Genomic DNA, 57,671 nt, shown 5'->3' on the forward strand with positions numbered 1-57,671 from the left:
ATCTGCTGTACATCGTTGTAATAGTTCTGTATTTTTTACAGCTGCTGTTCCAAAAGCAGGGTTTATATCTGCCATCATTGCAAATGCTGGCTGACTTCCATCACAAGTTCTACTTCCCCAATAACTCCATTTGTACATTCTGTTACCCCAACTATTATCCCAAGCACCATCTGGCAACATAAATTCTAAATGACTATTTAAGGATTTGGTTAAGATTTGTAGTAATTCATCATCTTTCTCCTTTATAGCATACATTACCAAGCTATTTAAAGTTTCTTCTACGTTGTAACCTAAATCTACTCCATGTAAGCCTTTTTCACTTAATTTACTTGAGCTTTTTTTACATTCGCCAAATAACAAACTTTCATTTTCTGTAAAATATGCTTTTACTTCTGAAGCTAATTTTTTACTTTTTACTTTAAAATCATCTCTGTTTACAACACCACCTATTAAATTCAACCCATAAACTGCAGTTCCTGGGTAATTGATATTGGTAAAATCTATGGTAAATGTGTCATAAATATATTGACCCGCTTTTTCTAAACGAACTGTCCATGCTTTGCGTGTTTCTTCATCTAAAACATGCCCATGATAATGCAATGCTTCTGCTAAGGCTATGGCTCCGAAAATTGTAATTCCTTTCCAAGACTTTGGGTTTTTAATTACTGTCCACGCTCCATTTTCTTGAGAGACATTATTTTCTGCCCAAGTCATAACTAATTTAGCACCTTCAACATATTTTTCATCGCCAGTTTTGTCGGCCATATGTAAAAAAGGATATACTGCATCCATACAACGTCCGTGAATATGTGAGCAGGAAGGACATCCCAATGCACCATGAACCTCTAAATTGGATGGATTGTTGATTTGTACTTTTAGCATTCCGTCACTCCAATCTTTTAATAGATCTGTAATCAGGTTTTTAAACTCTAAAGAATGTTCTGGGTGATTGGTACAAGCGTTTAATAATCCTGACATTGGTAGGGTTAAACCAACACCCGCAAATGCTGAAAGTTGAAGAAAGTTACGTCTTTTCATTTGGGTTATATTTTATTTTTTAAACTTATTGATATTGTATTTAAAACCTATCCTGTTTTATCCTGTTTCTTAAAAATAAAAAAACCAAAAGAAAACCTATTTCTTTTGGCTTTGTATAATTTAATGTTATCAAAAGTTTTATTGAATAATTAATTTAGTATGATATATTTTATAATCATTCGTAACAGCTTTTACCATATATAAACCTGGAGTAAACTGATTATTATTTTCAATTTTAAGATTTCCATTTAGTGTAGAACCTTTGTAAATAGTTTTTCCTAAAGTATTATATATAGTAATATTTGCTTTTGAAATATTACTTAATGAAATTGTAAATATATCTTTTGCTGGGTTAGGATATACTTTTAAAGATTTTACATTCAAAACGTTATCTATAATACTTAGAGATTGACTTGTTGGTATTACTTCCCATTTACTTCTATCATCATCTGCAGTAGCAATAGAATGAGTTACAGTGCCATCTGCATTATGATATAAAAATCGTCCTGAAGTTCTTGATTCAAATCGATACGTACCATCTGCTTGGTTATTATAAATTGTCCATGTTTTATCTGTATCAGCAGCTGGTGCATTTTTAGTTGTACTTACTACTACATAAGGTCCTCCTGGACCTACTGCTCCAGGTGCACGTAATATCCCTAAAGTTTCGCTATCAATATTAAAATAAGAACCACTTTCTACAAAAGTCCAATGTGTGTTTGTAGCTTCCCCTGAATCTGTCATAGTAACAGCTGTAGCACTTGTACCAGCATCAGTTAAAAATTTACCTGTTGCAACGTTTCTTAATCTAAAAATATCATCAGATGGTGGTGTATCTCCAGTATCTTTAACCTCTACTTTTTCATATGTTGTATTTGCCCATCTAAACTGAGCTCTACCACCTCTTACTCTATATGCTCCATATCTTATACCTGATTCCAAACCTCTTTCTGGCTCAGGAATATTGTAATTAAAAGCTTCACCACCAATTATAGCATCACAATAATGAATTTTTTTTGTAGCATCATTTGGGTCTTGTCTAAAACCTACTTCTAGTTGAAAATCAACTTCCTCATTTTTATTTACTCTTTTAAGAAAAACAACTTCTCTTCCACTACCTTCTCCACCACGTTCTAAAATACGTTCTGCATAAATATCAAAAGCTACTTGTTTGCCAGCATTGATGCCATCTCCATAAACAGGATGTGCTCTATATAAAAGAATTGCAGGATCATTAGAACCACCACCACCAGAATGTTTTCCTTTGGCCTGTGCTAAATAACTTCCATTTTGACTGAAAGACCCTCCATCTCCAACTTCTAATATTCTAAAAGTTCCGTTAAATCTTGCAAAACTACCCACACCAGTTTCATTAGACCTTGGTAAAGAACGCTCTATTCTTGGTTGTAAACTAGCTCCATCCCAATGGTTAGAACCATCAGTAATATTATAAACACCCCAAGTTTTACCATTAAAACTACTTTCTGAATAGTCTGAGTAACAACTTCTATCATCTGCTGTACCTACATTTACAGAATTTGGTATGTCTACATTTCTAGTATTGTCATTCTGAAATTCACCCGAAGATGGACAACTTAAATCTGTGCTAGTATCTTCATCAGGTGCAATTTCTACTAGAGTTTGTAAATAGGGAATTAGTTTCCAATTACTTCTATCTTCTGTATCTGCTGCTACTGCATGAGTTACTGTCCCATTTTCTTCATGATACAAGAACCTTCCTGTTGTTCTAGAACCAAACCTATAAGTATCATTTGTTTGATTGTGAAATATTGTCCAAGTTTTATCTGTATCTCCAGCAGGTGCAGCTTTAGTTGTACTTACCAATACATAAACACCTCCTGGGCCACTAGCACCTGGTGCACGTAATATTCCTAAAACTTCACTATCTATATTGTAATACGAACCACTTTGAACAAATCTAAAATGAGTACTTACAGCTTCTCCTGAATCTGACATAGTAACAGCTGATGCACTTGTACCAGCATCTGTTAAATATTTTCCTGTAGCAACATTTTGGATTCTAAAAACACCATCAGAAGGGGGGAGTCTTGAGCTATTATAGAAATATTACTTAATGCAAAAACTAAAAATAATATTAATTTAAAAGTATTTTTTATCATGATTTTAATCTTTTTTAATTTTAGTAAATTTCTAAGGTTTTGTCGTTGAAAGTATCCTGAGGCATACTAAATTACAAATTGTTTAACATTTAATTCAATTTTTTGAAGTTTAAAAAAAGAATTAAAAATTTTTATCACATAAATTATATATACTAATAATTGTACTATTGGTGATTTAATTTGATACTAACTGGACCAATTAAACCAGATTTTTCCAATTCAGTTTCATTATTTTTTGGTCGAGCTGTTGTCCAAGTTTTCTTAGAATTCTTTGGTCTTTTATTATCGAAAATTAATTGATTTCGCCAAGTATTGGTTACTTTAATTTCCAATTTATTTTCTCCAACTTGTATTTCATCTGTAATATCAAACTCAAAAGGAGGTGCCCATTTTACACCCACTTTTTTACCATTACACCATAATTCTGCAATATTTGCAACTTCTCCTAAATCAATACTCATGAATTCTCCTAACTCTTTGACTTCAAAAATTTTGTTATACGTTATTGTACCTGAGTAATGTTGTATGGCATCGTTTTCCAATTCAGTTAACGATTTTAATTCATCAACAACAATAGACTCAGGAGTATCCCAACCTTTATCAAAAGATAATTGCCAGTTATTTTGTAATGACATTTTTTTAATATCAATTGACTTTACAATTTCCTTTCCATTTTGATGAAAGATATACTCTCCAGATTTTGATGCTTTAACATCATCTTTATCCCAAGATATTTTTGGGTAATCATTTGTTTTATGAATTTGATACCACTCTGTTTTGGCATCTAAAATAGTTTGGTTATTAAAGGTTACTTTTGATGCAAATGATTTTTTATCACTTTTAGAAAACACAATAATTGTACTTCCATTTTCAGGTAAAGAAACAGCAACATTTGTTCTATTAGTTGATAATTTCCATATTTTAGCATCTTTTTGAATTCCTTTAAACGCATCCCAAATTTGTGGGTTTAAATTTTGTATTCTAAAACTTAATGACACATCAACTGGATTTTCTTCTCTTGAAGCTACAAAATAGATATGCGCATCTTTTGTTTCTCTGTGAATCCAATTGATATCTAAATATTCAGAGACAATTACGTCTTTGGTTATTTTTTCTGCTTGTAAAACTTCATCAATGGTTTTACCCCAATAAACTCGACCTTTTCCAACTTGTTTTACACCGCTTTTGGTGTTATCCCACAGTTCATCAGCAATAAAAAGTAATTCTTTTAAATCATTCTCATTGTCCATTAAACTTGGTGAATCTTTAGGTTTATCACCCAAAATTACTGCCCCATTCATCACTAATTCTTTCAGTTTTTTTGCTGTTGATAGCAGTATACTTTCTGAATCTCTTAATTTGATAATTCGATAATCCCCTCCATTTTCAACATGGATTTTATCTTCTTTAATACTGATTTTTTCTTGTAATATTTCTGCATTTAAATAATCAAATCTATATCCTTTTGGGAATTCATCTAAATCAAATGGTGGACGTTCAAAATGATCTCCATAATACCACAATACATCTGCCACATATTCTCCTTGCTGCAACACATATTGATTTCTAGACAAATACTCAATCCAATCTGGCATGTATTTCCACCAAGTTTGCTGGCGTACAAAAGGAAAGCCGATATTACCACCAAAACTAGAACCTGGATACACATCTGTTTGTGGTGTATGAGAAAACGTGTGAAATACCAAGTGATTTACACCTTTTGCAAAATTATAATCGATTAAATATTTTACAGAAAAAGGGTGTTCGTTCCACTTTACACCAACTTGTGTACACGCTTCTGCTGCTAATTTTGGTTTATTATATAAATGTGTAGCTGAAGAAGCGTTGTAAATGGGTTTTGCGTATTCATTTTGATCTGATGGTGCTTTTGGATACCAAAATTCGGTCATAGGAATATCACTAACACCATAATAACGCATTGGATCTACAGGCAACACCTCTCCACCAGCACCTTCTGTATATACTTCTGCGCCCATTTCGTGTGCAACAGTAGCAAAATGTTTGAAGAAATTATCTATAAAAACCTCATCCATTGTTTGGCGTAGATCTCTTAAAAATTTGGTTGTGGTTGCTGTATTTTCTACAATATAACCCATTGTAGCAGGCAAATAGGTTTTCATACTGTATCCTCTTCTTTGCTCAAATTCTTTAAACATATCTTCAGAATTGATTGTCCAAGTAGGCACGTGACTTTCCCAACTATCAATTAATAAACCGTGTAATTTTCCATCTCCAATTGGCCCTCCATCTTTAATAAGATTTCCAATCATACCGTTTTTTAAATGATTTTCTATGGCAATTTTATCGAGTTTAGAAGATTCCCAACCTGTAGCTTCTGGCACTGCAGGTTTGTTGGTCAATCGCATATTGATATGTCCAAAACGTACAATTGTCCAGTTTCCATTAGGAACATTCCAAGTTAGTTTTCCATTCTCAGATAATTTATCTGTTAAGTTGATGATTGTCTCAGGTTTTATAATAGTATTTTCTGCGTAATTATACTGTACTTCTTTATTTAAACGTCTTAATACTTTTGCTGCTTTTGCTTCATGATTGTGCAATTTGGGTTTTGCACTTAATCTTATAGATTCTGGAGCAATAGCGTGTTTTCCTAAAAAAGTAAATTTAAATTCAGTAGCTGTTGTTTCTGGAACGGCTAAGGTTAGGTATTTGCGTCTATCATTCCAATTGGCATCTGGTATTTTTAAGGTTGTTATTTCTTGTAGCTTATTATTGATAAGTGCCTCTACTTTAATCGAAACTTCTACTCTTGGATAATTTGTACCTGTAATAATATGGCGCAACTGAGGGAAAACTATAGAACGCAAAGTAATCTCTTTATCAAACGAAGTTTTTACCCAAGTTTTTTGGTTCTGTACTTTTGAAATACCTACTTTTCTATACTCTTTAAGTGGTTTTTTTAATCGAGTATTTTTTCTGGTAACAATTAATTCTGAATCTGGATTAAAAATAGCTTTCCAAGGAACTAACCTATTGTTTGTTTCAATTTTTGAGGGATTGTATGGTTTTAAATCATCTCCTGCTAAAGTTGGAAAAGCCAATACTTGAATATCTTTATAATCGTAATCTGGAGTGTGGTATAAAGAATCTATCTTTAGATTTTCTTGAAATTGTTTGCCTCCTGAAATGTGATAGGTAGTTTCTACCACTTCACGTTGCGCCTCATTTGCTGGAACCCAAGGACCACCAGTCATAGACCAACCAGGACAATTTTGCATGGTAAATTTTAATCCTAAACGTTGGCATTCATCAGCTGCAAAACGAATCATTTCTTCCCATTCTGGGGATAAAATCTTAATTGGTTTTACATTAGGAAAAGCACGACCTGCTTTGTTAAACAAATGAATACCTTGTAAACCTGCATCTTTAATAGCTTGTAAATCTCGCTTTAACCCTTCTTTACTAATATTATTTCCATTTAAATGGAACCAAGTTTCTGGATGGTATTCTTTTGATGGAGATTTGAAGTTTTGTGATAACTCTTCTATTGAAGGTGATTTGTCTTCTTCTGAAAACTCTTTGTTAACTGCATTACAGCTTATCAAAAAATAAATTGCTGAGTAAAAAACTATTTTATTGAACTTCATTTTGTTTAATTTAAAACTGATTCTAGATTATTATTTTTAATCTGGATAATATTCCCATTTCCCAACTCTGTGATAATAGAAATGAGTAGTTCCTTTAGTTCCAACATAATAGTGTAACCGAAAACCTTTTGCACCTGTATTATAGGAAATATTATCTATCAAATTATGATTTTTAAATTCGTAATCAGAAATGTTCTGAGGAAATTCTCCATTATTTTTTTGGTAACCATAAAGATATTTGACGATTAGTGACGATTCTTTTTTTAAATCAATCCATTTTATAAATAAAAAACTCTGATAGGGAATTAATAAGAACCCAATTGCTAATCCTAATATGAGAGCAATTCTCTTCATTTTAAAAAGATATAATAAAAACGGAAAGATATTTAAAGAGAAAATTAAAACACAAAAAAACTGTTTAACCTCTCCTAAAGTATAGTATGCATAGTAGCAAGCCACTATTTCTAAAGCTACAAGAGCTAATACAAATAGTTTTCGATTAAACTTCGTTTTATTTTCTAATTCCGATTTTATCACTCTTTAATAAATTTTACATAAACTGGTTTATCCACATTTAATTTGACAAAATAAACACCTTTCGCAATTGAATTCACATCGAGATTTAGGTTTCCATTCGTTACTTTTTCAACGCTTGATTTTATCAATTTTCCTTGAAGATAGTATACTTGTATGTTTAACTTCTCAAAAGAATTAGATACTTTAATAGTTAAAATTCCTTTTGTTGGATTTGGATACATAAAAACTTCATTCTGAAATTCTAAATCATCAACAGACAAAGCATAGCCTAATGTATATTTTGAAAATGCTTTACCCTCTGCATCTGCATTGATAGTATTGTCTAAAAAAGTAAGTTGACTTCCTTTTCCTATATACAAAGAAACCTCTGTTGTATTTGCTTTAACGATGTTCCTCACAATGGCGAATCTTCCTGTAAAAGCAATTTTTAAATCTGGTAAATTTAGAGCAACATCATCATTAGACAAAACATAATCTATAATTTTTTGCCCATTAACTTGAGAAATCACTTTTACACCTACAACTTTATCATCAACAATAATATTTTCGGTTGATTTTACAGTTGAAGTTTCATTTGCTGAGGGTTCATAAATTGCAATAAAAGGTTTATCCCAAGCTTCACCATATTTACGCATCACAAAAACTTGAGTATCTTTTTCTGAATATCCATTGCTAACTTCTTGCGTTGGTGGTGCTAAAGCTGAACTGTATTCTTTATCAATTCCACCAGGAATACTTACGTGCAAAAAATCGTTTGTTGCTTGCAAATCAAATCTAGCCGTAATTGAATTGCTTGTTAATGCAGATGTTTTTGTATTAGAAAACCATCTCCATCCTGGTTGTTTTCTATCATCACCTACATCATTTTGGTATCTATTTGGAGTATCTGTTAAACTTAAAAGATTGCCTTCTGTTTTAATTTGCATATCATCTCCTAAACCATGAAACAAGTAATCATGATAATTATTGACTACATTCGATTTTGACCTAAAAATATCGACATAATAACCAGAAGTACTACTTGTTCTTATAATACTATTGGTACGTTGTTGATTGACATTATTTTGATTATCATCTAAAAATTGTGTTGAAAAGCTAAAATTTGCAGCAATTGGGTTTGCATACGGTTTTGGCTCTGAAGCTTGTAATACAATTGGATCTACAATATTTTGCCAAGTACTATTCCCATTTGTTTTAGGACCTCTACCAGAGGTACCATTTACAATTATTGTATTATGTGCTGCATAAGAAACTGCATATTGCTCATGTAATTCTGAACCATATCCGCTTGCTGAACCACCAAAATCTGGCCCAATAACATAGCCTGCACCATACAATTCCATATCTAATCCTGAAGCGTGTGCATGTACATATGTACCACCTCCTGTATAATACATTAAACCATTTTGTTTATCATCTACTCCAGAATAATTGCGTTGCATAACAACGCCAGCATGCGATGCTTTAACGGTTCCATATTTTGGCTCACCATCTGCGCTAATAGAATTATCAATATTTACCCCCCAAAGTAATTGTAATGGACTGTTCCATTCTAAACGTTGATTTTCTATAACTGGATTATAACCTCCATCTTCGGCGTAGATTTTTTTTAAGGTTGATGATGCTCTTTCTTTCAGATCAGTATAGCCCTTTTTATCTGCAATTTTTAGAACACTTCTAAAAATATGTGCGTGGTCAGTAAAACTTCTGCCTATATCTCCATAAGCCATTGTTTCTCCATTTGGATATAAGAAGTTTTCATAAATAAAAATACTTTCTAAGATGTCTTTATTATTCTCAACGATTTTTAATTCAGGCTGATAATCATCTATAATATTCATCATTTGAATAAAAAGTGCATGGGTAAACTTACCATAACCTGCAGATTCTGGCCATAAGCGATCAACATCACTAAACCTATCTAACATCCAATTTACTCCTGGTTGGTTGCTATTGGCTGCACCATTCATCAATAGATTAAAATAAGCTTCTCTCTTTGCATCATCTTCCATACACATTACACTATACAAAGCACCTGGAAGTTCTAGCACTGGATGATTAGACCCATTTCCACCTATTTCTATAACATTATCTGCCATTACTTCAAAGGCTTTTTGAGAGGTTTCAAAATTAAAAGGAACTTGACTATTACTTGTTAAATCATAGACTGTTTTTCCTGTAGATGAAATAAAAGGTTGCACAAAATCGTAAATCATTGCTACTCTTGTAAAGAGCTCTCTTGGCGGAATTAAATGATTAAAACTGCCTGTATAAAATTGAAAATCTATATTCTGAACGCTTAATAGTTTTACATATTGATGCAAAATATCTGAAGCAATTTGTGCATATTTTTCATCTTCTGTTAAATAATACAACATTGCACATTCTACACCAATATTTAATCGTGTTCTATGTGTAGTTCTATTTCCAGGTATTGGTGGTATAATAGAAATTTCTGCGCTAGGGTTACTTGCATGATTTAAAAATCTTGAAGCCTGATTTTGTTTTAGTTGATTGAATAAACTGCTTGCCCAAGTATGATTAGAAATATTATCTAAAATACCTTGTCTATCTGCAGGACTTACCCAAATATGTGGATGTATTAAAGATTGCGTTCCTGTACCTCCATCAGAATTATTCAATAAATCTTTAAATTCAATATTATCAAAAGAAAAAATTCCTGTACCTGAACCTGAAGTTGCCTGAATTTTAAATCCTGAAATATCGGCTTTAGGAGAAGTTGTGTTTCTTAATGAAAAATCATTAATAACATTTGTATTACCCATCCATAAATCCATTTTCCCATTAGCAACAGCTACTGAATTTCCATTTGGTGCAGTATAACTTTGGTCACTACCAGAATTATTTACAATAAAGGTAATTTCTTGCTTACCTGTATAATAACTTGAACTTGGTGCACCTCCAATATTATCTACAGTAGTTACTTTAAATTCATTGGTTCCATTTTTACCAACTATACCAAAACGACTTGCGTAGGTAGAATTTGTTCCAAAGGATGCGTTAGAAAAAGTATTTCCAATAAAGATACTAAATGTAGGGTTTTGTGTGCCTGATTGATAATTGCTTAACTCAAAATCAAATTTGAGTTGTACTAAAGATGGATTTTCAGCAAGGCTAAAGTTCCTATATGCATACATAGTAGCTGCATCTGTTCTTTTAAATTGTAGGCTTCCATTTTCTATTGAAGTTGTTAAGTTGGAACTTCCATTTGTTAATCCATTAAACTGATTAGCATCTGGCACTACACTTACATAATCTGAAATTAGAGTTGAAGTATTAAAATCTTGCTTAAATAATTGTGCTTTAATTGCCATAGAAAAGCAACATAGCACAACAGCAAACAATAACTTTTTTATCATTTTAAAAAAATTAACAAGATTGAATGGTAATTTAGCATAACGTATTTTCTAATTTATCCTGCTCTGTCCTGAGATTTTATAATATGTTACTACTAACTTTATTTAAATATCTTAATTTTATCTAAAAAAAGAGGTTCCCTAAAAGGTAGCCTCTTTTTAATGCTTTTTTTATTATTAAATTTTATTTATTTGATAATTAACTTAGATCGGTATATTTTATCATCACTAGAAAAAACTTTAACTAAGTAAATACCTTTAGAAAGTTTAGCATTATCTATTTCTACAACTTTATTTTTTGATACTTTTTGATACACTTTTTCTCCAAGAACACTATAAATTTCTATTTGTTTTATATGTTCTATATTTTGCAATGCTATTGTAAATTTATTCTTAGCAGGATTTGGGTATACTAAAATTGAAGAAGACTTTAGCTCTTGCCTTCCCAGACTTAATGTTGCACTTGTAGAGATTGCTTTCCATTTACTTCTTGGGTCTGTTTCAGAAGCTTCAATATTTGTTACGTTTCCGTCTGCATTGTAATAAAGGTATCTATTATTATCTTTAGATTCGAACCTAAAAGTATCTTCTGTTTCGTTGTAATGAATTGTCCACACTTTATCAGAATCATCTGCAGGAGAGGATTTACTAGTACTAACTACAAAAAATGGTTTTGCTCCACCATCAAAACCAGAACCTGGAGCTCTAAGTATTCCAAAAGTTTCACTATCTATATTGTAATAAGACCCAGCCTTTACAAACGTCCAGTGTGTATTGCTTTCTTCTGCAGAATCGCTCATACTTACAGGAATTGCACTTGTTCCGGAATCGGTTAAAAATTTTCCAGTAGCAACATTTTGTAATCTATAGGTGTCTAATGTTAAGTCGGATTTGTCTATTTCTTTTACTTGAATTGTTATTTCTGAAGAAGTAATACTTTCTCCACCTGTTTTATACGCTACTGCTTTTATTTTAAAACTTCCTGTTGTATTAGGTGTCCAATCTAATAAAAATGGTTTTTCTGTATCTTCTTGTATTAAAGTATCATCTACTAAAAAGGCTACTTTTGTAATTTCGCCTTCGTCTGCTGTGGCATTCACAAACATTTGTATAGTGTCCCCTTCGTTAAAAGATTGATTATCTGTGGGTGTTAGTAAATTAATTGCAAAAGGTGTGGGACCATCTTGTACTGCCAAATCAATTATTTGCAAGTAAGTAGGTTGTGTATCATCTGTGTCTGTAGCGTTGTTTTCTAGTAGATAATAATATAATTTACCGTCTGAAATATATACCTGACCTTTTCTAAATCTTTTGCCAGAAGTTTGCTCGTAAACTCTTGTAAACAGGTTGGTACCTCCTGCTGCTCTCTCTACAAAAGGTCTACCAGAAGAATTTAAACCAATAACAAAAACATCATTTCCTGAGGTATATAGAGCTTCTGCTCCTGAAAAATCTTCTGAAATTATAAATTCACTTGCGCCATTTGGCTTGTAACTATGTATGTTTTTTACAACATTATTTTCTTTGTCTGTTACTTTACTGATAATATGAACATCTCCATTATCTGTAACTGTCCAATCGAAACCTCCCACAATGTGAACTTTACTAGTTTGTGTTGTTGCTACATAATCACCAGGTTCAAACACCAAAGCTTCAGCTGCTTTTACTAAAGGAAATGTGATATTTTCTCCTTTATGATTTTTCCATTGAGAAGCTCCTGATGGATCATCTGAATACGCATAATAAACCCCATTTTGATATTGAAATTTATCTGAACCTGTATTTAATCTTCTTTGAAAACCAATTCTTATTTTACCATCTACATATTTAATAGCTCCATAGATGCTCCAATTATTAGTTTCTCCTTTACTACCTGCTCCTAAAGCGTTAAAATACTTAAATCTGCCCCATTTAGAATTTTCTGCATCGTATTTTATAAAAGCCTGTGCACCATCATGAGAAGTACCATCTCTAGCGGTTAAAAAAAGTTCTCCATTATCATTTAAGAAAAATTCTGGATAAGTAAAACGATCATAATGAGGTGCATCACGTTTGCCATCCATAGTGGTATGTCTATAATCTCCGTCTAAAGGGTCTTTTACAAATTTATCTAATGTAAATTCTTCATCAGAAAACTCTGCAGCACCACTTACAGAATAAGAATACCTAAAATAATCGTTCGCAAAAGCTCCAGAATTTGTGTATGCATGCATATCATACACCATATGAACTGTTCCGTTTTTAGGGCTAATTGCAATTGCAATGGTGTTGTGTGTTTCACCTATCCACCATTTTCCATTATAACCAGTATGTTGGTGAGGGAATTCTATTGTTTTTTGCACCCCAGTTTTTTGATTGTATCGAGTCAACATTACATGACGATCTTCTTTTCCACCTCTATACCAAGTTAAAAAAACAAAATCTCCAAAAACTTTTATACAATCTCCATGAGGTGTTAGTGCCGTTCCATAAACATAATCGTAACCTGTTGATGAATTTGTTGTTGTGTTTAATGGTACTCTATCACCATCAAAATACATGGCTAAATCTGTAATTTTAATTTCTTTTTCTAGAGTTACCTGTGAATATATTGTGGCAGATAATAGAAATATTAGTATTAAAGTTATATTCTTCAACCTATGAGTTTTCATTATTTTAACTTTTCTATTTGTTATGTTATAAAATTGACACTTTATTTATTAATTTGTATCCGGAGGTATCCTGACAAAAAAACCTCATATTACATGAATATGAGGTTTATAAAATCTTTTCAAAAAGTTAATTATTTAACAGTTAAGGTCGCTTTTTGCAAATCACTTTCTTGTGACGAAGCCCCAACAGAAATTGTAAACGTTCCTGGTTCTACAACTTTTTTCATATCTTGATTCAACACATTAAGTTCATCAAAACCTAAAGTAAAAGTTACTGTTTTAGTTTCTCCTGGTTTTAGCGAAATACGTTCAAAACCTTTCAACATTTTATTGTAACGTCCAACTGAAGCATAATCATCTCTTACATACATTTGCACAACTTCATCACCAGCTCTTTTTCCTGTATTGGTAACATCTACAGAAACTGTTGTACTTTCATCAGTATTAATTATTGCATCTTTAAAAGTTGGTTTACTGTATGTAAATGTTGTGTAACTTAATCCATATCCAAAAGGAAATAATGGAGATTTATCTGCATCTCTAAATTGTCCTTTTCCAGATCCAATAAAATCTGGCCTTTGTAAATAGGTTACAGGAACTTGACCAACAGATCTAGGAAAGGAAACGGTTAATTTTCCTCCTGGATTTACATCCCCAAAAATAGCATCTGCAATAGCATCTCCAGAACGCATCCCTAAATACCAAGTTTCTAAAATTGAAGGAATATTTTCTGCAACATAGTTGATGGATAATGGTCTACCATTAATTAAAACAGCAACAACAGGTTTGCCTGTTTTATGGATTGCTTTTACCAATTCTTTTTGCACACCATATAAATCCAAATCAGCTCTATCTGCACCTTCGCCACCAGTTTTTCTAGAACCTCCAATTACCAAAATAACTGCATCAGATTTTTTGGCAGCTGCAATTGCTTTTGGAAAACCTGCTTTAGAATTGCTTAATAAATCGCAACCTTTTGCATAATTGATTTTTACTTTATCACCAACTTTTGCTTTTATTCCATCTAAAGCAGACACATAAAATGGAGGCAAACCACAATAACCACCTAATAAAGAATAGGTTCCTTTTTTAGGCCTTTCTTCATGCGCATTAGGCCCAATTACGGCTAACGATTTTATGTTAGACATGTCTAAAGGCAAAACATTATTATCATTTTTTAACAAAATGATTGCTTTTTTTGCCATTTCATAAGAAAACTCTTGATGTTCTTTTCTTCCAGCATTTACAGTTTTCTTGTCAATCTTTTTTGGTTCTGCATCAAATAAACCCAATTGGTATTTTGCTTTTAAAATACGAGATGTTGCTTTGTCAATGTATTTCTCTAATTGAGGATTCTTAGTTATGGTATCTTTTAACACTTTGGTATTATATGCTGCAAGCTTCTCATTCTTTCCAATTACTAAGTCCATATCAACACCCGCTTTTAAGCCTAAAATGGCTGACTCAGTTCTGGTTTCTGCAATAAAGTGCATGGTTCCTAATCGAGCAATATCATTATTATCAGAAACAATAAAACCATCAAAACCTAGCTCATCTCTTAAAATATCTTTAAGTAACCAAGTGTTCATGTGGTTTGGAACTCCATTATAATCTTGATGCCCTGGCATAACAGCACCTACTTTTGCTTCTTTAATAGCAGCCTCAAAAGGTGGTAAATAAACTTCTCGTAATCGACGTTCTGACATATCACTAAAACCTCCATTGATACCTCTTCTGTTTTCAGGATAACCAATAAAATGCTTTGCAGTAGCAATCACATGGTTTTCATCAAATCGTTCATCACCCATTCCTTGTAAACCTTGTATAAATGCAACACCCATTCTAGACACCAAATAAGGGTCTTCTCCATAAGATTCTTCTACTCTACCATATCTTGGATCACCAGAAATAACATCTAAATTAGGCGAATACGTATGTGTTACCCCTAAAGCTCTTGCTTCTAAAGCAGTTTGGGAAGCCATTTTTTTAACTAATTCAGGTTGCCAAGTAGAAGCTGCAGCAATGGCTTGAGGATACACAGTTGTATTACCATAATAATCTAGTACTAGCCAAACTCCATGAAGCGCTTCTGCATACTTCATATATGGAATTCCTAATCTTTTATTTGCAGGAGCATCCTGCGTCATTTCTGCAATTTTTTCTTCTAAAGTCATTTGACTTAATAAATCTTGAACTTTAGCTTCAATTTCTGCATCTTTTTTAGACATATTGCCTTCTTTTTGTTGACAACTAATCGAGATAAATAATGTTAAGATTGATGTAAATAGTATTTTTTTCATAAAACTATGTTTTGGTTTTAAAGCTTGATAAATTTATTAACATTGTTTCTTAAAAGCATCCTGTACTCACCGTTTTTTTAATTTTTTTAAGAAAAATTTCAGGATAGCACAGGGCACTTCATTAAAACAAAGCTTGTACTTTTATAAGAATTAATTATTTTTTTTATAAAATGAAACATTTTCTATTGAAACTTGTTGCTTGCGCTATTCTTTTTAGTTTAAACCTAAATGCTCAAAATAAAAAACCTAGTAAAGCTTTAATAGATAGCAATGTTGTTTTTCAAGAAAAAGACGGAATGGTTGCTGTAGAAGCTGAATATTACTACCAACAAACAGCATCAAATATGAGACAGTGGTATAGAACTTCTAAAAACGAACAAGTAAATGTTGGTAGAGATGAAGATGTTAAACATATTTATGACGCTAGTAATAATGCTTACTTAGAAATATTACCTGACGAAAGAGTTACACATTCAGATAAGTTAATTCGTGGCACAAACTTTTCTAATAAACCTGGTGAAATAGGTGTTTTAAATTACCAAATAAAATTTAATACTGCCGGTAGGTATTATGTTTGGGTTAGAGCTTTTAGCACTGGTTCTGAAGACAATGGTTTGCATGTTGGTTTAAATAATGTTTGGCCAGAAAACGGAAGAAGAATACAATGGTGTAAAGGAAAAAACGAATGGACATGGTCTAACAGCCAACGAACTAAAGAAATACATTGTGGTGTACCTCATCAAATATATTTAGATATTAAAAAAGCAGGTGTACATAGGATTACATTTAGTATGCGAGAAGATGGCTTTGAATTTGATAAATTTCTACTGACAAAAGATATTAATTATACACCTATTGGAAAGGATCAAAAAGTAGTTTTAGCCAAAGGTAAATTACCTAAACCTTTTCCTGAAGTAAAATACTCTTATTTTAAAACCATAGCAAAGTCTTCAAAAGAAAATAAATCAATTGCTGCTCAAGACTTCTCAATTAAAAATACCAACTTTTACAAGCATGGTAAAAATTGGTTGGCTGTGCATCCTGAAAAACACAAAGAAGCAACTACCAGTACTTCTTTTAATTTTGAATCTGGCAACTATGATATTGTTTTTGTAGGTGTAGGAGAAAACGATGGACACTCAACTTTTACTTTGTTTATTAACGATACAAAAATTGGTTCTTACCAGCCTGAAATTACCAAAAGACTTTTTGTGGAAGGTAAACCTTACAATAAAACCTGGGAAAACATTACCCTAAAAAAGGGAGACAAAATAACGGTAACCGCAAAAGTTGGTACAGATGGTAATGAATATACAAGAGCTAGATGGGCTGGCATTGTCTTTACATCCGTTGGTAAAGGAAAAAGTATTCAAAATGCACCATCATCTTATACAGCAGGAAATTAAACACAATAAAACACATCTATGAAATTTTTAAAACACATTTTCACAGTATTTCTTTTCCTATTTTCAACAGTTTTTATTGCTCAAGAGAATCTTTTAGATGTTTTAGTATTTTCTAAAACAGGATCTTTTAGACATAAATCTATCCCAAAAGGAAAAGATTTTTTAGCTAAAATGGCTTCAACTAATAATTGGAAAATTACTTTTTCTGAAAACTCTGAGGATTTTACAACCAAAAATCTTGCGAAGTATGATGTGCTTGTATTTTTAAACACAACTGGAGATTTGTTTTCTGATGCTCAAAAAAATGCTTTAAAAAACTATTTTGCTAGAGGAAAAGGTTTTGTAGGCATTCATGCAGCTTCTGACACAGAAATGGAATGGAATTGGTTTACAGAAATGATTGGTGCTAGTTTTAAAAACCACCCAAAAGTACAACCTGCAACAGTTTATGTTAATAAAGATACCAATCACCCAGCTGTAGCTGGTTTTAAAGAAACAGAAGTTTTTAAAGACGAATGGTATAATTTTAAAAAACCCGTAGGCAAACATGTTTCTGTTTTAGCTACTGTTGATGAAAAATCGTACAAAGGAAAACAAATGAATACCGACAATCATCCTATAAGTTGGAGTCATATTTATGATGGTGGACGTGTATTTTATACAGTTTTAGGACACACTATTTCCATTTATGATGATGTACGTTTTTACAAGCATATTGAAGGTGGTATTCTTTGGGCTGCTCAACTAAAAAAAGAAGCAGTTATCTCAAAAAAATGGACGAAGTTATTTGGTAAAAACCCTTCTAAATATTGGGATACTTTTATTGGTGCACCTCATAAAACTGTAAAAGGATTAGAAAATGTTGATCCAAAAAGTGATGGCAAAAATGCAAAAGCATTAGGCTTAAATAACGATCCTAAAAATGTTTTTACTTTTAAAACAATCAATGATGAAAAAGTATTACATATTTCTGGAGAAATATATGGTGCTTTAACCACTAAAAAAGAATACGAAAATTATCATTTAAAGCTTCAATTTAAATGGGGAGAAAAAGTTTGGGAACCAAGATTAAAAAGAAAGCGTGATAATGGAATTTTATACCATTGTATTGGACCTTACACTAAATTTTGGAACGTTTGGATGCAGTCTCAAGAATTTCAAGTTCAAGAAACTGATATGGGCGATTATTACAGTTTAGCAGGAACTCAAATTGAGATTCCATCCATAAAAAAAGACGGCGAAAAAGAATTTGATTACACCCACAAAGCTAAATTAAATACATTTTCTAGTATTGAAAGAAAATTTCCTGCACACGTTAACAAAGGTTTCGACAATGAAAAACCTCATGGAGAATGGAATACCCTAGAACTAATTTCTTACGAAGGTACTAGTTTGCATATTGTAAATGGGAAGGTTGTTATGGCTTTATTCAACTCTAAATATAAAAATTTAGATGGTAAAATTCTTCCACTTACAAAAGGCAGAATTCAACTACAATCAGAGGCTGCAGAAGCGTTTTATAAAGATGTTAAAATAAAATCGATTACTAAAATTCCAGCAAAATATAGGAAATATACTTCCAGGTATTTGAAAAAATAAACTATTAGTAATCAAATAAAACGTATTGTTTAGATCAAAAAAAATCGAGGAAAAATTCCTCGATTTTTTTGTTTACATTAAGTATGTAAATCTATTATTTCAATTTTAACACTTCACTACCCGCTAATAAATAAGCTCCTGTACCAAAGTTTTGCCAGCTATCTGCAGATGCTGGTTCTGGAAAAGCACCAATATTTTGTACCCAACCAACTCTACCATCTTCATGTTGGCAAGCCGCTAAACCTTTCCATGCTTTTTTAACTGCTGGAGTGTGTTTTTTATCTAACAAACCATTGTTAATTCCCCATGCTAAAGCAAAAGTGTAAAAACCACTTCCACTAACTTCTCCATGATTGTAAGACTCTGGACTTAATAAACTTGTTCTCCATAGACCATCTTCTGGCTGAATCTTTAAAATTTTAGCTGCCATTTCTTTGTAAAGATTTACATAGAAACCTCTATGCTCATAGTCTTTAGGCATATCATCTAAAAGTAATGCTAAACCACCAAGTACCCAACCATTTCCTCTAGACCAAAATACTTTTTTACCATTTGGCTCTTTTCTGTCTGAATCTTTTCCTTGCCAAACAAAACGCATATCTCTAGCAAATAAGTTTTCTTCTTTGTCATACAATCTATTGTACGCTTCCATATAATATTTATGCATCGCTTCTAAATACTTTGGCTGTTTGGTATGTTTTGCATATAAATTAACTACTGGAGGTGCCATAAATAAAGCATCACACCACCACCATAAAATGGTTTTTGCTTCCTTACTTTTATCCTTACCAGATTTCCAATTATTGTCTTCAAATAAATGCGTGTCTAAGAACTTCTTTGTTGGTTCTAAATCTGCAAAATTTCTTCTTTTTTCATTTCTAGCCACATATAAATAACTGTAAGAAATTGCTACATCATCTGCATGATGCAATCTTATGTAAGTTTCCCAGTTATTTGAAACTGCTTGATTTTTTAAAGCAGCCATATACATCATATTCTTAGTAGTTTTGTGTGCTCTTGCCACACCTGTATAGTAAGCACCAGCTGTCCAATCTGTTGGATGTATTGCAAAAATAGGATGGGCCTCTTGCCACTCTAAAGCTTTAATCATTGATTTTTGAATTGCTTCGTTATCTAAATCAATTGATTTTTGAGCTACCGTATTTTGTGATACTGAACAACTAAAAAGTGTTAGTACAACAGCTAATAATGATAAGATTGATTTGTTCATTTTAAATCTATTTTTTTAATTTAAATTTTGCTTCTAAATATTCTTTTGATGAAGTTCCTATTTTTACGGTATAATCTCCAGCTTCTAATACTTTTTTCATAGTTATACCTGTAAATTCTAACATTTTAGGCGTAATTGTAAACGATACTGTTTTGCTTTCTCCTGGAGCAAATTCAATTTTTTGAAAACCTTTTAATTCTTTATCTGGTCTTGTTACAGAACCAATTTCATCTTTAAGATAGATTTGTATTACTTCCTTCGCTTTTACTTTTCCTGTATTGGTAACTGTAACACTAGCCGTAATTTCTGTATCTGGTGTGATTTCATCACTAGATAATTTAATATCTGAATATTCAAAATTACCATAGCTTAAACCATGACCAAAAGGATAAAGTGGTCCCTTTCCTAAGAATAAATATTCTTTTTTATAGTTGATTTCTTTCATACTATAATGGTAAGGTAACTGACCAATTGATCTTGGAATGGTTACAGGCGATTTTCCTGAAGGAGATACATCACCAAAAATAATTTTAGCTGTAGAATGATCTCCAAATTCACTTAAATCCCAAGTATCTAAAACAGCATCAGCTTTTTCTGCAATAGTGTTTATAGATAACGTTCTTCTATGTTTTAAAACTACAATTACTTTTTTCCCTAGAGCTGTAATTTTTTCTACCAATTCATCTTGTGCACCTACTGGATCTATAGTTGCTCTATCACCAAGTGTACTATTACTAAAATAAGCTTCTTTAGCAGTAAATTTATCACCACCTAAAAACAACACTACTACATCAGATCTTTTTGCAATATTTACCAATTTTGCAATTGCTTTAGGGTCTCTATCTAACAGTTTAGGAGCACCACCTTTTTCATTAGTTAAGTTAAAACCTTTTTCTGCGGTGAATTTTACATTGCTATTCCCAACAGCAGACTCAAACATTGCTTTTGTATTTTCTTTTAATAAAGGTCCTAACAATGCTACTCTTGTAGTCTTGTTTTTATTTAAAGGCAGGGTGTTTTCTTCGTTCTTTAATAAAATGATAGATTCTAAATCCGATTCTTTTGCCAATTCTAAAGAAGATACTGCACGCACTCCTTTTTTAGTTTCTTCTAAATCGATATAAGGATTATCAAACAATCCTAAGATGAATTTTGTTCTTAACACACGTCTTACAGATCTATCAATTAACTTCATTAATTCAGGATTTTTCTCCACCATTTTTGGTAAGTAAGAATACGAATCTTCAGCATATAAATCGATATCAATTCCTGCTTCTAAGCCCATTTGTGCTGCAGCTTCAGGTGATTCTGCAACTTTCATAAAATAAAACAAACGTGCAATATCATTAGAGTCTGAAACTACATAGCCTTCAAAACCCCATTGATCTCTTAAAACACCTGTTAATAACTCAGGATTTCCATGACTTGCAACCCCATTTAAATCTCCATGAGAAGCCATAATCCCTAAAGTTCTTGCTTCTTTTACAGCAGCTTCAAAAGGTGGATAAATTTCATCAATTAATGTTCTTTCCGATATTTCGATTGCAGCAAAATTAGAACCTCCTAAAACCTGACCATAGCCAGCAAAGTGTTTTGCAACTGCTCCAATGTGTGTTCCTGCACCTAAACCTTCATAATTTCCTTGTACACCAATAATGGCATTTTTAACCATTTGAGTTGTTAAATAGGTATCTTCTCCAAAGGCTTCACTCATTCTTCCAAAACGAGGATCTCTTACTAAATCTGCTTCTGGTGAATGACACATGTGCATACCTCTTAAACGAGCTTCTCTACCGACAACATCCCATTGTCTTTGTACCAATTCTGTATTAAATGATGCTGCAGAGGTCATTGGACGACCAAATAATGTACAACCTTCTGCATCTACACCATTGTAAGATTCAGTTACAAACAAAGCAGGAATGCCCCATCTGTTGTTTTCGATAATGTATTTCTGCAATTCATTATTCATTTTAGCAGCAGCTACAGGATCTATATGTTCTCCTGGGTTTTTAATCCCTGCAATACCTAATTTTAATTTTTTAATAACTCTTTTTGACAAAACTAAATTTCCATCTTTATCTGGTTTTGCTCCAATATTAGCGTGAAAAATTCGCATTTGTGCTACTTTTTCTTCTGTAGACATTAGTGGTAGTAGCGCTTCAACTCTCTCATCTATTGATAAGGATTTGTCTTTGTAATCTTTTTTGGAATCTGATTCTCCACAGGAGTAAAAAAGAATAGTAATTAATGATAATACAAGTAATTTCTTCATTGTTAGTGTTTATTTTGAAAATGAAAATGAATCAATTTGTAATTGATTGTTGGTTAATTGTTCTATAGTTAAATAAATATTTTCTTTTGAATTAAGTTTTTTTAAACTGATTGTTATATCCGAAAAATCATCAGTTTTTTCTTTTATTGTGATGGTTTTAAAACCTATTAATTCTCCTTTTAATGCATTTCTTAAAACTTTTACTGTAAACTTAGCCCCTTTATTACCTGAAACTTTTAATGTTAGTTCAGATTTCTTGGCTAAACCTTTAACATTGGTAAAATTCAGATAACTTTTGTTTGCATTGGTTTGAATTACAAAGCCACTATCTGTTTCTTTTTTCTCTATTCCTTCTGCTTTAAAATAATCTTCTGCTTCAATTTTTTTGTTTGCATTATAATTTGCTACTCCAACACCATCAACTCTTATCATAGCCATTTCTCCATTTTCTTTATAGTGGACATAACTTATAAAGGTATCTCTAAAATAACGATTTCCTGTTTGACTAATATCACAATACGTATAATACCATTGGTTGTTCCATTCAAAAAAGGACCCGTGTCTACCTTGTAAGAAACCATTTGGCCAAGTTGGTGCATCATACCCTTCTGCAAAACTTTCTTGTTTTATAACCGAATCTTTGTAATCATAAGGACCATATAAATTATCGGACATGGCGTAAAAACATCCCCAAGATAGATAATATTTACCATTGTATTTATGCATAAAAGGCTTATCGTCTGTTGGTTTTTCAAAATTTTTACCATCTTGATTGTAAGGCCCTCTTGGGTTATTTATGATAATTTTTCTTGGTTTTTCTGCTAAACTAATCATGTCATAATTCAGTTTTGCAATGTAATACTCCCAAACTCCGAAAATAATATAATGTTCACCATTCTCTTCAAAAATAGCCATATCATACTCATCTGTTGGTGTTAATTCTGAAGTTAATAGTGGTTTTCCTAAAGGATCTTTCCAAGGACCTACAGGAGAATTACCCACAACAACACCTGTTTGCTGATTTCCTTCAGAAAAATACCAGTAATATTTACCATTTCTATACGCAACATCTGTTGCCCAACATCTGGTAAAATCTTTACCTATATATGTGTTTTTTGGATTTAAAACGCTTCTTTTTATCCAATTTACTAAATCTGGTGAAGACCAAACCCACCAATCTTCCATAATAAACTTTTTGTTCTTAATAGATTTATCATGAGAAGCATACACATAAGCAGTATCGTTAAAAATATGAATATGAGGATCATTTAATCCTTTATTTGGCACAATTGGGTTTTGAGCAAAAGAATTCAAAAAACAGAATAATGACATAAAAATCAACACTTTAAAATGTATTTCATTACTCATAAACAGGCTATCTAAAGATATTTTATATTGTATAAATTGAATTAATAAAATTAAATTTTAAAATGAAAAAAGGTATCCTGTACTATAATGGTATTTATACTACAAGAAACCTTTACTTTTTCTTTTTCAAAAAACTTTACTATATCTCTATTTTTTCAATGTTTTTCCAATAACAAAATACATTCTACTTTCTTCTGGCACATCTCCATCGCTATTTCCTGCCATAATAATACTTTCTCCTTTTTTAGCTACTCTTTTAAAGAGCGACATTTTAACACCTCCTAGATTAACATCATCTCCTGTATCTATATAATCTTTAGTTAAAAATACAGGTCTTTTTACTCTGTCATCATGACCAACGTAAATAATCATATCTTTACCTGCAATAAATTGCAACTGGTCTCTTGCCCAATATTTTCCATCAGAATTTGGAACTCTTATATATTCTGAACCAACCAAATATCTAGGAATTACGGTATAATTATGCTCCATATCTGTATAAGTTTTCTTTCCCCAATGTACATTTTTTCTTAATGTAGCTTTTCCATTTCCTGTATAACTAAACTTGGTAAACAGGTCGCTTTTATTTACTCTAGCAGAATTGTAAGGTGCTGTTTTTGGTGTATGAATTGGTAAGGGTTCTTCTATATTTGAAGCTATGTTATACACTTGAGGAAGTAATGTAGACATTCCGTTTTCTATAGCTACAGGCTGTGAGGTTATGGTAATTGTATCCGATTTTAAACCATCATCTGTTGTTGCTGTAATGGTTACATCACCTGCTTGTAACATAGAACGAATTGCCACACGATTGATACCAGCTTCTGCGTCTAAAAACAAATTGTTTGTGGTGTTTGTTTTTCCACTATTGTAACCACCTCTCCAAATTCCAGGACCAGAAATGGTAAAATCTACTTTATTTCTTCCTAAAGGATGTCTGCTACCCTCTTTATCTACAATTTCAAAATCAACTAAAGCAATATCTGAACCATTAGCCAACCAACCTTTTGGACCAACAGTTGACGTTAATTTTATGGCAACTGGCTCTCCAACGGTTTTTTTAGTTTGAGTTACCAACAATTTGTCATTTAAATACCCTTCAACTTTAATTTCTCCTTCTTGGAATACAACATTAGGGAATTTATATAAATACCCATTGTCTGCTTTTTCATCTGTTCCAATTAATTTGTTATTAATATATAGTTTTACTTTTGTACAATTAGAAACTACATACATGGTTTTTTTAGTTCCTTTTTCGTAATTCCAATGTCCAATTACGTGAATTTGAGCTTCTGGTCTCCACATTGCTTTTGTAGCGTAAAAAGCTTCTTTTTTTAATCTTACAGCATCTACCTCGCCACTTGCTCTGGTAACTTCTGTAGGATTTCTACCTCCATGCGTACCATCCGTAAAAACCCAATTGGCACCTCCACTATGGTATGATTTTTTACCCATCTTATCCCACCAATCTTCTACTTGACGTACTGCAAATACCTCTGAACCGATTTTATAAACGTTTCTTGAAATGTTTGGATGTGTCCAAAAATTATCATCTGGTGTAAATTTATCCCAAACACGTCTTGCGCCTTCATCCCTTAAATATTCACTTTCTATTAGCGGCAAGTGAGCGTATTCTCTTTGCCAACCTTCTGTACCAATTTCAATTGAGATATAAGGTTCTGAATCTTCTTTTACATCTGCTCTTCTGTTCCCCATTAAACGTTTTCCATGAGGATCATAGGTTTTTATGATGTCTAAAATTTCTTTATAATGTGCCTCAGTTTCTGCCCAGTTACCACCTTCCCAAATAAAAATAGATGGATGATTACGATAATACACAATCATATCTCTAAAAGCAGCAATTCTAATATCCCAAGTTTCTCCTTCATCTTGAGATTCTCCGCTAACCCCTGGCATTAAGGTTACAAAACCATATTTGTCTCCCATAGCAATTTCTGCTGGAGAACCTGCACAATGCCCCCATCGTATAAAATTACCACCAGCTTCGTCCATTAAACGATACGTAAATTCTTTTAACCAATCTGGTTGTGCTGCTCCTAAACCTGCCCAACCTGCAGTAGGTTTTTGCCCCCAACCATGTAATTTTGCATACTCTCCATTGTTATGGAAGCCAGTATCTTTATCAAACTTAAAAGTTCTTATTCCTAAAGGTGTTGTGTACCTATCTAACTCTTTTTTACCTTCTTTTAAAGTAGTAACTACTTTGTACATGTATGGTTTACGTGTGTACCATAAGTTTGGTTTTTTTACTTTATTTTTTGTAGAAAAGGTAGCTTTTTCTCCTGCTTTTAAAACGGCTGTTTTTCTTTCGCAACTTACTTCTTTACCATTAGCATCAATTATTTTGGCTTCAAAAGTAATTTTTTTCTCTTCTGTTGATTCGTTAACAGTCTCTGCAGAAATATGAACGTCTGCTTTCTTTTTTGATATGTTTTCTGCATGAACATAGGTTCCAACAGTTTTTAAATTGTCGTACAAAGGCAAAGTAATATGAACAGGATTCATAACATGTAAAAAAACATTTCTATAAATTCCACCATGGTTTGGGTGCCAATGCTCATGATGCCAAACTAGAGGGAAGTTTTCTCTAAAATGTTCTCCTCTATCGTTGTTTACTTTTACTGCGATAATATTTTCTTGACCATCGAACTTTAAATGTTTAGAAATATCATATCCAAAAGGAATAAAACCAGTTTTATTGGTTCCTAAATATGTACCATTGATATACACATCTGCAATTTGACGAACCGACTCAAATTCGATATAAATCTTTTTACCTGCATCTGACTTTGGCAGTTTAAAATGTTTTCGATACCAAACTGTTCCTCTAAACTGATTTTTTTCTCCAATATGTTTTCCAATACTTAAATCGTCAAACGTATCTGTATCGTTAAACGTATGTGGCGTACTTATAGTAGACCAATTTGAATCATCATAATTTACCAATTGAGCGTTAGTTGGGTTTGCTTTGGTAAATTTCCAATCTGGATTAAAATTGTATTTTGTTCTGCTTTGTTGCGCATTTAGTTGCAACACAAAACATATAAATGCAAGTACAATTGTTGATTTTTTAATCATTTTTATTATTGAATTTTAAAAAGTTCTTTTGCTTTTTTAGCATTGAATTTATCTACGTTATAAAGAATAATATAATCTATACTAAATCGTTTTGATCTACCTGAGATGGTTAATGTATATTGCTCTCCTTTTTTTAGTCTGTAGACAAACTGGTTATACACATGTCTATCTTTTTCTGCTGTTGATGCCCAATGCCATTCTAATTCTTGTGTTTCATCATTACCATCTTGCAAAATTTTAATGTCTTTTTTTAAATCTTCCGTTTTTAATTGACTTGCAGACTCAAAATCTCCTGAAAGTCTAACAAAAGCATCATTGCACCAATCGCTTTTTACTCCTTCTAGTCTTTTGCTAGACATTAGCATTAATTGAAAATCTCCATCTTTTGGAGCTGTAAATTGATATTGTAAAGGTGAGTTAGGTTTACCTGTAATAGGTTTATTTCCCATAAATTCTAGATAACTGCTATTAGAAGCTCCTTTTACATAATTAGCATCCCCTTTTTTTACAAGTTGCCATTTTTGTAGGGTTGACTCGGTTTTTTCTGCTTCTAGAAAAATGTAATTATCAACATTTACTTGACTTTTTGGAAACTTATTGGATTTACAGCTAATAACTGTCAATAAAAATAATATGACTAGTCTATAATAATATTTCAAAATTCTATTTTTTAATTAAAAACGTAATACTCTTACAAGCAAAAGTAACTACTTAAAATTATTAGAATATCCTGTAGTGTTTGGTATTTTCGTTTAACATATAACTTGTTAAAAAAACCATTCCAACATAAGAAGGTACTGAACTTAGTTGAGATTTTTATGGATTTAAAATTACCTCTTTTTTACTAAAACTAACCAATCTTTTTCAACATCTGATGGTGGATTCCCCAAGTATACTTCTCCATTTCCTTTAATAGAAGTTACAGAGCCATTTTGTAGTGTTCCTCCAGTTCTTGGATTGTACCATTTTACTGAAAAGGTATTACTCGTATTTGCAAGATTCAGTTTTATGTTATTGGCATTGGCTTCAACATAGATTGCATATACGTTGTTTTCTTTAGCCAAACAATAGGCAACATCTTTAGAAATTATCAAGTCGTTTTTGGGTTCCATTTCCCAAAAAGGAATTTTCTCAAAAAACTGTAGTGCATATTTGTTTTGCTTCCAGAATAAATCTCGACTTCTAAAATCTTGACAGGTTAAATCGGAATTTGGACTTGCATAGCCAAAATACCATTCCACCCCAAAACCACCTGCAAATAAAGTTCCATACATGGCTCTCCCTCTTGCAAAATTGTGTTCTGGAGCTTCATCATCTGGTAATAAGGCTATTTTTGCTTTTCCAGGTTCATCAACAGCAATTGCCCATTTTTTTCCAGTTGCATTTGATTTTTTACGCCATTTTAACACCCTAGGGTTTACATCTATAAATTCAGGGTGACTTAACTGTAAAGATGCTCCTGTTAAAGGTGATTGATTTCCGATTAAATCTGCATATCTATCATCTTTATTCGGAAAAGTATGAATTACTAGATGACTTTTATAAGCATCTAAATTAGCAACGTAATTGGCTGCTTTGAGTACTTCTGGAATGGGTTGATTGTTTTCTTCACCTAAATTCCAGTTCATTGATAAATGATGCCCAAATCTCGCAATTAATTCTCTGTAATACAGTTTTCCTTCCACACCAAAAACACCTTTATCCATTAAATGATCGGTTTCTGTTTCATGCGTTTTAAAGTGCAAAAACATTCCTTTGGTTTCTGCGTATTCAAAAATACACTCCCATTGTGCTAGTTTAGAAATATCGAACCTGGTTTTATGAAACATAGTTTCCCAAGCTTCTTTATTTTTCTTTTTACTTGCATATTTTTCATATTCTGGAATAGATACTTTTAATAAGTGAGGAAACACATTTCTATCATCACCATCCACATTAAAGGTTAAAAAAGAAAACACATTTAGTCCTTCTTCAGCCAAATAGTTAATGGCTCCTAATAAATTTTTACCTTTTTTATTTTGCCATAAGTAAGGTGCTGCACTATCTTTAAAATCTTTGGCATGTGGTTGCCACCTTTTTTGAAATCCTAATGCATTGGTTGATAGATCTATGTCTGAATACGCCAATAAATTTTCGGGTGCATCTACTCCTAATTTTATAAAATATTTTTGAGTTTCTGCAAATTTTAAATAGGATTCTCCAACATATTCTAGTTTTCCTTTAGCTCTATTGTCTTTCCCTACTTTATCAGAATTACTTATTGTAAATGTTCCTGTTTGATTATCCATAAAACCAGCACTTTCAGCATCATTTATGTTATCTGCAACAGCAATATGTTTTCCTTTTTTAAAGGATGTAGTATACGCCCATTTACCAGTTTTATTAGGTGTAAAACGTACTTGCCAAATATTTCCTTTTGTACTACTTGTTTCAGCTGCATTACCATCTGCTGCAAAAAAACCAGGAATTACAAACTTTTCTGAACCGTTTGTAAAGGTAACCTCTAAACGATAGTTTAAAAATGGATTATTCTCATCCATTTCACTCGTTTCTGGGCCTTCAAAATTTAAAACGATTCTGTGCCATTTTTTAAGTTCTCCATCAATTTTTACCTCTTTTTGTGGAGTACAGGCATAAAAAATCACCATGAATAATATAAAAAATAAGTGCTTTACATTTTTATTCATAGTGTTTTTATTTTATTTATTTGTTTTTATTTTAAAATGATGCGTTTTATAAAAGTACTATTATTACTTGATTTTAGGCGCAGTAAGTAGATACCTTTTGCGTACCTAGAAAAGTCAAGTTGGTTTTTATTAATAATGCCTTGTTGTAAAGTTCTGCCTTGTACATTTATCAATTGATATTCTATATTTTTAATAGACGTATTTAATGTAAAAACACCATTACTTGGATTTGGATAAATACGAATATTATTTTTACTAAAACTACTTGTACTTAAAGCTGATTTTAAGAAAATTTCAATTTTATCTGGCTCACTAGAAAGAGATCGTTTTTGAGTTAATTTTATAGTATTTTCTCCTTGATTTAGGTTGATATTTTCGATTCTATTTTCACCATAAATATTCCAATCACCCGTTTTTACCACTAAGAAGTTGTTAAATAACTGATCATTAATTTCAACGTCCATAACAGAATCGTCTCTATTTCTAACAGCAACATGCAACACAACATCGTAATTACCTGCATCAGTAATATCAAATTTATATTCTAAAAATTGATTACTTGTAAATGAATCTATGTATTTTCCTCCTGAAGCTGCACTGTTTGTGCCAACAATAATATCATTGGAAGCTGTGGTAAAATCTTCTGCTTCTATAACTTTTATTAAACTTGCACTTGCATCTTCTATTTCAGATAAATTAAATTCTTGAAAATATAATGGGCGCTTATCACCTACACCAACAGTATTATTTCCTGTATCTTCCATCAAATACACATATAATTTATCATTATTCACAAAGGCATCAAAATGATTAAAACTTATGTTTTCTTGACCTGTATAGATTACTTGCCAATTATTCTCGCCTTCTAAAGTAGTTTTAATATTTATTTTTCCATTGATCAATTCTACCATAAACACATGGTTTTTGTAGCTATATATTTCTCCTCTTGTATCTGGATTAGGAATTAAACCACCTACATTTTTAGAAAAGTTAGCTTCAGTAGCTTTTTTGTAATAATGTACATTTCTATTATCTACTCTTTGTACAAAATGAATGGCTCCGTTTTCAGTAACCGTCCAAGCTGGATCTGATGATGATCTAGGGAATGTAGCTGTTCCGAAATCATCTCCAGGTTGCGCAATTTGTACTGGATCTGAGTTTGGGTTTATATTATTTTTTATGGGTAATGCTATTGGGTTATCGTTTACATTAAACCATTGGGTAGCTTGATTTTTAGGGATACCATTTGTATAAGCGTAATATAATCCACTATTTAACATATACCCATTACTTGTACTTGTATTGTTATTTGTAGAATATCTTATAGAGAATCCAGCATAAAATTTACCGTTTAAAAAACGTTCGCCTCCATACATATTATTTCTATTAGGTAGTGCTAAAGTACCTTCATGATATATCCAATTATTAGACCAAGAAGTACCATTGTAATGTGCTAGTAAAATATCTCCATTACCAGAACCGCCTTTTCTGTATCTTGCAATTAAACTACCATCATCAGCCCTATGAATCATGGGATATGTTAAACGTTCATAATTCTGCCCATTTTTAAGATATGTTCTTTTTGCATTAAAAATTTCTAAAGTAAACTCGTTATCAGGCACAAAAGCCATGTCTTTCTTAGACACAGAGTAGTTGAAAAATACAGTTGGTAAGGCACTTTTAGAGTATGCATGCATGTCGTAAATGATATGTATGGTGTTGTCTATAGTACTAATACCTATTGCAGCTGTATTGTGAGAATCTCCTCTAATTCCTGTTCCTTTAAAAAGTTCTCCACTTTGACCTACATGTTGATGAGGAAACTGAATGGTTACCCAAGGTGAGTTCTCTATAGTTAAATTTTTTCTGGACAACATTAAGTTTCGTTTGTCCATACCTCCTTTATACCAAGTAACAAATGCATATCCGTTGATAACATCTACACAATCTCCATGAGGTGTAATTCTTTTTCCGAACCTATAATTTACATCTCTCTCTCCAGCAAAAAATAAACCTCCTTCACCTTCTTCTGAAACTCTAGTAGCACTTTTTAACGTGGCTGATAATTTCTTTTGTGCTGTAATTGTATTCAAAGAACCAATCATTAGCAGATATAATATTATTTTTTTCATATGGGTGGAATTATGGTTTATTGAATTCGCTTTTAGATGTGTTTATTGACCAATAAAAGGCAGTTTCTAGCTGCCTTTTATTTATTTCTATTATATTTTAAAAAATTACAGTACTCATAAAATTTAAAAAGAATTAATTTTTAATTGAATGGTATGTTTACCTGGTGTTAATCTTACAATTTTAAATGCAGATGGAACACTTTTTCCATTATGGATAAACTCTTTTCCTTCTGAACCATTTAAAGAGAATTCTGCAACCATATTTCCTGGAATATCAATTTCATACGTTTGTAATCTTCTTCCATTATAGGTATATTTTGCTTTGATAGTTCCTCTTACAGTTGGTACTTCTATCTCGCTATTTTTTAAATTGCTCATTTGAGGTTTAATAGTAGCAATACCAAAACCTGGTGTTTTAGGTTTAATACCCCATAAACCTCTAGGAATTACATTTGCAGGAGCTGCACCCCAAGCGTGATTCCAGTCTAAGTTTATCTTATACTCGTAATCCCAAGCTTCTAAAGAGATTGTAGAACCTACACGAATCATATTATACCAGCTTCTTTTAGCTTTACTTGCTAACAATTTTAATGCATAATCTGCCTCACCTGCATTGTATAAACCGTCCATTAAAAATTGTGCTCCGTAAACACTACAAGCCATTCCTCTAGATTTTACAAAATCTACTACAGATTGGTAATGTTCTTCTGGAACCAAACCAAATGCTAAAGGCATCATGTTTGCATGTAAAGATGCATGGTCTGTTCCAATTCCGTCTACATAAATACCTTTTTCCTTATTAAACATTTGTTCGTTTACTGCTTTTTTAGCTTTTGCTGCTCTGTATTCAAAATCTAAAGCTTCTTCAGTTTTTCCTAATAATTTAGCAAACTCTGCCATAATTTTCATATTCTCGTAAAAGAAAGAGTTAATTACAGTACTGTAAGGTTTAAATACAAATCCATCACGTTCTCCTTTTGTTTTGCTACCTGCAAAGTTCTTAGAAGGCCAGTCTACAATATCAGTTAATGGTTTTCTATATCCATCAGGAAAACCTAACTTTCTCATAAATTCTGCATCAACTTTAGTTGATGTAATTAATCCATCTTCATTAGATAATTCGAATAAAGATTTGTGCTTTAAAGGCTCATAATAACGTTCTATCAACTCTGTATTTCCTGTATACATATAATCTGCATAGATTAATAAAGGAACGTGTTGTTGCCATTCTGTTGGCCACGTTGGATTTTTCATAAAATACTCAATGGTTCTTCTTGCCATTGCATATTCTCTGTCTGTTGTATAATGACTTAATTGATTTAAGTACGCATCTGCTTCATAGGGAATACGTTCTCTGTCTCCATCTACATACAATCCATTAAATGTAGTTGCTTTTATAGAGTATTTTGATAAATCCCAAACTTGATTTAAAACATCATTATTACTCTTAAAACTACTTGCCTGTTCATCCCAATAGGTATGAAAAGCCAATTGTGTAAAATCTTCTGCTTTTAATTCTCCTTCAAATCCTTCTATTTCTGCATATCTAAAAGGAACTAAAGTAGGAAAACCATCTGGCAAAGGAACTGCTTTGTTGGCTCTTGTATTTCTTTCATCTGATTGTACTTTTATCTGATATTGAGTCTTACCAGGTTTTACATCAACCTTTAATTCTTGGTAACGAATGTTACTTCTTTTTGGTACAACTCTGTTTACATTACCTTTATCATTTAACATTTCACCCACTCTAACAGTTATTGTGTGTGGTGATTTTGCTACATAATTAAAATTCATGGTTGCAAAAGCAGCTTTACCAAAGTCTATAAAATAAAAATCACCCCTTTTTTCAAACTTTTTAGGTTTTACTTTTGTAGTAATGTATTTATTTTCTGTGGATATGATATAACTATCACTTTTACCGGTTGTAAATTTTTGAACTTCAGAATAATCTACTAATCTGTTGGCTTCGTCCCAAATTCTAACTTTCCAAAAATAGGTTTTACCAATTTCTAGCGCATTTCCTTCAAATTCTACATCTGTAGATTTTGATGAAGCTACTCTTTTGCTATCCCAAATATCGCCATTATTGGCGTCGATAATTTCTTTGCTAGAAGCCACTAAAATTTGATAAGCTCCTTGGTATTTTGCACCTAGTGGAACTGTCCAACCAAATTCTGGTTTTAAATCGAAAATTTCTACCTCAGTTTCTGGTGCTCTTATTAACTCAACTGTTAAATCTGTTGGAGCTGCTCTAAAGTGATTTCCATTCTTTTTGATTAATTCATCTGTTTTAGCTCTTAAATTTGCTAAAACTTTTCTATATTTTCTTTTACCAACCAAGTTTTTAATTTCTTGTGGATCTTTTTCTAAATTGTAAAGTTCTTCAATTGTTTTATCATTTACATATCTAAAATATTTCCATTTTTTTGTACGAACACCTTCACTTGGAGGAATGTTGTCAAAATCCCAAATATGTTCGATTAAAATAGTATCTCTTTCAATAGATTTTTTCTCTTTTCTAACAATTGGCATTAAACTTTTACCTTGCCAAGATTCTGGTGCTTTTACACCCGCTAAATCTGCAATAGTTTTAGTTACATCAATATTTAATACCATATCATCAATATCTTGATGATTGTTTTCTCTAGGGTCAAAAACAATTAAAGGTACTCTTATAGAGTTATCATACATTAACCATTTTCCTGCAAACTGACGCTCTCCTAAAAAGTAACCATTATCACCCATTAAAATGATTACTGTGTTTTTATCTTGACCTGTTTCTTTTAGTTTGGTGCGTATTTTTTTGATTTCTAAATCGATTCCAGAAATCATTCTATAATAACCTTTTAAACTGTGTTGATATTTCTCTGGAGTATCATATCTCCAAGTCCAACGCAATCTATTAAAACCGTCTCTTACAATTTTTGGTTGTGCCAAGAAATACTTATCGTCTGCTAATTCTGGATCAGGAATTGTAGTACCTTCTAACATAGCATCTAAAGGTTCTTGCCAGAAATATTGTTTTGGAGCACCATCATGTGCGTGAGGAGCGCTAAAACTTAAAGACAAACAAAAAGGTTTATCTCCATTAGCATTTTTATCTAAAAAGTCTAATGCTTTTTGACCTGTATATCTTGTTAAATGTACAGTATCTTTACCTAAAGTTTTATAATAATATCCTCTTCTATCTTTAAAACGATTATTTCTATCATAAGATTCGTACTCATCAAATTGTTTGTCTAAATGATTATATCTTGTTCCATATTTACCATAGAAACCCGTATAATATCCGTTATCTTTCAACAATCTTGGATAAGATTCATCCATATATTCGTCTCTAACATTCCCTGTTTGAAAGTTAAAATTATGTGCTCTTTCATACAAACCTGTTAAAATACTTGTTCTACTTGCTGCACAAATTGGTGTGGTTACAATAGCAGAGTTAAAATAAGTACCTAATTCTGCCAATTTATCCATTTCTGGAGTTTGCACAAACTTATTCCCTGCATAACCTATAGCATCAAAACGCTGATCATCTGTTAAAATAAAGATGATATTTGGCTTATCTGAATCTGTTTTTTGTTGGGCATTAACTGAGAGCAAACCATTAAAAGCACAAAGTAATGCTAGTAAAAAACTGTTTTTAAACATATCTTAAATTGTTAAAGTATTATTTGTTTTAAGCTTCGTTTTTACAAAGCTTTATAAGTTCATAAAAATAAATCTTAAGTTACTGAATTGTATCCTGTCCTATCCTGAAAAAAATATTACCAATGATCTGTTCTAAATACAGAAATTGGTAAACCTGATTGTGTTTTAAGATTACTTTCGAAACAAGCTTTAAAACCATATCTAATTGCAACAGGATTTTTAACGTTTTCATGATGTAAAGTAATACTTTTTAGGTTTTTGTTGATGATTGCTTTTGCAGGATAAAAGATTTTGTCTTCTCCTGCTATTTCAAAACCTTTTATATTTTCTGAACTCAAAAAATAGTCTTTTTTTGAGAATTTAAAATTTACAATCGCTTTACCTTCTTTAAACTTTAACGATTTAAACGCAGCACTTTTAAAAATTAAATTCTTCTTATATTGGTTTGCTAATGCCCAATTTGCAAGTCGTTTTGCAACAATTTCCTTTTTTGCGGGATGAATATCGTTACAATCTCCAGCATCTGTAGTAATAACAACACCTGTATTTTTAATTTCTTGAGCAATTTGGAGTTGGGCTTCTCTAATTAAGTTGGGTTTAATTGCAGTACCTTTTTTGTATTTTGTATAATCGAAAGGTGCTATTTGTACAAAATAGAATGGAAGATTGTTATCTTTCCATTGTGTTCTCCAAGAACCAATTAAGTCTTTCATATAACTTTTGTATGGTTTTGGCTGAGTTCTATTAGACTCGCCTTGATACCAAAGAAATCCTTTTACTGTAAAGTTTTGAAAAGGATGTATCATTCCATTGTATAAAAAAGCAGGTTTTTTCTGCTTATTTTCCTCTCTGGGTAACTTATTAAAAAACGTAATGTTTTTGTATTTTAATAAAACTTTTTTTGGAATCCAACTTTCTATTCTTGTACCTCCCCAAGAAGACTCAATAATACCAATTGGCACATTTAATTTCTGATATAATTCTACTCCAAAAATATAGCCAATGGCACTAAATTTTCTTGCAGATTTCTCAGTAGATTCTTGCCATTTAGCGTTTACATCATCACTAGGTAAAACACTTGCGGTTCTTGGCACATTAAATAATCTAATATTTTTATTATTAGCAATATTGATATATTTCTGAGCATTTAAAACTTTAGATTTTCGTAAACCATTTAAAGGCATTTCCATATTAGATTGCCCTGAACAAAACCAAACCTCGCCAATTAAAATATTATTTAATATAATTGACGAAGTTCCTTTTATTGTAATCTTTTCTGGAGTAAATGAAGCTTTATTAGTTTTAATTGTTGTTTTCCAAATACCGTTTTTATCAGTTATAGCTTTAGCCTTACTTCCCCAACTTGTAGAAATTTTAATTGCTGTATTAGGAACATCATTACCCCAAATAGCGACTTTATCTTTTTGCTGTAACACCATATTATCTGCAAAGAAAGCAGGTAATTTTGTTTGAGCTTGTAGCGAAATTGTTACTAAAAAAAAACTAAAAAGATATTTGTTTAGCCATTTCATAAAATTAGTATATTATATTCTTATTCCACTTTACTATTTTATTATTATACATCGCATCTAATGCCATTTGAACACAAACTGCAGTTTTAGCTCCTGATGTAATATTAGACAAAGGTTCTTTGTTATTTATAATTGCTTTTTTAAAATCTAATAAAGCTTGATTACTTGGATCTAAATGTTCTATGTTAATATTATAACCTTTTGCTTTATCCCATTGAGCAGTGGCTCCACTAACCCCATCAACTTCGCCCATAACTTTATTTTTCTTTCCTTCAGGATAAAACCAAGCATCTTTAGGGTCAATAATTAAAGTGCCTTTATCACCTAAAACTTTTATTTGATAACCATCTTTTGCATTGCTCGTTAAACAAGAAAATTTTGCTTTTACTCCACTAGCATAAGAATAGGTAAGGTGCACATTATCATACGTTTCTCTTCCATCTTTCCAGTAATCAATACCTCCAACACCCATAACTTGTTCTGGTGTTTCACCTAATACCCAGTTTACAAAATCTATTTGATGAGAACACAATTCTGCAGTTAAACCACCAGAAAACTCTCTATACATTCTCCAGTTAATTGCTTTTTCAAGACTTGGATTTGGCACTTTTCTTCGCCAGTTTCCATGTCTGTTCCATTGACATTCAAAAGCGATAATATTGCCTACTTTTCCCTGGTGAATTAAATCTACAACGTGTGTATATAATCTAGAACTATGGTATTGATGACCAGTTTGGAAAATTGTATCAGATACCTTTGTTTTATTTATTAATTGCTGAATACCTTCATATCCTTTAGCCAATGTTTTTTCGCAATATACATGTTTACCAGCATCCAAAGCGTCAATTGCAATTTGAGAATGTGTGTTAAAAGGAGTAGCTACAATTACTGCATCAACATCTTTATTATCTAAAAGGGCTTTGTAGTTATTATATCCTTTTGCTTTGGTATTCGCTTTTTTAATTCCATTTTCTAATCGAAATGGAATTACATCTGATGCAGCAATAACATTAATACCTTCTATTTTGTTAATCAAAGAAGTTAAACCAGCACCTCTTTGTCCAGATCCTATAACTCCAATATTAATGGTATTATTAGGACTAAAGTTAAGTTTTGATACACTGCTAAAGAGAGCATTAGCGCTTAAAATACCAGCTGAAGCAAATCCTGCTTTTTTTATAAAGTTACGTCTTTTCAAATTTTAAATTTTAGGTTCCCAACCTGGTTCATAATTTCTAGACCAGAGTTTCATTGCATCTCTATCAAATATTTTACCAGAATTCTCATCAACATTAAAACCTTTGTTAATTCTATAAGAAATATTTGCATAATGGGTTAACATTTGAGAAACTGCACCTACTTCTATAGATGAAGTTAATTTTTCTTTACCTCTAATCGCATCAAAGAAATTAGTAACGTGTCTAGTAGTTAAATCTCCACCACCTCCTAAAGCAAGTCCACCTTCAGAACCACCAGATTTTTTTTCTCTAATTAGTTTTCCTTTTAGGTTATACAATTCGTAACCACCTCTATCTACAAAAACTAACCCTTTAGATCCATAAATAATAGTTCCTCTTCCTCTACCATATTTTTTATAGGCGTTTCTACTATCTCCATCCCACTGAATAATTCTATTATTACTAAATTTAAATGTTGCTTCCATTTGATCGTACATTTCCCAACCATCATCTTTAAATTGTCTTTTGCCTGCAATTACATCTACATATTCTGGATATTTTACATCTAACGCCCAACGTGCAATATCTAATTCGTGTGTTGCGTTGTTACCCATTTCTGCGGTTCCAAAATCCCATCCATACCAATGCCAATTATAGTTCCAAGTATCATGGGTATAGTCTTTTCTAGGAGATGGTCCTTGAAATAAATCCCAATTTAATCCTTCTGGTGGTGTAGCCTTAACAGGCATAGGAACTTTTCCTCTTCCATTTGTATAAAAGGCAACAGCCTTGTAAACTTCACCAATAACACCTTTATGGATATCTGCAATAATCTCTTGACTTTCTAGGGATGATCTTTGCTGATTCCCCATTTGTACAATTTTATTGTATTTTTTTTGGGCAGCAACCACCAATTCATTTTCATGTGGATTATGGCTACAGGGTTTTTCTAGATATACATGTTTGCCTGCTTGCATTGCCATGATTGCTCCTGGTGTATGCCAATGATCTGGAGTTGCCATAAAAATGGCATCTATTTTTTTATTATCAATAATTTTTCTAATATCTTCTTCAGATTTAACTTTATAATCTATCTTTTTTCCAACTTTTATTTGAGCTTTATCTAATTGACTTGGCATTACATCGCACAAATATTTTAAGCGAACGTTATTTTCTTTGGCTGCAATGCCATCTATAAAACCACCATAACGACGCCCTAAACCTTGTATGGCTAAATTTATTCTATCATTTGAGCCGATTATATTGTTATAACTTTTTGCAGACATTGCATTTGCTGAACCTACTAAACCAATTCCTGCAGCTGCAGTAGCTGTTTTTTTTATAAAATTTCTTCTAGATGTATTCATTATTTTTGCTTTTTAGTTTTAGGAACTTTAATTTTTATGTTTCTAAAAGACACCTTATCTCCATGATCTTGTAATAAAATTTGACCTTTTTCTAACACTCCAAAATTTGGCCATTTTGCGTATTTACTTTCAGCAACTAGTTTTAAGAATTCATCACTGCCACGTTCATATTCTAAAACTTTAACATCATTTAACCAGTGCTCTACGTGATTGTTTACAGATTTAATATAAGCTGTATTCCATTCACCTATTGGTTTTATAGGTTTTATTGGGTCTGCTTCAATTAAATCATACAAAGAACAAACGGTTCTACTTCCTTCATGAGAACCAAGTTTGGCATCTGGATGAAGTGCGTCGTCTAAAATTTGATATTCTAAACCTATAGAAGATCCTGGGCCTTTATTAAGCTCTGTATCTACATAATATTTAATTCCACTATTTGCGCCAGCAGTTAATTTAAAATCTACTGACAGTTCAAAATTGGTATACTCTTTTGTGGTTACAATATCTCCACCTGCAGTTGATTCAGCTCCTCCAGTATCTGCAACTATTAATTCTCCATTTTCAATAGACCATCCTTTTTCTGGGAACTTATCTAGTTTTGCTCCTCTCCAACCGTTAGTTGTTTTTCCATCCCAAAGCATTTTCCAACCTGATCTTTTTTCTTGATAAGTTAGCTTATTTTTAGTGATGATTGGTTTTAAGGGAGACTTTTTAGAATATTTCTCGAAGTCTGTGGTTAAAATTTTTATATTTTTCCACATCGTTTGTTTTCCTAATTTATCTTTGTGTTTGCCAATTCCGTGTACTTGTAATCCAATAAAACCTTTAGAAGTTTTGTCATCTATTAAATATGCTGCAGGAACTCCATTAATCCAAGTTTTAATAGTATCTCCAATGGCCTCTATTCTATAATGATTCCATTCGTTTTGTTTAAAAGCCTTTTGAGCTACAGTATTCTCTTTTAACGGATTTAACCATAATCTTCTTTTTTCATCATAGATTCCACCACTCCAAGCACGTTTAGATGGGTCTATTTCTACCTGGTAACCATGTACCATTCCGTCTCTATAATAAGGAAGCGAATTACTACGGATTTGAATACCTGAATTCATTACAGGATCTACTTTAAAATCTAGTTCTAAAATAAAATCTGTATAATTCTTATTTGTACACAAAAATGTGTTTGGTGTATTGGGTGCTGTTGTACCTATAATCGTGCCATTTTCATTTTTGTAGGTAGCCTCTCCTCCTTTTATATTCCAGCCATCTAGAGAACTACTATTTATGAGGTTTATCCATGGAACTTCTTCTTTTTGCGCTTTACACGAAATAAAACTATATGCTGTAAATGTGGCTATTAATAAAAAAGTGTATTTAAATGATTTCATATTATATATGGTTTGTTTATTAGATATTTAATTTTAACGAAAAGATTCTCTATAAAGCTACTTCCAAAAGAAATTTTTAATCTAAATTAAAAAAATTAAAATAAATTTTAACGCTAGAATACCTATCCTGTTCTATCCTGAAATAAATTTAATTAAAGCTGAGTTCAACTCATGAGTGCAACAAACTTATTATTTAGAGTTTCAATAGGACTAAGATAATTGAATTTTCTAATAGGTCTGTTATTAATTGATAATTCTACTTGTTTAATTCTTTGATTAGAGATTTTACTTAAGTCTGTTTTCTTTGGTAAAAATCTTCTGATTACTCCAATTCTATTTTCTACAGTTATCTTTTCTTGAGAAGTGTAAGGTGTTGTAAAGTATGTTTTTACGTTAAATTCTTTTGCAATTTCTTTATGTCCAGCAAATTCTTTTCCATTATCAAAAGTGATGGATTTAATGTAACTAGAACTAAACCTACTTAACCTTTTTTTAATTGCAGAAGTCACTTCATTAGCTGTTTTTCCTGTTAATTTATCTATCATAGTAATTAAAGTTGTTCTATCAGTAAGTACTAATAGTGCTGACTTATGATCTTTACCCATCATTAAATCTGCTTCTAAATCTCCAATTCGTTGTCTTTTTTCAATAACTGCTGGACGTTCTGAGATGTGTACGCGATCTTTTATGGCTCCTCTTGTGTCCTTTATATTTCCCCTTTTTTGTCTTCTTTTTCCGTGTTTTAATTCTTTATAAAGCTCCTTATAAGGCTTGTTTTCTTTAGTGTTTGTATGTTTGGCTTGCCATATCCATTTATAGATAGTTTCGTGTGAGACTGTTGGAATATTTTCTTGATTCCATTTCTTGGAGATAAGTTCTGGACTCCATTTGTCTACTATCATTTTTGCACTTATAGAAGATTTTAATTCAGCTGTTAATAATATTCTTTTGAACTTATCTTTATGCCTATTTCTTGTTTTGCGTTCAGCATTGGTGGCTATATATTTCCCAGATGTTCTACCTCTTAAAGCAGTACCTCGTTTTAATTCTCTACTAATAGTGCTTTTATGAACACCTAATTGAGTTGCTATTGCTATTTGTGTTATTCCTGCTTGTAACAACGCTTCTATTTGATACCTTTGTGCTAAGGTTAATTGATTATATTTTTTCATCCAAGACAAATTTAGGTCTTTAACCAAAACACTTGGAGGTAAAACTTCAAGTGTTTAAATTTATCTGTTGCACTTATTACTTGAACTTAGAATATAAAGAAACTAAGAATTATGTTAAATATGATGAATTGTTTTTATCTAATTCAAATATTTGAAAATTACTTAATCTAAAGTTAAATTAGTTTATTAACTCTAGAGTTAAAATCATACCATCTCATTTATGGAATGATCAAGAACTTTATTAAAAACATAATTTTGCCTTCTTGCAACTTCATTTAAAAATCTAGTTTGTTGCTGTGGCTGTTCATGGCGCACCTATATGATTAATTCTAAACGTAAACCTTGCAGCTTCATTATAGATAATAAAGCGATATCTGACATTTCTCGCCATATAAACTAACAGGTGACCAAATTACCCCTATATTAACTCTTTGTCAATAAGATTTAAAAAACATCTGTTCTATCTTAATTAAAAGAAAAATTATCCATTTAGATAGTAAAATTTTAATAATCTAAAAAGTGTCTTAAAAATGAAATTTAGAAGAAACATAAAAAAAAACCTCCATTGAAAAAAAATCCAAAAGAGGTTTTTGACTAATTCAAACACTTACTAAAAAAACTTAATGTTATTCTAATTTAAATTTAAAGTATTTTAAAGGATATTAATCAGTTATTAATTCAACAGTAAACTGTTCGAATATAACATCTCTATTTCTTATGACTAAAGTATCTTTAACCGCATGCGTTTCATTATTAACCGCATCTGTATATGAATAATCTAAATATATAACATCACGTGGTTCTCCACCCCATTCATCACCGTTTTCAACAAATCGTCCTGAACCAGAAACGTTATACAAATCGTCTGCAAAACTAGAGATTGTGCATGTCTCATCACTATTAAATGCTAATTCAATATTTACATCACCAGGGCTAGAAAGCTCTCCTCTTCGTACACGATTTGTATAACTTACATCAAATCTTCCACTCGTTAATAAATCAATCACCTCATCTTGTTCAACAAATTCTGCCCTATATGTTGAGGTTGAAACCTCTCCCGTACCATTTGTCATGACATCTTCACCACGTCGTAAATATTTACCTTGGTATTTATTCATAAATTTTATACCAAAAAGCGTATAATCTTTAGGTGCAGGATTCCAATGATCTGGATTTATCTTAATCGGATTATCAACGATTGGCACACCTGTTAAAAGTGAATCTAGTTCCTCAAAATCTGTAATTCGTAATGGAATCACATAATGTGTTGTGCCTTTTGGCGCAAAAGACAGCGTGTCATTAAAAAATGCATCTTCTAATTGAATTGGTATACGACCACTTACAGAACCTGCAGGAATTGTAACAGGACTTTGTTGCTCTATGGTATAATACGATGAAGGTAAAATTTGTACATTCACTGAATCTACACCTAAAGTATTGGCATCAATTAATTCTGGAGCCAATTCAAAAAACACGCTTCGATCTCTCTGATTTTCAAAAACTCCAGACATCACAACGCCTATTTCAAAACGGCCATTGTTGTCATTATCATTAAAACCTAAAGGATAGTCTCCTAAGACTAAGGTTCTAGCAGGTGTTTGAAAAGGAAAAAAGACTGATGATGAGCCAAAATCCTCAACAATATTATCTTGATTTTCACAAGCCATAATGCTTAAAAGCATTACAAAAACTATAACTAATTTTATTTTCATGTTAAATATTTTTAAATTCTTTTATTACTATACTAGCTAGTCCTACCAACCTGAATTTTGTTCAAGTTCAGGAAACCTTAAAGTTTCATCATTGGGAATAGGCATATATGTAGCAAATGATGGATAATTTCTATTTTCTACAGAAGGCAATTCGATATAATTTGTACCATCAAAGAAAAGCCCTCCTACTGTTTCGTTTAAAGATACCCCCCATCTTCTTAAATCCCAAAATCTGTGGCCTTCAAAACTCAATTCTAAACGTCTTTCATTTCTAATAAGTTCGCGCATCGCTTCTCTCGTTGAAATAGAAGCCAAATAATTGTCAGGCTGTGTAATACCAGCTCTAGCTCTAATGGCTGCAATAACACTACGAGGTGTTAAACCATTAATCTGTTGATCTGGACCACCAACTTCATTGGCTGCTTCAGCAAATATTAGAAATAATTCTGTATATCTAAAATAAACATCGTAGCGTCTTTGACCCACTGAAGAGCCATCATCATTCAATCTTACCTGAGGATGTAGTAGTTTTTTTAGATAATAACCTGTTTTGGTAGAAAACTCAGGAATAGAATCTAATCTATCAATTCCGCCACCAACACCAGTGTTTATAGTTCCACCTCCAAAAGAAGTACCGTTTAGTACAACAAACTTATCTAATCGAGGGTCTCTATTAGCATAAGGATTTTGCGGATCGTAACCATTAGCTGTTGTTGCGGGGAATCCGCTTTGCATTGGGAATGCATCCACAAAATTTTGTGTTGGATTAATTTCGCCTCTACCATTTACAGAAGGTGGAAACATTCGGCTCTCAATACCAGAACTTAATCCATCAGGAATAGAACCTCTCCAAATCATTTCATCAGTAGTCGATAGGTTGTAAGTTGTATAATAATCAACACCACTGGCAGATAGACCCGAAACACCTCCTATAGTATTTAGTACCTCGCTTGCATCTGTTGCAGCCCTATTGTAATAGCCTTGGTCATTTAAAAATGATGGGCTAGCTGCAAAAAGTGCCAAACGTGCTTTTAATGCTTTTACTATTCTACCAGAAATTCTTAGATTATAAAGAGCACCATTAACTACATCGTAATTATTAAACTCAAAACCTGCATACCATGAGTCTACATCCCCCTGACTTAATCCATAATCTGTTGGTAATAAAGCAAGTGCTGCATCAAAATCTGCCATAATAGCTTCTACGGTAGCTTCGAACGATAAACGAGGGATGTTAAAATTACCATCAGCTTCTATAAACTCTGTTATGTAGGGTACGCCTAATAATTCTCCAGAAGTACCTACGCCCGCATGTGCTTGTAAAGCGTAATAATGATGTAATCCTCTCAATGCCAATGCCTCACCTTCCATACGGAGATAAAACATTTCGTTTATCTCTTCGTTTGGAGACCATACAATCTCACCTGCTTCGATAATCTCTAAAAATTTATTTACCCATAACACACTTTCATAATTATTCCAACGTGAAGCTGGGTTAAACTGGGCATTTAGCTCACCAAGAGCCATTCGCTTAAAACCGTTATCTAATTGGTTATTTACAGCATCATCTGTTGCAGCTTCAATAAATGTAAACTGATCTACTGTACGGGAATAGCCATTCAGTAATATACCTTCTGCAGATGCTGGATTGGTATTTACAAAGTCAAAATCCAATCTGTTTTCATCATTAGGCTCGAAGGTTTCACAGCTAATTATGCTCGTAAAAACTGACATAACTACTATATATTTTATTAAATTTTTCATTTTATATATCTATATTTTTATTTTAATTAAAATGACACTCTTACACCAAGAGTATAAGATCTAGCTTGAGGATTACCACCAATATTTAACTGACGGATATCTTTATTTTCACCTACTTCAAAAAGGTTGGTTCCTTGGAAATTCAAGCTAAAATCTTCAATTCCTATTTTATCACATAAAGTATCAGTAAACTCATAAGTTAACTGTGCACGGTTAATTCTGAAAAAGCTATTATCATACAACCAAAACGATGATGTTCTAAAGTTATTTTGATTGTCCCCAGAAGATAATCTTGGAAAGGTTGCTGTATTGGCGGTTTGTGGTGTCCAACGTCCTAATACCACCTCAGAGTATTTATCCGTTCCGTTCGGGCTGTAGTAATTGCTAAAACCAGTTAACTTGTTACCATTTCCTCCTGTTTGACCAGTACCTAATATAAATAAATTAAATCTTTTATATTTTAAATTAAGGTTAAGGCCATAAGTCCATGGACTTGCATTCTGACCTATAGCCACTTGATCATTTTGATCTATAATGTTGTCACCATTTTGATCTGCATATCTTAAATCTCCAGGTTGTACTGCACCAAAACTTGGTATTGGTAGATTACCGTTTAAAACAAGATTACCATCTGTATCTGTCGTAAAATCAGATTCTGAATAGAAACCTAAATCTTCAAATCCAAAAATACTAGACAACTCTAGCCCTTGTCTGTTTTGGTAAGCAAACTCGTTAGTTTCAGATCGTTTTGATGCTTCTGTTTGGCTATATAACACGTTTGCACCAATACCAATTGAAAAATCATTGAAGGTTTTATTAAAATTCAACCCTAATTCAAAACCAGTATATAAATTGACATTAAAATTATCTAACGGTCTAAACGTGTTATAATATGACGGATATTGATCGGCTAAAAACACTAGTTGCTTATCAAGTTCGGTTCTAAAATAATTAGCTTCTAACCAAAGTGAGTTCATTAAATAACTTTCAAATCCTAGATTTAAATCTATACGTTCTTCAAATCCTAAATTAGGGTTAGCACCTTGTGAAATATTTTGTCTTCTGTTAGAGAATACACCATCTGCCCAAGCAAAATTTGTGCCGTTAGAATAGTTTTCATCATATAAATAATAACCATCAATCCCGATATCGGATTTAATAATTCCTCCTGAGGCTTTTAATTTTAAGTAATTTATAAAATTACTATCTTTTAAAAATGACTCTTCGCTCAAAATATACCCTAGTCCTAAAGTTGGCGACAAACCACCTCTGTTGCCTTCCGGTAATTTGATAGAGTGCGCATAAGCTCCAGAAAAATCAACAAATAATTTTTTCTTGAAATCGTAGGTCATTTGAAACCCTAAATGAGAATCTCTATCTGCTTGAACTACTCCGTCTCTTTGTTGTGAATTATAGTACCCCAAAAACGTTGTATTTATCGAATGATTAGTAGCAAAAGTTTTTTTATAATTAACTAATGCATACATCCCTACTCGCGACACAAATCCATTAGAAGCAATATTTTCTGACAAATCTCTTCTATCTTCACCAAAATCTTGTAAATCCGTTATTCTGCCATCTGTCCATGTAGGCGCATAAGCTCTAAACTGATTTCGTGTAGATGTTGTATACGTATCGAAAAAATCGAAACTTAAATAGGTTTTTGCCGACAAACCTTCAGTTATTCTAGACAAATCGAAATTAATGGCGTTATTAAACTGCGTTATACGAGACACTCTATTTTGATTACCACCAGCTATAGATAAACCTATGGGTGTATCAATACCAACTTGTTGTACAGTACCCAGTAAATTACCATCAAAAACGGTAGCTCCAGCTAATAAGGCTGCAAGATCTGGATTGTTTTCAAGATCAAGAGCACTTACTGGAAGTAAAGGCGCATATTCAAAAGGTAAAAATGTAGTGGCTGCATTTAATAGATTTGCTCTAGCACTTTTTGAACTGCTAATGATAGCAATCCCATCAATGCTACTTGTAATCCAGTCGTTTACCTTAAAATCAATATTACCTCTTACATTAAAACGATTGTCTCCTGCGTTTATATCCTCATTAATATTAAGCCAATTTTCATTGTAAAACCATCCTGCATTCACATAATATTGAGATTTTTCATTACCGCCAGAGAACTCAGCAATAACATTTCGCGAAATTACAAATGGTTCTACAAACTCAAGTAAATCAACATCTGGAAACTCGGTAGGATTTAAACCACTTCTTGTGTTTTGAATTTGTTCTTGCGAAAAACCTACTACGGTTGGATCTAAACCATCGTTTGCAAAAGCTTCATTACGAAGCTCCATAAAAGTGGCAGCATCTAAGTAATTTGGCAAAGCCAAAGGTGTTCTGAATCCAGAACGCACATTCAAGTTTACTTCTTTTTTATTTATTTTACCACGTTTTGTGTTTATCACAATCACACCATCTCTACCTTGGCTACCGTATAATGCTACGGCATTTGCATCTTTAAGAACGGTTATTTGATCTACCTCTTCCATGTTTAGAATGTTTGGATCACGTCCAAAAACACCATCAATTACAAACAATGCATTTCCTATTCCTCTAATATTGGATGAGCCTCTTACCCCTACCGTTAGGCCAGCAATATAATCTCTTACAAACTGGGTATTATCATAAGTTAAACGGTCTCTAGTATTTACTGACGATACAGAGCCAACTAATTCACGTCTGGTTCTTGTTGCAACTCCCATATTTATTTCGTCATCTTCTGACGCTAGAAAATCAGACTTTACAAGGGTAATGTTACGAGTGATAGTAGACAAGCTAAGAAGTTGCGACTCGTAGCCCATTTTTTCTATCACTACTGCTTGGTCCTTTTTCAAGGTAATGTTAAATACACCATTGGCATTGGTAGATGTCCGAGAACCTCCAGCGCCGTAAATATTAACCTCACTTAAGGGGTTCCCTTGTTGATCGACCACGGTTGCTGACACCTCTGTCCCTGCAGACTGTGCCGTTACCATACCACAAAAGCAGAACATGGCTAAGCATACGAGGGTGTACAACTTATATAATTTATTTATAATCATTTTTTTTTAAAATTTTTAGTATTAGTTAAAACAAATTTATTCAAGTTTTACCAACCTGGGTTTTGAGGAAAGCCTTCATAAAACTGAGTTTGGTTTGGTTCAAATGGCAACCAATAGTGTTTTGGATACTCGCAAACTCTCTCTATAATTTCAAACTCCTCAAAGAAGGTCCAATCTTTATCAAAACGTAATCCTGTTTTCTTTTTGTATTTATCCTCATGGGCAACACCCCAACGGCGTATATCCATCCATCTGTGCGCCTCGTAAGATAATTCTACAGATCTTTCACGTCTTACCTCGTCTAAGAATTTAATATTATCTGCAACAATAGCAGGATTTACATTAGGAATCCCCGCTCTAGCTCTCAATGTATTGATTGCTTGTTCTGCAGTTAAATTATAAGAGCTAGATCCTGCTGTTGCGCCTCTAGCCACATGAAGTGACTCTGCATACATTAAGTACACATCGGTTAACCTCATGTGAATACGCATTCCTGTAAATCTTCTAATAATATTGTTTCCTCGTTGTACATGATGTTGTCCATTAATCTCTGGATAAAACTTTTTAAACATGTACCCAGTTTGTGAAACGTTTCCTGCACCGCGGTGCGCCCCAGTATTACCTGCTCCATCATCCCACAACTGTGCAAATCTATTAGCTGCTGGTACGCCACCTCTATTTGAAATAAGGTCTCTATCTGAAAAAATCCATGCGTAAAAGCGAGGGTCGCGGTTATCAAATGGTTTCAAAGGATCATAAGTTTGTGGACCGTAATCACCACTCATATCGTCTTCAATAGATAATCCGTTTGCCATCCCAAAATTATTGTGAATAAAATTATGAGTTGCGCTATCATTTCCTGAAGCAGATTGACCAATTGTTCTTGGAATACCATGTGCCATAAAAGCAATGGTTTGCCCAACAGAAGAACCTGCTCCACCTGCAAAAATTAATTCTTTAGCTCCAGGAACTAAACCAGGCCATCTATTTCTAGGAACGTTCCAGAGTACTGTCTTGTATTCTTCCATGTTTGATGCTAACGAATATTCACCAGCATCTGCTATTTTAAGCACTTCTGCAAAAGCATCAGCAGCCATGGCAGCCAATTCTGTATCGTAAGTATATGTATTAATTCCTGGCTGGTTGTTAAAAACCATTAACGGACTAGCCGCCCATAGTAAATTTTTGCCTTGAAACGCATAAGCAGCAGCTTTTGAAACTCTACCTGCATTGTTACCTAATGTTCTTTGCCCATAGGGTTCATTATCCCAACTAACAGGTAATAATTCGATGGCTTTCTTATAATCTTCATTAATGGATAAAGCCACCTCTTTATAAGTATCAGGACGAGGTATGTTTATCGCACCATCAAACACTTCTGTGATGTGTGGGAAACGGCCCCAAAATTTCATAATCTCATTATGAAAAAACGCTCTAAAAAAGTAAGCTTGTCCTAATATAACATCCTTTTCGCCTTGAGTTAACCCTACCATTAAATCTTCGTTCGCAATTACCACATTTGCCTTACGAATTCCAAGCATACTACCACGCCATACTCTTGGTCGACGTCTTGCCTGATTATTATTGGAATCCCCTTCTCTATTTTGGTGGGTGTTTTTACCAAGATAACCAAATCTTTCGTCTACCCATCGGTTCAATGTTCCCCGATCTATATCTTGAGTGAATTGACCATTTCTAAATGTATCATCGCCATAAGTATAATCCTGAAAGGAATGACCGGCAGTACCATATTCACATACTAGATTATACATTTCTTCAACAAAACCTTGAGAGGATTCGAAAGTGGCAAATACATCTGTAATGTCAATCTCCGCTTCTGGAGCTATATCTAAATATTCTTCGCAGGATACCGATAAAAGTAATCCTACAAATAAAACTATTGTTATTTTAAAATTTTTCATAATTTTTTATTTTTTAAAAATCTAAATTAAAACCAAAATTAAATCGTGCCATATTAGGATAATCTCCTCTATAGCTAGAATCTTGTGTTAGACTACTGTTAAACTCCCTATCATCTGGTAAATCTGTCCATAAAAATAAGTTATTTCCATTAGCAAAAATACTTAGCCCTTTAACACCCAGTTTTTCACACGTTTTTTTAGGTATAGTATAGTTTAAGGCTATAGATCTTAATCTTGTTAAGGACCCATCAAAAAAGTTTTGTCTTGGATCGCTAGCTGCTTGCCCGAAAGCATATGTTGGTTGTGTTCGTAAGCCAGTTGGGTTATCTTTAGTCCAATAGCCTAACTCGTGTTCAAAAAACGTATCTATTTGATTTGAAAAAGTTCTACTGCTATAATTTCTATTTGCATTTTGTGTACCGTAGAACTGAACTGATAATCTCCAACCTTTATATTTAGCTCCAACTGTAGCCGCCCAGGTTCTTTGTGGACGTGTAGGGAAACCAAATGGCACATTATCAAAAGCACTGTTATAAACACCGTCGCCATCATAATCAACTAAGTTATAATATCCAGTACGTATAAAATCTTGCCCATCTACCCTTGGTGTAGAGCTATATAAATCATCAATACTACCTAAAATCCCACCAGGAATAGCAGATCTTGGTTGACCAATAGGGTACCCCGCTGCTTTTTGCCAAAACGGGCGTAATTCTGGATCTTCTCTATCTATCACTAAATCTTTAGCTTGAGTAAAATTAAAATTACCAAAAATATTTAATCCATTTCCAAAGGTATGATTTGCACCTACAACAATTTCAAATCCTCGTACCTCTACCTCTCCTCTGTTAAAGGCAGGAGGGCTAGCACCAAACCACTCAGGCACTGCCCTTTGAGAGCTTGGTATTAAAATATTGCTACGATCTTCTCCAAAAAGATCTAACTCAGCAGTAATTGCATTTTTAAACAAGCCTATTTCAGCTCCAAAATTATATTTTACAGCAGTTTCCCATTGCAAATTGGGATTACCAACATTTGCCTCAGAGTAAAATGCATAAGGAGAACGCTGGTTTGAACCATTAGGCACTATAAAAGCACCTCCTCCAATATTAAAAGTTGATTGATATTCAAATCGGTTTCCTCCATTGTCATCACCAATTAAACCATAAGATCCTCTAAATTTTAACTTATTTACCCAATCAACATCACTCATAAATGCCTCGTTAGACACCGTCCAACCCGCTGCTAAGGCAGGAAAAAGATCGAAACGGAACCCAGGACCATATTTTTCTGAGCCGTTGTAGGCACTACTAATATCTAAGAAATATCTCTTATCATAATCATAAGTAATCCTTGAAACCCAATCTTCACGAAATACAAGAAAACCGTTTCCTCTACCGCGCTCTTGGCGTCTTACTAATGCCAATGCTGTTACCGAATGCTTTTCAGCAAAGGTTTTACTATAATTAAACGAAAAGTCATATAATAAATTACGGGTAATCGTACCATCCTGAATTGCTGGAGCCTGAAGTGTCCATGGGAATGGTACAAACCCAAAATCGTTTATACCGTTTGGAGACTCAATGCGCTCATCGAATTCGTTGTTATATACACGATACCTAACATTTTCTTGACCATCAGCTCCTGGATCACTTAACACTTGGCGACTTTGAGATCTATTATCTAAAGAAACACGTCCTTGAAAGGACAAGCCATCGGTAATAAAGTCTAATTTTTGCTTTAAAATAAAATCGGTATTTATATTAAAAGTATTAGTAGTAGTGTACCCTGTATTTGTTAAGGTAACAAGCGGGTTTGTGTTTGCAAAAATATCTCTATCATCCCTACCAAATGCCCCATCTGGAAAAAGCGGTGCATAAGCATTGGGTGCCAACTCGTATATTGCATTTGTAACCAAATTTAAGTTACCTGGGTTTTGTTGAATACCATAAAATCCACCAAGATTTACAGACAACTCTGTAGTGCTTGTGATATCGAAATCAATATTACTACGAAAGTTAAACCTATCATAGCCAAAACCACTTTCATACCCTTTACCATTATCAAAACTATCGCCATCAAAAATATCAGACACTGTTTGGTATGCAAGACTCGCAAAATACCTAGCATTATCTCCACCGCCACGCACAGATAAGTTAACACGGTAATCTTGAGCCATATCTTTTAACAGCACATCTTTCCAATCTACATTAGGAAATATTAAACTCTCAGCCTCATTTGCAGGATTACGGAATCTATCTGCAATACCTATTGGACGATAATTACCCCAGATATCCTCATTATGAGGAAGCTCGCGCAATAAAGATGAATTTGCTTCCATAATGGCATCAAAAACACCTAACTTTTCTGGTAACTTAGAAACAAATTTAAAAGTAGTATTAACCTGTAAAGATAATTGCGCCTTACCTTTTTGCCCTCTTTTTGTGGTAATTAGAATAACACCATTTGCACCCTGAACACCAAAAACGGCTGTAGCAGAAGCGTCTTTAAGTACAGAAAGATTTTCAATATCATTAAAATCAATATTATCAATATCCCTTGGCGCGCCATCTACTAATATTAAAGGCTGCCCAGAACCATTCCATGACGCCTGACCACGAATAAAAATCTGCATATCATTTCTACCTGGAACACCACTACCTTGTATCGCAACAACACCAGGTAAATTACCTTGCAAAGCCTCATTTACATTGGTAATACCCATATTCAATTCTTGTAGCTCGTTCCCTTTTATTTGAGAAATAGACCCTACAACACTTTCTTTCTTTTGAGTACCATAACCAACAATAACTATTTCATCTAAGCTTTCTGAAGCTTGTTCTAAAGTTACATTAATTGTTTTTTTACCATTTACAGGAACTTCAACGGTTTTGAATCCTAAGTAAGAGAAAACCAAAGTTCTTTGGCCAACTGTTAATTTAATTGAATACTTTCCGTCAAAATCTGTAGATGTTCCTCTGGTAGTTCCTTTTTGCAGTACACTAACACCGGGTAAAGTAAATCCTTCAGCATCTTTTACAACACCAGTAATTACATCTTGTGCCTGGGTACTAAAAGCTGTAAAAACCGAAAACAGTAGAAAAAGTAACAACTTTATTCCTAATGACGAATTTCGTTTTTTTAGAGTTTTTTTCATATTTGAAATGAATTTAAAATAAATTATTGTTTTTAATAATTGGTTGTTAACAATGTTTTAACAAATCAGAAACAATTTTACAAACTAATCATACTTTTAGTATCCTGTACTATACTGGAATATATAATATTTTACCTTATTTATATTTAATATTAATATAGTTCTATATTTATAAATAAGCATTATACGAACTATCTTTGCATTAAAATAAAAACATTTAGAATTTTTAATATTTATAAAAATGAATTCATTTTTAAACAAAGATTTCTTGTTACAGAACAATTTTACAAAAAAACTATATCATAATTTTGCAAAAGATCTACCTATTATAGATTATCATAATCATCTATCAGCAAAACAAATAGCAGAAGATACACAATTTGAAAACATCACCCAGGTATGGCTGTATGGAGATCATTACAAATGGCGCGCAATGCGCGCTTTTGGTATTGATGAAAAATACATTACTGGTAATGCTACTGATAAAGAAAAATTTTTAAAATGGGCAGAAGTTGTTCCATACACTATAAAAAACCCTTTATTTCATTGGACTGCTTTAGAGTTAAAAGCCTATTTTGGGATTGATGAGATTTTGACCCCAGAAAATGCCTCAGCAATTTATGAGAAAACCTCGAAAATTTTACAACAAAAATCGCACTCTGCTAACGGATTATTGCAACTGCAAAACGTAGAAAGTTTATGTACTACAGATGATCCTGTAGATTCTTTAGAATATCATATTGCTATTCAAAAAGATGCTTCAAAAGTTCAGGCATTCCCTACTTTTAGACCCGATAATTCTTTTGCTGTTGAGAACACCAAAACGTATAATGAATATTTAACTAAACTTGAAAAAATATCGAAAGTTGTCATACATAATTATAATGATTTATTAAAGGCTTTAGAAAGTAGGATTAACTTCTTTAATAATAATGGAGGTCGATTATCTGATCATGGTTTTGAGCAGTTGTCGTTTTTTGAAAGTGACATTTATGATATACAAACCCTCTTTAACAAAGTACAAAACCATCAAGCTTTAACTGTAGAAGAAGTTGATTTCTTTAAGTTTAAAACAGTTATTGAACTTTGTAAAATGTACCACAAAATTGGCTGGACACAACAGTTTCACTTAGGTGCAATTAGAAATAACAACAAAAGATTACTAGATGAGCTGGGCCCAGATACTGGTTTTGATTCTATCGGTGATTTTTCTCAAGCTCATGCTTTAAGTGGTGTCTTAAATAAATTAGATAGTACAAATCAATTGGCAAAAACAATTGTGTACAATTTAAATCCTGCAGATAGCGAAGTTTTTGCAACTATGATTGGAAATTTTAATGATGGTACCATAAAAGGAAAAATGCAATATGGTGCTGCTTGGTGGTTTTTAGACCAAAAAGATGGCATGGAAAAACAAATAAATACCTTATCTAATTTAGGTTTATTGTCTTGTTTTGTTGGAATGTTAACAGATTCGAGAAGCTTTTTATCTTTTCCAAGGCACGAATACTTTAGACGTATTTTATGTAATGTAATTGGAACTGATGTTGAAAATGGAGAGTTACCAGCTGATGAAGCTTTTTTAGGTAAAATTGTAAGTGATATTTGTTATCATAATGCAAAAAACTATTTTAACTTTAAATAAATTTATATGAATACTTCTATAAAATGGGGAATTATTGGTTGTGGTGATGTTGCAGAAGTAAAAAGTGGTCCTGCTTTTCAAAAGGTAGCAAACTCCGAATTGGTTGCTGTAATGCGAAGAAATGGCGAAAAAGCGAAAGATTTTGCTGAAAGACACAATGTGCCTTTTTTTTATAATTCTGTTGATGCTATTATCAATCATCCAGAAATAAATGCGCTGTATATTGCAACTCCACCCTCTACACATTTAGAAATTGCGAAAAAATGTTTAGCAACTGGCAAATTTGTGTATTTAGAAAAACCTATGACCATAAATACTGATGAAGCCTTAGAGCTGAAAGCATTGGTAAATGAAAATGATAAAATAGTAGTTGCACATTACAGAAGAAATTTACCTGCCTTTCAAAAAGTAAAAGAATTACTAGACGCAAACTGTATAGGGAAAGTATTGTTTGCGGATATTACCATTTTACAATCAACAACAAATAATGTTATTGCTAAAACGGATGACAATTGGCGTTTAAAACCAGAAACCTCAGGTGGTGGCTATTTTCACGATATTGGCCCTCATCAAATAGATTTGATGTATCATTATTTTGGTAAAATCGAAAAAGCGGAAGGATTTTCAACCTCAACCCAAAACAATAAAGTAGCAGATATTGTAAACGGAATTATTGCATTTGAAAACGGGGTACAATTTAGAGGAATTTGGAATTTTATAGCTTCTGAAAAAGATGTAAAAGACGAATGTAGAATTTACGGTGAAAATGGTACAATTACCTTCTCTTTTTACGGAGAAGAAGTGTTTTTAAATACTACTGATAAGGAAGAAGTTTTTTCATTCGAAAATCCTGCACACGTACAACAACCCTTAATCGAGCAAACGGTAAATTACTTTTTAGGAAATGCAAAAAATCCTTGTACAGTTAAAGATGGCGTTGAAGTAATGAAAATATTGGATAAATTTACAAGCTAAAATCGATAGAAATTTAGGTTGTTTTTCTTTTGATGTAGATATTGTAAATCAACCCAGAAAGAATCAATACAATTCCTAAGATTGTCCAACCATTATAGATATCTCCAAACCAAAATGTTCCGATAATTATGGTAATAATTACCTCCAAATATTTTATGGGAGCAACTAGATTGGTTTCTTCTGCTTGAAAGGCTTTGGTCATATACAACTGACCAAAATAACCAAAAACACCTGTACTTATAAAAAGAATCCATTCTATTAAGTTAGGCTGAATCCAATATTTTATAGATAGTAACCCACCAAAAACAAAAGCCATAATCATAAAATAGTTTATGATCACTAATGGATGTTCGGTATTCCCTATTTTACGAATTACAACAAAAATTATCCCTAAAAAAATAGCAGAAAATAACACAAAAAGCAAACCTAAAGTTGCTACATCTGCACCAAAACCTTTGATGATTAAAACTCCTAAAAAAGCGATAAAAAACAAGAACCATTGTATTGGTTTAATTTTTTCTTTTAAAAATAAAAGTGCAAAAATAGCTGCAAATATAGGTGCTGTATAACGTAAAGAAACTGCAGTGCCAATAGATAAATAATTTAAAGATTGAAAAAAGCAGGTTAAAGAAATTACACCTGTAACACCTCTTATGAATAACCATTTTTTATTGTTTCCCAAAAAAGGAACTTTCTGTTTTAAAACTAAAGGAATTGTAAACAATAAAGTTCCTACAGATCTAAAAAACACAACTTGATACACATTAAATGTACTTAAATATTTTACAACAGAACCCATTAGCGCAAATGCTATTGCACTAAAAACCATATATAAAATCGCTTTATTTTGTGTCATTGATTATTGTAATCTTCAATTGATATAAGAGCACAAAATTACACTATATTCTTACAATAAATCAAATTGTCTTGGTAACCACAATGTTAAATCTGGGAAATACGTAATTAAGAGCAACACACCTATCATTACTAAAAATAATGGCAATAATGGCTTTATAACTTGCTGTATTTTTAAATCGGCCACACTACATCCTACAAAGAGCACAGAACCTACAGGTGGCGTACATAAACCAATACATAAGTTCATAATCATTATAATTCCAAAGTGAATTGGATCCATCCCTAATTCTGTGACAATTGGTAAAAAGATGGGTGTAAAGATTAAAACTGCAGGCGTCATATCCATAAATACCCCAACAAATAATAATATCAAATTAATGATGATTAGAATTACAATAGGGTTATCACTTATTGATAAAAGTGTGTTACTGATTTCTTGTGGAATATTCTCGTAACTCATTACCCAAGACATAGCAATAGATGTAGAAACCAACAACAATACAATTGCCGATGTTTTAATGGTTTCTAACAAAATTGGTGAAATATCTTTCGCTGTAATTTCTTTGTAAACAAAACCTAAAACTAAGGTATAGATTACCGCAATTGCTGATGCTTCTGTAGCTGTAAAAATCCCAGCTACAATTCCGCCAATTACCACTACCAATAACATTAAACTAGGAAAAGCGTCTATAAATCTTTTAAAAAACTCTTTAAACCCTACTAATTTATCTGTAGGGTATTTTTTGATAATTGAATACACTAAAGCAACTATCATTAAAGCAAAACCAATTAATAATCCTGGTACATAA

General features: G+C 32.4%; 31 protein-coding genes (2 of these 31 cut by a window edge). 4 read left to right on the top strand and 27 right to left on the bottom strand.

Features of this window, described 5'->3' with window-relative positions; translation table 11 throughout:
- The 7 genes from AC2D6T_RS06810 to AC2D6T_RS06840 all read right to left on the bottom strand — a co-directional run.
- On the bottom strand, positions 1–1,038 hold the 5' portion of the coding sequence (locus AC2D6T_RS06810; RefSeq protein WP_484680947.1) for an ulvan lysase-like protein. The gene continues 879 nt to the left of window position 1, outside the view; the window shows 1,038 of its 1,917 coding nt (coding positions 1–1,038); its start codon is at positions 1,036–1,038; the stop codon falls past the left edge of the window.
- 138 nt (positions 1,039–1,176) lie between these two features.
- Entirely contained in the window at positions 1,177–3,078 is a 1,902-nt protein-coding gene (locus AC2D6T_RS06815; protein WP_484681061.1) for a T9SS type A sorting domain-containing protein, read from the bottom strand.
- Positions 3,079–3,343: 265 nt separating this feature from the next.
- Positions 3,344–6,808: a glycosyl hydrolase gene (locus AC2D6T_RS06820; RefSeq protein ID WP_484680948.1), complete on the bottom strand. Its 3,465-nt coding sequence runs from the start codon at positions 6,806–6,808 to the stop codon at positions 3,344–3,346.
- A 36-nt stretch (positions 6,809–6,844) separates the two neighbouring features.
- Positions 6,845–7,162: a hypothetical protein gene (locus tag AC2D6T_RS06825; protein WP_484680949.1), complete on the bottom strand. Its 318-nt coding sequence runs from the start codon at positions 7,160–7,162 to the stop codon at positions 6,845–6,847.
- A 179-nt stretch (positions 7,163–7,341) separates the two neighbouring features.
- Positions 7,342–10,725: a T9SS type A sorting domain-containing protein gene (locus AC2D6T_RS06830; RefSeq protein ID WP_484680950.1), complete on the bottom strand. Its 3,384-nt coding sequence runs from the start codon at positions 10,723–10,725 to the stop codon at positions 7,342–7,344.
- Positions 10,726–10,910: 185 nt separating this feature from the next.
- Positions 10,911–13,358, bottom strand: a complete 2,448-nt coding sequence (locus tag AC2D6T_RS06835) for a BNR-4 repeat-containing protein (RefSeq protein ID WP_484680951.1) — start codon at positions 13,356–13,358, stop codon at positions 10,911–10,913.
- Between the two features lie 146 nt (positions 13,359–13,504).
- A complete protein-coding gene (locus AC2D6T_RS06840; protein ID WP_484680952.1) occupies positions 13,505–15,673 on the bottom strand; it encodes a beta-xylosidase in 2,169 nt (722 codons plus the stop codon).
- Positions 15,674–15,843: 170 nt separating this feature from the next.
- Between AC2D6T_RS06840 and AC2D6T_RS06845 the strand changes: the two genes are divergently transcribed.
- Both AC2D6T_RS06845 and AC2D6T_RS06850 read left to right on the top strand, forming a co-directional pair.
- Complete coding sequence (locus AC2D6T_RS06845; protein ID WP_484680953.1) at positions 15,844–17,079, top strand: hypothetical protein; 1,236 nt, start codon at positions 15,844–15,846, stop codon at positions 17,077–17,079.
- 18 nt (positions 17,080–17,097) lie between these two features.
- Positions 17,098–18,678, top strand: a complete 1,581-nt coding sequence (locus AC2D6T_RS06850; RefSeq protein ID WP_484680954.1) for a ThuA domain-containing protein — start codon at positions 17,098–17,100, stop codon at positions 18,676–18,678.
- Positions 18,679–18,772: 94 nt separating this feature from the next.
- Here the strand turns inward: AC2D6T_RS06850 and AC2D6T_RS06855 are convergent, their stop codons facing one another.
- The 18 genes from AC2D6T_RS06855 to AC2D6T_RS06940 form a co-directional block, all read right to left on the bottom strand.
- The gene (locus tag AC2D6T_RS06855) at positions 18,773–19,909 is read right to left on the bottom strand and encodes a glycoside hydrolase family 88/105 protein (protein ID WP_484680955.1); all 1,137 of its coding nucleotides are present in this window, start codon (positions 19,907–19,909) and stop codon (positions 18,773–18,775) included.
- A 7-nt stretch (positions 19,910–19,916) separates the two neighbouring features.
- Positions 19,917–22,184: a glycoside hydrolase family 3 N-terminal domain-containing protein gene (locus AC2D6T_RS06860; RefSeq protein WP_484680956.1), complete on the bottom strand. Its 2,268-nt coding sequence runs from the start codon at positions 22,182–22,184 to the stop codon at positions 19,917–19,919.
- 9 nt (positions 22,185–22,193) lie between these two features.
- Positions 22,194–23,552, bottom strand: coding sequence for a family 43 glycosylhydrolase (locus AC2D6T_RS06865; RefSeq protein ID WP_484680957.1), 1,359 nt, complete (start codon positions 23,550–23,552; stop codon positions 22,194–22,196).
- Positions 23,553–23,699: 147 nt separating this feature from the next.
- The gene (locus tag AC2D6T_RS06870; protein WP_484680958.1) at positions 23,700–26,651 is read right to left on the bottom strand and encodes a glycoside hydrolase family 2 protein; all 2,952 of its coding nucleotides are present in this window, start codon (positions 26,649–26,651) and stop codon (positions 23,700–23,702) included.
- A gap of 5 nt (positions 26,652–26,656) precedes the next feature.
- A complete protein-coding gene (locus tag AC2D6T_RS06875) occupies positions 26,657–27,310 on the bottom strand; it encodes a hypothetical protein (protein ID WP_484680959.1) in 654 nt (217 codons plus the stop codon).
- A gap of 171 nt (positions 27,311–27,481) precedes the next feature.
- Complete coding sequence (locus AC2D6T_RS06880) at positions 27,482–29,338, bottom strand: DUF5060 domain-containing protein (protein WP_484680960.1); 1,857 nt, start codon at positions 29,336–29,338, stop codon at positions 27,482–27,484.
- A gap of 26 nt (positions 29,339–29,364) precedes the next feature.
- Positions 29,365–31,470 (bottom strand): BNR-4 repeat-containing protein, encoded by a 2,106-nt coding sequence (locus AC2D6T_RS06885; protein WP_484680961.1) that lies wholly within the window; start codon positions 31,468–31,470, stop codon positions 29,365–29,367.
- A gap of 123 nt (positions 31,471–31,593) precedes the next feature.
- Complete coding sequence (locus AC2D6T_RS06890) at positions 31,594–35,121, bottom strand: family 78 glycoside hydrolase catalytic domain (protein ID WP_484680962.1); 3,528 nt, start codon at positions 35,119–35,121, stop codon at positions 31,594–31,596.
- A 116-nt stretch (positions 35,122–35,237) separates the two neighbouring features.
- Positions 35,238–36,653 (bottom strand): sialate O-acetylesterase, encoded by a 1,416-nt coding sequence (locus AC2D6T_RS06895; RefSeq protein WP_484680963.1) that lies wholly within the window; start codon positions 36,651–36,653, stop codon positions 35,238–35,240.
- A gap of 4 nt (positions 36,654–36,657) precedes the next feature.
- Positions 36,658–37,851 (bottom strand): Gfo/Idh/MocA family protein, encoded by a 1,194-nt coding sequence (locus tag AC2D6T_RS06900; protein WP_484680964.1) that lies wholly within the window; start codon positions 37,849–37,851, stop codon positions 36,658–36,660.
- Positions 37,852–37,854: 3 nt separating this feature from the next.
- Positions 37,855–39,198 (bottom strand): Gfo/Idh/MocA family protein, encoded by a 1,344-nt coding sequence (locus AC2D6T_RS06905; RefSeq protein WP_484680965.1) that lies wholly within the window; start codon positions 39,196–39,198, stop codon positions 37,855–37,857.
- A complete protein-coding gene (locus AC2D6T_RS06910; RefSeq protein WP_484680966.1) occupies positions 39,198–40,589 on the bottom strand; it encodes a 3-keto-disaccharide hydrolase in 1,392 nt (463 codons plus the stop codon). The genes AC2D6T_RS06905 and AC2D6T_RS06910 overlap by 1 nt, the downstream gene beginning before the upstream one ends.
- Before the next feature lie 164 nt (positions 40,590–40,753).
- Positions 40,754–41,761 carry an IS30 family transposase gene (locus AC2D6T_RS06915; protein ID WP_484680967.1) on the bottom strand — a complete coding sequence of 336 codons (1,008 nt, stop codon included), beginning with the start codon at positions 41,759–41,761 and terminating at the stop codon, positions 40,754–40,756.
- Between the two features lie 662 nt (positions 41,762–42,423).
- A complete protein-coding gene (locus AC2D6T_RS06920; protein ID WP_484680968.1) occupies positions 42,424–43,473 on the bottom strand; it encodes a DUF5627 domain-containing protein in 1,050 nt (349 codons plus the stop codon).
- Between the two features lie 42 nt (positions 43,474–43,515).
- A complete protein-coding gene (locus tag AC2D6T_RS06925; RefSeq protein WP_484680969.1) occupies positions 43,516–45,237 on the bottom strand; it encodes a RagB/SusD family nutrient uptake outer membrane protein in 1,722 nt (573 codons plus the stop codon).
- Between the two features lie 26 nt (positions 45,238–45,263).
- Entirely contained in the window at positions 45,264–48,257 is a 2,994-nt protein-coding gene (locus AC2D6T_RS06930) for a SusC/RagA family TonB-linked outer membrane protein (protein WP_484680970.1), read from the bottom strand.
- Positions 48,258–48,352: 95 nt separating this feature from the next.
- Positions 48,353–50,227: a RagB/SusD family nutrient uptake outer membrane protein gene (locus tag AC2D6T_RS06935; RefSeq protein ID WP_484680971.1), complete on the bottom strand. Its 1,875-nt coding sequence runs from the start codon at positions 50,225–50,227 to the stop codon at positions 48,353–48,355.
- 13 nt (positions 50,228–50,240) lie between these two features.
- Entirely contained in the window at positions 50,241–53,384 is a 3,144-nt protein-coding gene (locus AC2D6T_RS06940; RefSeq protein WP_484680972.1) for a SusC/RagA family TonB-linked outer membrane protein, read from the bottom strand.
- Between the two features lie 241 nt (positions 53,385–53,625).
- Between AC2D6T_RS06940 and uxaC the strand changes: the two genes are divergently transcribed.
- The gene (gene uxaC / locus AC2D6T_RS06945) at positions 53,626–55,029 is read left to right on the top strand and encodes a glucuronate isomerase (protein WP_484680973.1); all 1,404 of its coding nucleotides are present in this window, start codon (positions 53,626–53,628) and stop codon (positions 55,027–55,029) included.
- A 6-nt stretch (positions 55,030–55,035) separates the two neighbouring features.
- Positions 55,036–56,004, top strand: coding sequence for a Gfo/Idh/MocA family protein (locus AC2D6T_RS06950; protein WP_484680974.1), 969 nt, complete (start codon positions 55,036–55,038; stop codon positions 56,002–56,004).
- A gap of 13 nt (positions 56,005–56,017) precedes the next feature.
- On the opposite strand, the gene AC2D6T_RS06955 is transcribed toward AC2D6T_RS06950, so the two are convergent.
- Positions 56,018–56,860 (bottom strand): DMT family transporter, encoded by an 843-nt coding sequence (locus tag AC2D6T_RS06955; protein ID WP_298949586.1) that lies wholly within the window; start codon positions 56,858–56,860, stop codon positions 56,018–56,020.
- 51 nt (positions 56,861–56,911) lie between these two features.
- A protein-coding gene (locus AC2D6T_RS06960; RefSeq protein ID WP_484680975.1) for a TRAP transporter large permease crosses the window boundary here: on the bottom strand, positions 56,912–57,671 show its 3' portion. It continues 539 nt past the right edge of the window; the window shows 760 of its 1,299 coding nt (coding positions 540–1,299); its start codon lies off the right edge, out of view — the gene reads right to left on this strand; it ends in the stop codon at positions 56,912–56,914.

Source organism: Polaribacter sp. YIW18, from assembly GCF_057219325.1.

Excerpts from the sequence above, each read along its gene's own strand:
- AC2D6T_RS06820 (WP_484680948.1), bottom strand. The coding sequence starts at position 6,808 with ATGAAGTTCAATAAAATAGTTTTTTACTCAGCAATTTATTTTTTGATA.
- AC2D6T_RS06825 (WP_484680949.1), bottom strand. The coding sequence starts at position 7,162 with ATGAAGAGAATTGCTCTCATATTAGGATTAGCAATTGGGTTCTTATTA.
- AC2D6T_RS06830 (WP_484680950.1), bottom strand. The coding sequence starts at position 10,725 with ATGATAAAAAAGTTATTGTTTGCTGTTGTGCTATGTTGCTTTTCTATG.
- AC2D6T_RS06840 (WP_484680952.1), bottom strand. The coding sequence starts at position 15,673 with ATGAAAAAAATACTATTTACATCAATCTTAACATTATTTATCTCGATT.
- AC2D6T_RS06845 (WP_484680953.1), top strand. The coding sequence starts at position 15,844 with ATGAAACATTTTCTATTGAAACTTGTTGCTTGCGCTATTCTTTTTAGT.
- AC2D6T_RS06850 (WP_484680954.1), top strand. The coding sequence starts at position 17,098 with ATGAAATTTTTAAAACACATTTTCACAGTATTTCTTTTCCTATTTTCA.
- AC2D6T_RS06855 (WP_484680955.1), bottom strand. The coding sequence starts at position 19,909 with ATGAACAAATCAATCTTATCATTATTAGCTGTTGTACTAACACTTTTT.
- AC2D6T_RS06860 (WP_484680956.1), bottom strand. The coding sequence starts at position 22,184 with ATGAAGAAATTACTTGTATTATCATTAATTACTATTCTTTTTTACTCC.
- AC2D6T_RS06865 (WP_484680957.1), bottom strand. The coding sequence starts at position 23,552 with ATGAGTAATGAAATACATTTTAAAGTGTTGATTTTTATGTCATTATTC.
- AC2D6T_RS06870 (WP_484680958.1), bottom strand. The coding sequence starts at position 26,651 with ATGATTAAAAAATCAACAATTGTACTTGCATTTATATGTTTTGTGTTG.
- AC2D6T_RS06880 (WP_484680960.1), bottom strand. The coding sequence starts at position 29,338 with ATGAATAAAAATGTAAAGCACTTATTTTTTATATTATTCATGGTGATT.
- AC2D6T_RS06885 (WP_484680961.1), bottom strand. The coding sequence starts at position 31,470 with ATGAAAAAAATAATATTATATCTGCTAATGATTGGTTCTTTGAATACA.
- AC2D6T_RS06890 (WP_484680962.1), bottom strand. The coding sequence starts at position 35,121 with ATGTTTAAAAACAGTTTTTTACTAGCATTACTTTGTGCTTTTAATGGT.
- AC2D6T_RS06895 (WP_484680963.1), bottom strand. The coding sequence starts at position 36,653 with ATGAAATGGCTAAACAAATATCTTTTTAGTTTTTTTTTAGTAACAATT.
- AC2D6T_RS06905 (WP_484680965.1), bottom strand. The coding sequence starts at position 39,198 with ATGAATACATCTAGAAGAAATTTTATAAAAAAAACAGCTACTGCAGCT.
- AC2D6T_RS06910 (WP_484680966.1), bottom strand. The coding sequence starts at position 40,589 with ATGAAATCATTTAAATACACTTTTTTATTAATAGCCACATTTACAGCA.
- AC2D6T_RS06915 (WP_484680967.1), bottom strand. The coding sequence starts at position 41,761 with ATGAAAAAATATAATCAATTAACCTTAGCACAAAGGTATCAAATAGAA.
- AC2D6T_RS06920 (WP_484680968.1), bottom strand. The coding sequence starts at position 43,473 with ATGAAAATAAAATTAGTTATAGTTTTTGTAATGCTTTTAAGCATTATG.
- AC2D6T_RS06925 (WP_484680969.1), bottom strand. The coding sequence starts at position 45,237 with ATGAAAAATTTAATAAAATATATAGTAGTTATGTCAGTTTTTACGAGC.
- AC2D6T_RS06930 (WP_484680970.1), bottom strand. The coding sequence starts at position 48,257 with ATGTTCTGCTTTTGTGGTATGGTAACGGCACAGTCTGCAGGGACAGAG.
- AC2D6T_RS06935 (WP_484680971.1), bottom strand. The coding sequence starts at position 50,227 with ATGAAAAATTTTAAAATAACAATAGTTTTATTTGTAGGATTACTTTTA.
- AC2D6T_RS06940 (WP_484680972.1), bottom strand. The coding sequence starts at position 53,384 with ATGAAAAAAACTCTAAAAAAACGAAATTCGTCATTAGGAATAAAGTTG.
- uxaC (WP_484680973.1), top strand. The coding sequence starts at position 53,626 with ATGAATTCATTTTTAAACAAAGATTTCTTGTTACAGAACAATTTTACA.
- AC2D6T_RS06950 (WP_484680974.1), top strand. The coding sequence starts at position 55,036 with ATGAATACTTCTATAAAATGGGGAATTATTGGTTGTGGTGATGTTGCA.
- AC2D6T_RS06955 (WP_298949586.1), bottom strand. The coding sequence starts at position 56,860 with ATGACACAAAATAAAGCGATTTTATATATGGTTTTTAGTGCAATAGCA.